The sequence below is a fragment of the [Muricauda] lutisoli (nom. illeg.) genome, assembly GCF_017313105.1.
GTDB lineage: Bacteria > Bacteroidota > Bacteroidia > Flavobacteriales > Flavobacteriaceae > Flagellimonas > Flagellimonas lutisoli.
In genome coordinates, this window is the sequence record NZ_JAFLND010000002.1 from 691,607 (window position 1) to 749,277 (window position 57,671).

Consider the following 57,671-nt stretch of genomic DNA (forward strand, 5'->3'; position numbering starts at 1 on the left):
GGAAAGTGCCGATGTCTACCTCGAAGAATATACCGATGAGTTTCAAGAAAACTTCTTTGAAGGGCTAAAGCAAAAAGGTATCCAGAACTACGACAGGGCAGTTGACCTCTTCTTGAAATGCAAGCAATTGGAACCCAACAATAGTGTGGTGGATTACGAACTGGCCAAAGCCTATATGTTGGACAAGAAATATGTACAGGCACAGGACTATGCAATTGAAGCGCTAGTGTCGGAACCAGAGGATTATTGGTATTTGGACAATCTATTGACCATTTTGGACAAGCAAGGAAGTCCAATAGAGAGTATTAAACAACGAATACCTTACGACAACAATAAACTGCAGCAGAATATGGCGGTTTCACTTTTTAAAATGAAAAAGTACGGGGATGCTTCAAAAGTGTTGGATGATTTGGAGAACTCGCAGTTGAAATCCGACTTAAACCGTAAGATAAGAGATTCCCTTCAAAAAGATAAGGATCCGAAAACAACCCCAATTGTTCAAAAGGAAGAAAATTTGGATGATCCTGTGGCCCAATTGAAAAATCAAATGGAGCAATTAATCGCCGTGTCGGATTTTAAAAAGTTGTTGAACGATTCCCAAGAAGCGTTGGATTCCTATCCCTTGCAACCGTATTTTTATTATGCTTTTGGTACGGCGTTGAACAATACAGGAAACCCAAATAAAGGGATTGAGGTTTTGGAAAGCGGCCTTGACTATCTGTTGGATGACGAAGGATTGAAGAATAAAATCTACAAGCAACTTTCCGAAGGGTATACCAAAATTGGAAATACCCAAAAGGCAAACGAATATTTGAATAAGATCAATTCAGGATTATAATGAACCTACATAAAAACATATCCAAAATTGCAGCGACCCTGGTGTTGCTTTTCACCCTTGGGGCTTGTAAAAGTACCAAGTCGATTACGGGAGGAGAGGTCAATTCAAGACTGTCTGCAAAGAACATCATAAGTGCGCATTACTCCAACCAGCCCCAATTTAAAACCTTGAGAGGGCGGGTTAAGATTGATTATGCCAACGGCGACGATTCACAAGGGGTAAACGTAAGTCTGCGCATGGAGAAGGACAAGGTTATTTGGATGAGCGCTCCCTTGGGCGTGGTCAAAGCCCATATTACGCCGAACAAGGTATCTTTCTACAACAAACTTCAAAATGAATATTTTGACGGCGACTTTAGTTATTTGAGCGACTTGCTTGGAACCGAATTGGATTTTGAAAAAGTACAGAATCTGCTTTTGGGCAATGCCGTGTTGGATTTAAGAAAAGAAAAATTCAACTCGGAAGTATATAAGGGCAATTATCAATTAAAGCCAAGAAAGGCCAGAGAGCTCTTTAAGATTTTGTTTCAATTGGAGCCCAAAAACTTTAAGATAGCAGCTCAGGAAATCTCCCAGCCTGACAACGCCAGACAACTAATGGCAAAATATACCTATCAAGATATTTCTGGAAATATACTTCCTGATGAGGTAAAGATCATTGCCGAGGAGGCAGGGGATTTAACCACCATCGATTTAAGTTTTCGTAACTTGGAACTCAATAAACCCATGAATTTTCCTTACAAAGTACCAAAGGGATACGATAAAATTACATTAAAGTAATATGAAAGGTAGATTTTCATATTGTATTTATTATCTGATATTTACACTATTCACTTTAGTAGGAGCTTATGCCCAAACAAGTGAGCAAAAGGTGCTCGAGGCCAAAAGGGAACGGCTCCAGGAAGAAATCAAGGAAATCAACAGATTGCTCTTTGCCGAACGTAAGGAAAAGGGAACCGTTTTGGACCAAATGGAAGCCTTGGACAACAAAATAAATGTTCGCCAAGAATTGATTCGAGTCACCAATCAACAATCCAATTTGCTCAACAGACAAATCAATGTCAACATCAGGAATATTAGTAAGCTTCGAGAAGATTTAAAAATCCTAAAGGAGGATTACGCGGAACTGATTCAAAAAACCTATCAGAACAAATCCCAAAGTAACCGGCTGATGTTTTTACTTTCTGCCGAAAACTTCTATCAGGCTTATAAAAGGTTGCAGTATATGCAGCAATATGCAAAGCATCGTAAAAAGCAGGGAGAAGGGATTGTCCAAAAAACAGAAGAGCTCAAGACCCTGAATCAGGATTTAGTCCGACAGCGTAAGGAAAAGGAGCAACTGATCGCTGAAAATCAAAAGGCCAAAGAAGAACTTTCCAAAGAAATCGAATCACAAAGAAGCCTTTTAACAAGCATAAAACAAAATGAGGCCAAATACACAGCTGCCATTGCCGAAAAGCAGAGGGAGGCCCGTAAAATTGATCGTGAGATAGAAAGAATGATTAAAAGCGCTATCGCAAGTTCCAATCGGGGTTCGGGTAATTCTTCCAGTAGTGCAACCTTTGCTCTTACACCCGAAGCCAAATTGCTTGCAGATAATTTCTCATCGAACAAAGGAAGATTGATTTGGCCGGTGGAAAAGGGGATCAAAAGTCAGGGATACGGGGTTTATGCGGATAAATTGTACCCTGGCATAAAGCACCGAAACAATGGGGTCACCATTACTACGGATGCGGGCAGCAAGGCCAGAGCCATCTTTGAAGGCGAAGTCATCGCCATACTTTCGGTTCCCGGGGGGAACAAAGGGGTACAAATAAAACACGGAAACTACATAAGCACGTACTATAACCTTTCCGATCTGTACGTAAAAAAAGGGGATAAAGTGGCCGCCAAAGAGATATTGGGAGAAATAAATACCAATCGGTTGGATGGTACTACCAAATTGAAGTTCTATCTTTATAAGGACTCCAATCGCTTGAACCCTGAAGATTGGATCTATCAACTTTAATTACCATGAAGAAAATTACCGATTTACAAGGCTCCTTTGAATTGCACAATGGGGTCCAGATGCCCTATTTTGGATTGGGAGTTTACCTTTCCAAGGATGGAAGTGAAGTAATCAACGCTGTAAAAGAAGCATTGAACCATGGCTATAGACATATTGATACTGCTTCCGTTTATGATAACGAAGAGGGTGTTGGTCAAGGAATTCGCGAAAGCAATGTGGATAGAAACGATATGTTCTTGGTGAGCAAGGTTTGGAACACGGATCAAGGCTACGATAGCACCCTAAGAGCATTTGACGCCAGTTTGGAGCGATTGGGTACAGATTACCTTGATTTATACCTAGTGCATTGGCCCAAAGGCGAAATTTCGAAGGAAACTTGGAAAGCCCTTGAAAAATTGTACAAGGAAAAAAGGGTCCGAGCCATTGGGGTGAGCAATTTTTTACAGCATCACTTGGAAGATTTGCTGACCTCTGCAGAGATTGTGCCCATGGTAAACCAAATGGAGTTCCACCCATATTTGGTACAACAGGATCTGATTGATTTCTGTAACTCCAAAGGCATTCAATATGAGGCATGGTCCCCATTGATGCAGGGGAATATCTTTGACCTAGATATCATGAAGGATCTAGCCTCCAAATACAACAAGACGATTGCTCAGATCGTGTTGCGATGGGATCTTCAAAAAGGCGTGGTCACTATTCCAAAATCGTCCAAAAAAGAACGTATTATCGCCAATTCCGATCTTTTCGATTTTGAACTATCAGAAGATGATGTGCAATTGTTGGACGGATTGGATAGAGGCAAACGTTTTGGCCCCGACCCGGATAATTTTGATTTCTAAACTTAAGAGGTAAAGAGCGCTTTGAGTTCCGTGGCATCTGCTGGTTTCATTTTACCAGCAAGTACCAAACTCAACTGCTTTCTACGAAGAGCAGCGGCATAACGTTCTTTCTCCAAGTCGGTTTCAGGCTCCAACGGCGGTACTTCGGTGGGTTTTCCGGTATCGTCAACCGCAACAAAAGTATAAATGGCCTCATTGGCCTTCGTACGCTCACCTGTAAAACGATCCTCGATCCAAACATCCAGAAAAATCTCCATGGAAGTTTTAAACGCCCTGGAAACTGATGCTTCGACCGTTACTACGCTACCCAGCGGAACAGCACGGTTAAAAGCTACGTGGTTCACCGAAGCGGTCACTGTAATCCGTCGGCTGTGCCTACGGGCCGAGATACTGGCAGCTCGGTCCATTCGGGCCAAGAGTTCCCCGCCAAAAAGATTGTTCAGGGGATTGGTTTCACTCGGCAGTACCAAATCGGTCATTACCGTGCGGGATTCATTGGGAGTTTTAGCGCGCATACCTTAAAATTTTGCGCAAAGATATTGAAGTGTGGAATGGTATTAAAGGAAAGCGGGATTATTTCTCAGAAAGCATCCAGGCATCTCTGGAGTCTTCGGCTTTTACCTTTCTTAAAAAGACAAGCGCCTCTTTTGGGTCTTCAAAACTATCATAGGCCACTTGATGGAGTCCATATTTGTTCATGCCCAAGTAAAAAGCGTTGTATCCCTTTTCTTTGAGTTGGTTGACTTTCTTGTCTGCATTCTGCTCTTCGCGAAAGGCCCCAGCAATAATATGGTGCTTGCCCAATTGTTTTTTGGTCACTTTTATGTTGATAGCGGGAAGTTCCAATGGAGCACTTTCAAAGAACGTAGCTTCCTGGATCAAACGGGACACTTCTTGTTGCGCATCCTGTTGTGCGGCCACTTCTTTTTGTTGAAGGTCACCATAGGTGCGATAAGAAGTCACACCCAACGAAACCGCCAATAAAATTACGGCAGCATACTTTAACCAAGGTCTAAAGGAAGTTTGTTCCCTTTTTTCCGGAGTTATGATGAATGGAATGCGTTCTTCCAATTCCTCTACTTCCTCTTTAATGACTTCTCGCTGAATAGGGGTGGCAGCAAATGTGGAAAGCCCAAAGGAAGAGGTCAGAAAGTTGATTTTCTCCTCTGGCTGGAACTGAATGCGTTGTTCACTGTTATGCCACAATTTACCAATACCGAAAAGCTCAATGCTTTCTCCTTGAGCAAGTCGATGATTCCAATCTTGCGCGATATGCTCCACTTCCTGAAGTATATCTTCATATCCAAAATTCTTTTCTTTGGAAATATGGGACACCAACAAACCATCATTTTTGGAAAGTTGGGCATTAAAGGAAATGGTTTTACTTGGTGGCACCAAAGTGTTGGTCGCCAAATCTATTTCTGCGGATTTACCGTGTGCCAAAAAGGCACCAAAACCAGGGATCACAACACAATTGTAATCAAACAACAATTTTTCTATGTACGAATCAATCCGCATAGCCACAAATATTGTAAAAAAAGGGAAAGCACAAAATATGCTGGATAACTTTTTATTAACATTTGAAAATCTGTATTTTGTGAACAACTTTGACGCCCAAATCAAATGACTGAACCTGAAATTATTGCGGCCCTACGGTTGCAAAATATTCCCAATATCGGGGATGTTACGGCAAAAAAATTAATTGCCCACTGCGGAAGTCCATCGGCCATTTTCGAGGATAAACCGCACCACCTTTTAAAAATTGACGGTATTGGAAAGATGACCTTGAAGGGTCTTTTTGATACGATACATTTGAAAGATGCCCTAAAGGAGCTCGAGTTTCTGTCCAAGGAAGACATCACCATCTCTTATTTTATGGATGATGATTACCCTGCACGTTTGAAGCATTGTGTGGATAGTCCCATTTTGTTGTTTCAACGGGGAAACATCAACTTAAAGCATCAAAAAACCATCAGCGTGGTCGGGACTAGGAACGTGACCAACTATGGAACTTCGTTTTGCCGACAATTTGTTGAGGAATTGGCGCCGTTGAACCCCATTATTGTAAGTGGTTTGGCCTATGGGGTGGATATTGCTGTTCAAAAAGCGGCGATGGAGCATGGATTGCAGACCATTGCTTGTATGGCGCACGGGCTCAATCAGATTTATCCGAAGATTCACGCAAAATACCAATCCAAGATTGAGGGAAACGGAGGTTTTATGACCGAATTTTGGAGCAATAGCCGACCCAACCGTGAGAACTTTCTAAAACGTAACCGTATCATAGCTGGCATAAGCGAAGCCACCATTGTAATTGAGTCCGCCGAAAAAGGGGGCAGTTTGGTCACAGCTGATATTGCTCATGGATACCATCGCGAAGTGTTTGCTGTTCCAGGTAGAGCAACCGATAAGTGGAGCAAGGGCTGTAATGACCTCATAAAATATCAAAAGGCGCATTTATTGACCTCTGCGGCTGAACTGATTTACCTTTTGGGATGGGAAATTGAGGAGGAAAAAAAAGAAAAAACAGTACAGAAACAGCTGTTTGTCGAGTTGGATGAAACAGAACAGTCAATCTACTCCTACTTGCAGTTGAACGGAAAACAACTGCTGGACACCGTGGCCTTGGAGTGCAACCTGCCCATTTTTAAAGTTTCTTCCACTTTGTTGGGCATGGAAATGAAGGGTGTGATCCGACCATTGCCCGGTAAAATGTTTGAGGCGGTGTAGTTATTGTCATACAGAGTGGAGCAAAGTAGCTCAAAACAGAACAGTCACTCTGTTTTTGGGTGTAGTTCAACGAGAAGTTGTCACTAGAAATCTGGGATTTGGAGGGTTTTATGTCAAAAAATCGGGTTTTCTTTTCAGAAGACAGAAGGCTTTGTCATACTGAGCAAGGCGAAGTATTCAGAACAAAATATAAAATCAGTAAGAGATTCTTCATCCTCTGTTTCACTCGTCTTCAGAATGAAAGGAAGGGCAATTTAGTAACCCAACTTTTCGCGAACTCTTGCCAACACTTCATCGGCGACTTTACGGGCCTTTTCTGCACCAAAGGCCAGCGCTTCGTCCACTTCGTTTTTGTGGTTCATATAGTATTCAAACTTTTCCCGTGGTTCTTCAAACCTCTCCAAAATAAGTTCGTACAATGCCTGTTTGGCATGACCGTAACCATAGTTCCCAGCTAGATAATTGGCACTCATTTCCTCTATCTGCTCAGGGGAAGCCAATAATTTGTACAAAGCAAATACATTATCCTTGCTTGGGTCCTTGGGGTCTTCCATTGGTGTACTATCCGTAACAATGCCCATTATCTGCTTTCGTAACTTTTTGTCCGGTTGGAACAAATTGATAAGGTTGTCCCGGCTTTTACTCATTTTTTCGCCATCGGTTCCAGGCACGTACATGGTTTGTTCGTGTACCTTTGCTTCGGGCATTACAAAAGTTTCGCCCATTTGGTTGTGAAAACGTGAGGCCACATCGCGTGTCATTTCCAAATGTTGCAACTGATCTTTACCTACGGGAACAATATCCGCATCGTACAGCAAAATATCGGCTGCCATCAACATAGGGTAGGTGAACAGGCCTGCGTTTACATCTTCCAACCGATCGGCTTTGTCTTTAAAAGAGTGGGCCAACGTTAATCTCTGATAGGGAAAAAAACAGCTCAGATACCAGGCCAACTCAGCGGTTTGTGGAATATCGCTCTGTCTGTAAAAAACGGTCTTTTCAATATCAAGGCCAAATGCCAGCCAAGCGGCTGCAATGGCATAGGTGTTGTTCCGTAGCAGTTCCCCATTTTTAATTTGGGTGAGCGAGTGCATATCGGCAATAAAGAGAAAGGAATCGTTTTTGGGGTCTTCCGCCATTTCAATGGCTGGTGCAATTGCCCCCAAAATATTACCTAAGTGTGGTGTTCCTGTACTTTGTATTCCTGTCAGAATTCGAGCCATTCTTAATTTTTGCCCGTAAAAGTAAGCATCCGTTACTTATAAAAAAAGTGACATGTTCCTTAAAAAATCGGTTGTTTTTAAAGTAAAATCCTGAAATGCTTTACTTTTGACAGATGCTTCGAGTAATCAAAAATGCAGGGCATTTGTTGTATAGGGTCTGGTTCTACATTTTGGTTACCGTTCCCATTTTCCTGTTTTTTCCGTTTTTGCTTGTGTTTACCCTTTCGGAGAGGACCTATCCTCAATTTTTTTGGTTGGCCCGGAATTTATGGGCCCGTCCCATTTTATACGGCATGGGCTGCTTTCCTAGAGTTATACGTCAACAAAGGATGATTAAAAAAAAGAGTTACATGTTGGTTGCCAATCACACCAGTATGTTGGATATTATGTTGATGCTTCATGTTAGCAGAAACCCCTTTGTTTTTGTTGGTAAAAAGGAATTGGTGAACATTCCCATTTTTGGTTTTTTCTATAAAAGGGTCTGTATCATGGTGGATCGGGATAGTGTTCGGAGCAGAACAGCCGTTTACCGCAGGGCCCAAAGGAGATTAGATCAAGGTTTGAGCATATGCATTTTTCCTGAGGGGGGAGTTCCTGAAGAAGATGTGGTTTTGGACAAGTTCAAGGATGGGGCCTTTAAAATGGCCATTGCCCATAAAATACCAGTGGTGCCCATGACTTTTTATGATAATAAGAAAAGGTTTTCATTCACCTTTTACAGTGGGGGGCCGGGCCCTATTAGAGTCAAGGTCCATCAGTTTTTTGAAACAGGTATTTTGAGCGCGGAGGACACCTCAACACTAAGGGAAGAGGTGAGGGAAACCATTCTTGAAGGACTAACCTGAACAGTCTTATATTCAAGGCTTTATTCAAACAATATTCGGAAGCTGTATAACTTTATGTTTTCGATGTATACCATTATCAAAAGAACTGGTGGTTTTATGTGAAATGCCATAGCCTTTAACGGCATTTATCAGTTCAATTTGGTCTTTCCATTTCATGATATTTTCCCTGTACCAACGGTTTTCCAGATTTTCGGACCCTAAGCCTTTGCAATGATAGTGTACTTCTATCCTTACAATATTTTTCAAGGCTTTTACACCAATTTTGAAATGTTGGTCGGTAACACCGTTTATAACGGATTGCTCGACCATATTCTCAAAGAGCGTAAGTATTACAAATGCGGGTATTACTGCTTCTTCAGACTCCATATTGCCCTCCTTTTCGATGGATATGGTGTAATCGAACGAATCTTCGTACCTCAATTTTTGGAGTTTAAGGTACCAATGCAACATATCGATTTCTCCATATAGCGAGGCCGTATCCTTGCCAAGCTGCTTCAAATAAAACCGAACAAGCCTACTGAATGTGGAAAAGTAGTCCAGGGCCAATTTGGTGTTCTGGGTTGTTATAAAATACTGTATGGCATTTAGGGAGTTAAAAACAAAATGGGGATTTAATTGTGAATTGAGTGTTTTTAACTTAAGCTCCAACATTTCCTCCCGTACTTGTATGAGCTTCCTTCGCTTTTCCAAAAGTCTTTTGTTTGCCCTAACGCTTTTAATTTTTATCGCACAGATGGAAGCTATTGCGGAAAGCATTTTTAGATGCCGTTCGGAAAAGAAGCTTTTTACGGGATGTTCACAATCAATTACGCCATAAAGGATATCCTCATAAGCGATGGGGACACAAATTTCCGAGAGCCTGTTGTTATCATCAACGATATAGCGTGAATCTGCGGATGTGTCGGGGATCAACTCCGGTTTCCCCGTTTTTGCCACGCTTCCTGTAATCCCTTCGCCAACAGCTATTTTCGCAGGATTATAAAGTGTTCCGTCTTTTGGGCTTTTTGCATGGTAAGCAGCTTTTTGCACCAGCAAGTTTTCATTTTCGTCCACCAGGTAGATAGCACAATCTACAAACTCTAATTTGGAAATACAGTTCTTTGCAACATCCCATAGAATGTCTTCTTCGTTTTCCTTTCCCATAAGTGATTTGGAAAAGTATATGAGAATGTCTTCAAACTGATCAGCTTTCACATTTTCTAAGGAGTTGGTTCAAGTTTACGTAATTAATGTAAGAAAAATACACGGATTTTTACCAATAAAAAAACGCTCCAAATAAATGGAGCGCTTAATTGATTGCATAAAGGAGCAATCTTCCTAACCAACTTTTTACATGTTAAAACCTAAAACTAAAACCGCTATAAACACCAATGGAGTAAGGCCTAAAATCACCTGAAACATTGGAAAAAGTATTTAGTTGGTATTTAAAAACAGGTTCTACATTGAATCTTATTTTTGGGCTGAACTTATAATTGAGACCCATGCCCACATTGGCACTAAAGTTCAGTGGGTTAATATTGTTCGCTTCGCCCATTTCCGTAACCAAATCATTGGACTCCAATAAAACGGCATTATCAACAAGAAAGAGTGAGCTTACGCCCCCAATAAGGTCAACACCAAATTTTTTGTCCATAAGAACATAGTTCAGTTCCAGTGGGACTTCAATATATCCAAGCTGTTGAACCATTTTTCCATCTAACGAAGGCGCATTGTTCAGTGCTATTTCTTTAGAATTGACAGCCGGCGTATTTTTGGCGTTGTCCTTACTTTGAACCACAATGGATTCTGAGTTTGGACTGTAATCAATATTTGCGATTTTATCCGTTGAAGCTGCCCGCAAGGTAGAGGAGAAAAGCACATCGTTGGTGCTATATCCATAGTTTACACGATGAACCCCTGAGCGAATCTTTAATTTTTTCCCCACTTCGTAGGCTACGGTAAGGCCATAACTCAGATTTAGTTTTCCCGATTTTGAATTGGAAGAGAAGTCGGGCCCAACGGGCGAGCCATCTCCAGAAGCATCAAAATATACCGGTGCCACGGACGGACCTATGGACCATTTTCCGGATTTACTTTCGGCAACGGCTTCCTCTTCCTCACGCTGTTCTTCCATTGCATCATATATGGATTTTTTTACAGCCTGCTCCTTTTCATCCGCTTCCGGTGAAACTTTATTGCCTTTCTCCGAACGTTCAGAACTATTTTTTTCCTGGGGTTCTCCAGTATTCATAGCTATCGCAGTGTTGTTTCTTGAACTATTTTGTTCTGCGGAAAGAGGAACAGCATCAGTCAAACGGTTGTTTTTAGTTTGATTTTCCCCACGTAAACCATTCTTGTTTGAAATCGAAGACGAATTCTCGGCAACCGATAAAGCTTTATCTTCATCTGTTTTATTTACGGTTGCTTGATTGTTCTTTGATTCAAGGCTCTTTCCATTGGAAGTATTTGCCAATTCCCCTTCTTGTTTTCCAGTGGTGATCGCGGCAGGATTGGAATCTTCGCTTTCCGCTTCCACTGATGTACTTGACTCCTGAGGAACGGTAACATTATCCGTATCCGTGATCATTTGTTCGCTTACAGGTTGCTCGGTAAATGGATTGAACACCAATAGCAACAGTACAAGGGCGGCGGCAATGCCCCCCAGACCCCACCAAATGGGTATGGCCCGCTTTTTTTGTTTCTTGTTGTCCAAAGAGGCTTCAATGGAGCTCCATACTTTTTCGTCTGGAACTTCTTGAAAATCCTTAAAACGTTCTTTGAACAATTGCTCTAAATTCTTTTTCCCCATCATTGTTCTGTTTAAGCAATGTTTATTTTGGTTTTTTCTATTTTATCCCTCAAAATTGCTTTGGCGCGTGCCAAATTGGACTTTGAGGTACCCGTGGATGTCCCCAACATCTCACTTATTTCCTTATGACTATAGCCGTCCAATACATAAAGGTTAAAGGTTAACCTGTATTTGTGCGGAAGCTCTTGAATATATCCCAAAAGGGTGGATAGACTAATGTCCGTATCCTCTGTATCAACCTCTACTTCGTCTTCTGTATTTTCCGAAACAAGGTTGAGGTATTGGTCTTTTCTGTATTTCTGAAGTACGGTGTTTACGGTTATCCTTTTGATCCAGCCCTCAAAAGACCCCTTAAAGCTAAACTGATCGACCTTGTCGAATATGGTCATAAAACTGTCGTGCAGATTGTCCTCCGCCTCTGTTTTATTCTTGGAATACTTGAGGCACATACCATAAAGGATACCGGAATACCTCCGGTACAGCTCAGCTTGTGCCTGTCGATTTCCCTTTTTACAGTTATGTATCAATTCTTCAAGATCCAAATGTTGGTCAATTCTGGATTACTATCTTAATTTGTAGGTTCCGCCATCGTTACTGGAACTGTATACTCCAAATAGGTGGCATTTCCATCCGCATCATCGCCGGCATAAAACCTAAAAGTATACTCATTGGTATAAATAACGTTGAACCTTAATGTGGCCGCAACTTCCTCAACGGCTTGGGTGCAAACTCTGTTTTCATCTGTCAACACAGAACCGATTACCACAACATCCCGACCGGTTTCTGCAGTTTGAACCACATCAAAACCTTCAAAAAAGGTACAACCATTCGGTCTTAAAAAGGTTACTTCAATATCGTAGGTTTCACCAAATTCAAATGATTCCGGCACATCTGCCTCCACAGTATTCAAGGCAGTAAAGTAAAAATTGGGGGAATCATCGTCCACCTCACAAGAGATGAACCATGAGCATGCCACAATCAAAATAAAGGGCATTAGCACTTTTTTCATAACAAAATCCTTTTACTCCCTAGATGTTCAGTACTAGCAAGGGTTGCGTAGGATTTTATAACCAAAAGTTAATCTACTAAAAAAATCGATAAAAAGGTTATTCGCTTACCGCAGCGATGGCCTCCCTTATTTTACCTTCCAATTCTTCTGATAGTTCGGGGTTGTCCAAAAGAAGTGATTTTACAGCGTCTCTACCTTGACCAAGTTTCGTGTCTCCATAACTGAACCATGATCCGCTTTTCTTGACGATTTCATAGGCAACTCCCAAATCTAGGATTTCTCCAATTTTTGAGATTCCCTCACCGTACATAATATCGAACTCTGCTGTTTTAAATGGCGGGGCAACTTTGTTTTTCACCACTTTTACACGGGTTTTGTTCCCTTGTACGTCACCATCAGTACTTTTTATTTGGGTGGACCTTCTAATATCCAACCTCACGGAAGCATAGAACTTAAGAGCGTTTCCACCAGTGGTTGTTTCAGGGTTTCCGAACATTACGCCGATTTTCTCCCTTAATTGGTTAATAAAGACCACCGTACATTTTGTTTTACTGATGGTGGAAGTAAGTTTTCGCAAGGCTTGTGACATCAGTCTGGCGTGCAACCCCATTTTGGAATCGCCCATTTCCCCTTCGATTTCACTTTTTGGAGTTAAAGCGGCCACGGAATCCACGATTACGATGTCAATGGCTCCTGAACGGATCAAATTATCTGCAATTTCCAAAGCTTGCTCTCCGTGATCGGGCTGGGAAATGATCAAGTTATCGATATCAACGCCAAGTTTTTTGGCATAAAAACGGTCAAAAGCATGTTCTGCATCAATAAAAGCGGCAATACCACCAGCTTTTTGAGCTTCTGCAATGGCATGTAGGGTCAATGTGGTTTTACCAGAAGATTCCGGACCATATATTTCTACAACCCTTCCTTTTGGATATCCTCCAACACCAAGGGCAATATCCAACCCCAATGAGCCAGAAGGAATAACCTCGACATCTTCAACAACACTGTCCCCCATTTTCATGACAGCACCTTTGCCGTAGGTTTTATCTAGCTTATCAAGTGTAAGTTTGAGGGCTTTTAATTTTGCGTCTTTCTCTTTGCTCATGGTAAAAATTATTAGGAAGGCTAAAATACCATTTCTTTAAATATGCTACAAAGAGCACGCAACCTTTTTAATAACATTACATCTTACGTGTACTAACTCATCTACATAGAGCTAACTTTAGCTCACAATTGCTATGAGGGAGAAAATAGCTGTGAACAAGAAACAGTGGATCAGGGGGCCGTTAACAGGCCCTTTTGATTTACTCTGTCATTAATTCCTATCTTTGCCCCCACATTTTTAAAGAACCATTCTTTAACTTAATCAGGTATAGCATGCAACTGTACAATACATTAAGTGCAAAAGAAAGGGAAGCCCTTATTGAGGAAGCTGGAAAAGACCGGCTCACCATCTCTTTCTATAAATATGCACACATAGGAAACCCTCAAATTCTGAGGAACCATCTTTTCTTGGCTTGGAACGATATGGAAGTGCTTGGTCGGATTTACGTGGCCCGCGAGGGCATCAACGCTCAGCTTTCTGTTCCTGCGGACAACTTCAATGTTTTTAAGGAGCATTTGGACAGCATCTCATTTTTGGAAAATGTACGATTGAACATTGCCATTGAGCAGGACAACAAATCATTTTTAAAGCTGAAGGTAAAGGTCCGCAAAAAAATCGTTGCCGATGGTTTGAACGATGACACTTTTGATGTGACCAACAAAGGTATCCATGTAGGTGCTGAACAGTTCAATGAACTTATTGAAGATGAGAACACCGTTTTGGTGGATATGCGGAACCACTACGAAAGTGAAATAGGCCATTTTAAAAATGCCGTAACCCCCGATGTGGATACATTCCGTGATTCCCTCGATATTATTGAACAAGACCTGGCGGAGCACAAGGAAGACAAAAAATTGGTGATGTACTGCACTGGAGGTATACGTTGCGAAAAGGCAAGTGCATATTACAAGCATAAAGGCTTTAAGAATGTCTATCAGCTGGAAGGCGGAATTATTGAATACACCCGACAAGTGCGCGAAAAGCAACTGGAAAATAAATTTCTTGGCAAAAACTTTGTTTTCGACCACAGAAGAGGGGAACGTATTTCTGAAGAAGTAATCGCACATTGTCACCAATGTGGCAAGCCTTGCGACACTCATGTGAACTGTGCCAATGAAGCCTGCCATTTGTTGTTTATACAATGTGAGGAGTGCGCCGAAAAAATGAACAATTGCTGCTCCGTGGATTGTATGGAAGTGCACGCATTGCCCTATGAGGAACAAAAACGTTTGCGTAAAGGCAAGGGAGCCAGTAACAAAATATTCAAGAAAGGTCGCTCTCCCGTCTTGAAATACAAGAAGTAGCATTTCACTACTGCAACAAATTGTACTATATTTACAACTAGTAATTTTTATGAACCCTTTTTAAGGAATTGCTTTAAGTTTCCTTAAATCAAGATATTATATATGGCGTGTAGCAGTTGTTCAACCGGCAAGGATGGACAACCGCGTGGTTGCAAGAACAATGGTACTTGCGGCACTGATGGTTGTAATAAGCTAACAGTCTTTGATTGGCTTTCCAATATGTCGTTGCCCAACGATCAAAAACCCTTTGATTGTGTTGAGGTGCGTTTCAAAAACAGTAGAAAGGAATTTTTCAGGAATACGGAGAATCTCCCATTGTCCATTGGCGATGTAGTGGCCACCCAGGCCAAATCCGGTCACGATGTCGGGGTGGTTACCTTGACGGGTGAATTGGTTAGGATACAGATGAAACACAAAAAAGTATCTCCGGACGACAAGACCATCCCTAAAATCTACAGAAAAGCTACCCAGCGAGACATTGATATTTGGCAAAAATGTCGCGATAAGGAGGAAGGAATTAAAAAGCGTTCCCGCGAAATAGCCATTTCATTAAAACTTCAAATGAAGTTGAGCGATGTGGAGTTTCAGGGCGATGGCTCCAAAGCCACATTTTATTACACAGCCGATGATCGAGTGGATTTTAGGCAATTGATCAAGGATATGGCCAAGGCTTTTGGCATCCGTATTGAAATGCGTCAAATAGGATACAGACAGGAGGCCCAGCGATTGGGAGGAATTGGGTCTTGCGGTCGCGAACTCTGTTGTTCCACTTGGTTAACGGATTTCAGGTCCGTTAGCACGGCATCTGCCCGTTATCAACAACTGGCGCTGAACCCACAAAAATTGGCGGGACAATGTGGTAAACTTAAATGTTGCCTCAACTACGAATTGGACATGTATTTGGAGGCACTTAAAAACTTTCCACCATCCGATTGCAAGTTAAAGACCAAAAAAGGCATCGCATTTTGCCAAAAGGCCGATATTTTTAAAGAAACACTTTGGTTTTCCTACAAAGATGAGCCCGCAACATGGCATACACTCAGCAAAGACCAAGTATTGGAAATCTTGGAATTGAACAAGAAAAACGAGAAAATTGCTAGTTTGGAGGAATACGCCGCAGACAATTTGATTGAAGAAAAAACAACTTTCGAAAATGTAGTCGGTCAAGATAGCCTTACCCGTTTTGATAGGCCAAAAAAGAAAAAACGCAGAAAGAAAAAACGCAGAAAACCAAAATCTAAAGCATCTTCCAATGCGAAATAAATTTTTGTTACTGCTTATTGCAGCCCTTGCTCTATCATCCTGCAATGAGTCGTTGGTTTATTCCGACTATACCCCCATCCAAGAAGGTAAATGGGAGATGGACCAAGGTGTCGACTTTCAGTTCTCTGAACTGGATTCCACTCAGACCTATAATATGTTCATCAATATCAGAAATGATGATACGTTCGCCTTTAGCAATTTATTCCTGATTACCGAGTTAGAATATCCGAGCGGAAATACCGTTAAGGATACATTGGAATACAGAATGGCCGAACCCAGCGGGGAATGGTTGGGAAAAGGTATGGGAAGCGTCAAGGAAAATAAACTTTGGTACAAGGAAAAGATCGATTTTCCGAATTCTGGCGTATATAAAGTGAATATTTCCCATGCCATGCGTAAAAATGGCGATGTGGAAGGCCTTCATGTTTTAGAAGGAGTAACGGATGTTGGTTTGGAAATAGAAAAAGCACCCAAATTATAATGGCAAAGAAGCGTCAAAAAAAACAGAAACAAAATTTTCTTCCTTTTATTAAGTGGTTCTGGATTTTATTCGGAGCAGGAGTACTTTCCGTTGTACTTATTTTTCAATTGGCTTCGTGGGGAGTATTCGGGGAAATGCCCACGTTCGAACGTTTGGAAAACCCAAGTACCAATTTGGCAACGGAGTTTATCTCATCGGATGGTGAAACATTGGGCAAACTATACCTTAACGATAACAGGACCCCAGTTACTTATGACGGACTGCCCGAGAATTTGGTGAATGCATTGGTTGCTACCGAAGATGCCCGTTATTTCGATCACTCAGGAATAGATGCGAGGGGAACACTTAGGGCCGTGGCCTATTTAGGCTCGAAAGGTGGGGCAAGTACCATTTCCCAACAGCTCTCGAAGTTGTTGTTTACGCAAAAACCTTCTGGAGGAATAGAACGGATCATTCAAAAAATAAAGGAATGGGTGATAGCGACCCGTTTGGAAAGGCAGTATACCAAAGAAGAAATCATAGCGATGTACTTAAATCAATATGACTTTATTAACAATGCAGATGGTATACGTTCCGCGGCCAGAATTTATTTTGGAAAAGAACCAACCGATTTAAGAACGGAAGAATCCGCCGTTTTGGTGGGGATGCTAAAAAACTCATCCCTTTATAACCCTATGCGCCGAGAGGAACTGGTATTGAACAGAAGGAATACGGTGCTAGGTCAAATGGCCAAATACGGTTACATAACGGAAGAGGAAAAGGATTCGCTCCAAGGGTTGGAGATGAAAATCAACTTTAACCCAGAATCACACCGAGAAGGGTTGGCCACCTATTTTAGGATGTATCTTCAGCGTTGGTTGAACAATTGGGTAAAAGAAAACCCAAAACCAAACGGCGAGGAATATAATATTTATTTGGATGGGTTAAAGGTTTATACCACCGTGGATTCCAGAATGCAAAAAAATGCCGAAGAGGCAGTTCAGGAGCACATGACGAATCTTCAGGCGGAGTTTTTTCATCAAAACACACCGCAAAGAAATGCGACAGCACCCTTTTTGGATATTTCCAGAGGCGCTATCGACACGATTATGCGAAGTGCCATGAGGCGATCGGCCAGATGGCGTCATTTAAAAAGAGAAGGCCTGTCCGAAAAAGACATTGAAGCCACTTTTCAAGAAAAAACAGAAATGACCGTTTTTGATTGGAACAGTGATTCCTATGAAAAGGATACTATTATGACCCCGATGGATTCCATAAGGTATTACAAAACCTTCCTTCGCACCGCCATGATGTCCATGGAGCCGCAAACAGGTCATGTAAAAGCGTGGGTCGGGGGAATTGACTATAAACATTTTCAATATGACAATGTAATTCAAGGAGCCAGACAAGCAGGTTCTTTGTTCAAGCCTTTTGTATATGCTGCGGCAATTGACCAATTGCGCTATTCGCCTTGTTACACCCTTCCCGATAATCAATATTGTATTGAGGCCGGCAAGCATGGGAATATGGAAATGTGGTGCCCTCACAACTCTGACGGGACGTATTCTGGAGAGAATTTGACATTAAAAAGCGCCTTGGCCAATTCGGTGAATTCAGTTACGGCACAGCTTATTGACAGGGTAGGACCAGGTTCTGTAGCCTCAATAGCTAAGAGTATGGGAGTTACCAAGGAAATACCTCCGGTACCTTCCATTGCATTGGGTACGCCCGATGTAAGTGTCTATGAAATTGTGGGTGCTTTCGGTACTTACGCCAACCAGGGCGTATATGTAAAACCTGTAATGGTTACCCGTATCGAAGACAAAAACGGAACCGTGCTTTACGAATACAAACCAGAAACCAAAGATGTATTGAGTAAAGATGTGGCCTATGCCATGGTCAACCTTTTGGAAGGGGTTACCGAATACGGATCAGGTGGAAGGTTGCGACACACCTTTGGTAAGGACCAAACCGTGTACAAAGAAATTATAACGGGTTACCCCTACGAACTGACCAATCCCATAGCAGGAAAAACTGGAACCACCCAAAATCAAAGTGATGGATGGTTTATGGGGATGGTGCCCAATTTGGTTACCGGTGTTTGGGTAGGTGGTGAGGACCGTTCCGTCCATTTCGAACGATTGGCTTATGGACAAGGAGCGGCCATGGCTTTGCCTATTTGGGCTTTATACATGAAAAAGAACTACGCCAACGAAGAAATTGGTGTATCAAAAGAAGCTTTTGAAGAGCCTGAAGAAATGTCGATCAATATCGATTGCTCCAAGGAGCAAGAAGATGAGGAGGAAGAAAAAATTGATACTGAAGACGATTTGGACGATTTGGATTTTTAAGTCAAAACCGTTTCAACAAAATAAAGCCCCAAGCATATCTTAATTTGCTTGGGGTTTTTTTATTTAAATCGTAATTTCAGGGAATATAAATAAGAATTCTATGATCAATAAAAAAGTTGCCAATGTTGCCGAAGCTTTAAGTGGTGTCGAAGATGGCATGACCTTTATGTTGGGCGGGTTTGGCCTGTGTGGAATACCCGAAAACGCTATTGACGAATTGGTCCGTTTGGGCATCAAGGATATCACTTGCATTTCAAACAATGCCGGGGTGGACGATTTTGGTCTTGGCCTGCTTTTGCAAAAGCATCAAATCAAGAAAATGATTTCCTCCTATGTCGGCGAAAACGATGAGTTTGAACGTCAAATGCTTAGTGGTGAGCTCGAAGTGGAATTGACACCTCAAGGAACGCTGGCCGAGAAATGTAGGGCGGCACAAGCAGGGTTCCCTGCCTTTTATACTCCTGCGGGATACGGAACCGAAGTGGCAGAGGGAAAAGAAACGCGTGAATTTGACGGTAAAATGTACGTGCTTGAGCCTGCTTTTAAAGCGGATTATGCTTTTGTAAAAGCTTGGAAGGGTGATGAGGCCGGCAATCTTATTTTTAAAGGAACAGCCCGTAATTTTAATCCTTGTATGTGCGGAGCTGCAACCATAACCGTAGCGGAGGTGGAAGAACTTTTGCCAGCAGGAAGCCTCGACCCGAACGAGGTTCACATACCGGGAATATTTGTACAGCGTATTTTCCAAGGAGACAAATTCGAAAAACGAATTGAGCAACGAACAGTAAGACAGAAAGCATAATTATGTTAGATAAGAACGGAATAGCAAAACGAATTGCAAAAGAGGTGAAGGACGGATATTACGTGAACCTTGGTATTGGAATACCAACCTTGGTCGCCAACTTTGTACGTGACGATATAAGTGTTGAGTTCCAGAGTGAGAACGGTGTATTGGGTATGGGTCCATTTCCATTTGAAGGAGAAGAGGATGCGGACATTATCAATGCCGGTAAGCAAACAATAACCACTTTGCCCGGAGCTTCTTTTTTTGACTCGGCCATGAGTTTTGCCATGATTAGGGGGCAGCATGTGGATTTGACCATTTTGGGTGCCATGGAAGTTGCTGAAAATGGTGATATCGCCAATTGGAAGATTCCTGGAAAGATGGTGAAAGGAATGGGCGGTGCCATGGATTTGGTTGCATCCGCGGAAAATATCATTGTGGCCATGATGCATACCAACCGAGCAGGAAAATCCAAATTATTGAAACGATGTACCTTGCCATTGACCGGGGTTGGCTGTGTAACCACCATTGTGACCAACCTTGCCGTATTGGAAGTTACCGAGGATGGGTTTAAATTACTGGAAAGGGCTCCTGGTGTTTCGGTCAAAGAAATCGAAGAGGCCACTGAAGGTGAATTAGTGGTGGAAGGAGATATTCCCGAAATGAATATTTCATAAATATCCTTTGCTTTTTTACAACAAAAACAAGGGATTACACAACATAAGTTTTAAATTGCCATTCATCGATAATATATTTGGTTATATCGAAATTTTTACCCAAATTAACACCGTTAAACCCCGTAACCATGGCACTAAAATCAAAAACTACGATGGACGAAAATGTACAAGTTTACAGAAATGATTTTTTCACAGGTTTTATGCTTTTGATCAAGAAGCTTTTTATGCTATAGATCAGTATTTATCCCCCCTGAAAAATATGGAGCCAACGTTTTGTTAGGCTCTTTTTTTTGCAATAATTTTAGGCAAAAGCGATTGCTATGCCCTTATCTGTTCGGGAATGTGTCAAATCTGATTTGGAAACCTTGGTCGTGATGTCCAAAAACACTTTTTCCGAAGCCTTTGAGAAGGACAACGACCCCGAAGATTTCCAAGCATACATTAAAGAGGCGTTCCACCCCGACAAGCTTGCCGCAGAACTGGCGAACAGGAACAGTCTTTTCTATTTTGTGTTTGATGATGATGAAATTGTCGGCTACTTTAAATTGAATATTGATATGGCACAGACCGACGTACACGATCCCAGCGCCTTGGAAATTGAACGTATTTACGTATTGGGCGACCATCAAGGTAAAAAGATAGGCTCTTGGATGCTCCAACAAATAACCGCATTGGCCAAAACCTTGGGTAAGGTCTACATTTGGTTAGGGGTTTGGGAGCACAATCCAAATGCAATTCGTTTTTATCAAAAGCATGGGTTTGTAAAATTTGGGGAACATCCGTACTACATTGGCAGCGACAAACAAACAGATTGGTTGCTACAGTTAAATGTTCAATAAATTTCCAAGATAAAGCATGTCCCCTTCAGCCTGTAATTTATGGGCAATAGTGTTTTCAAATGCCGCATGGATAAGCAGGGAAATGGCATGGGCATTTAACTTTGTTAGACTATTGGTCCGGTAAACCACATCTCGGATAGTGGAAAAGCTCATATTGCTCTTTATGGCAATATTGGCAAAATCATTTTTGGAAGTATTCCTTCTCAGCACTTCGGAAAGTTGTTCGGTAATTGGCTTTCCGTAATCTTCTTCACCAAAAATCAATTCAGTTTTTACAAGCGGCCCGAGGCCTTTGATTGAACCCATACATATTTTGTGTTTATGATTTATATGTCGGGGTCTTATCCTATTTTCTATATTTGGCCTGTAACCCAATTACAGAAAACTAGATAAATTGCTGCGTTAAGTGCATATTGCGTAACAATATTACACAATATAGAAATAAATGTATATAATTAAGCAGTTAAGGAGAAAAAATAGTATCAGTCAATCACAATTGGGTAAAGAAATTGGGGTCAGTTTGCGTACTATTCAACTCTACGAACGCAAGGACGCCAACATTCCTATTAAAAACCTCACCAAGATCGCAGAGTATTTTGGGCTCACCATTGCAGAGCTATACATGCATGAGGTCAACGATATGGGAGAGGCCTATACCAAACGACAGCCTTTTATCAAACATGGCAGTGTTTTTTACCCTTTGGAGCATGGAAAGTATTTGGTAATGGCTCCGCTTGTATTGGTGGAGTGGCATCAAAAGTACATAAAGGATGTACAGAAGGATAACCTCATCAATCCGTTTCAAGGTGGATTTATTATTGACTTTTTGACCGATGAACCCCATCGCATTTTTGAAGTGTCCGGTGATTCCATGGACGATAAAAGTGCAGCTGCCATTCCGAATAAATCCTATGTGCTTGGGTTGGAAATCAAAAAAGAATCTTTGACCCGTAACAATGAAACCTATTGGAACCGATCTTACATATTGGTTTGTACGGACAGGATTATCTGTAAGCGGCTTACAGGGTATCACAAGCAACATAAATCGCTCATGTGCCATAACTTGAATACGTCGCCGGAGTTTCAGGATTTTGAACTGCCTCTGGATGATGTATTGCAGGTCTTTAAGGTTGTGAAAAAGCAGTTTTAACCCCTCAACACTCAAATTGAATTCAATATTTGGGAGGCTTTGTCCAAAACATCGTTGGTCTTCGCAAAGCAAAACCGAAGGAATTTCCTGTCATAATCCGCCTTGCAAAATACAGAGACAGGAATACTCGCAAGTTTATGTTCCTTGATCAAACGTTCCGCAAAGTCCGTATCCTTTTCGTCTGTGATGTCCGAATACTCCAACAATTGAAAATAAGTACCGGCCGAAGGAACCATTTTAAATCTGGAGTCTTTGATGCCATTTAAGAAAGCATCCCGTTTTTCTTGATAAAAACCACCGAGCTTTAGATAATGCTGAGGGTCATTTAAGTATTGGGCTAGAGCAAGTTGCAGCGGATGGTTCACCGAAAAGACATTGAACTGGTGCACTTTTTGAAATTCCCACATCAAGGGTTTTGGGGCTACGCAATAGCCCATTTTCCAACCAGTGGCATGAAATGTTTTACCAAACGATGAACAAATGACACTCCTGGCAGCCAAATCTGGATATTTCGCCGCACTCTCATGCAACTTGCCATCAAAAACAATATGTTCATAAACCTCATCGCTCAACAATATGATATCTGTATCCCTTAAAATTTCTTGAAGCTGTAGCATATCGTCTTTAGACCAAATGGTGCCCGTAGGATTTTGCGGAGTATTACAGATGACCATTTTGGTTTTTGAGGTTATGGCCGATTTAAAAGCGCTCCAATTCATTTTAAAATCATTCCCCTCTAAGGGCATCGCGACGCTTTTGCCACCAAAAAGGGATATGGCGGGTTCGTAGCAATCAAAGGCGGGTTCTATAACAATCACTTCATCTTTGGGGTGCACAAAGGCAGCAATAGTAGTGAAAATCGCTTGGGTTGCACCGGCCGTAACGGTGATTTCAGATTCTGGATGATAATAGTTACCATACAAGCGCTCAATTTTTTCTGAAATGGCCTCCCGAAGGGATAGAGCCCCTTGCATAGGTGCATATTGATTGTTTCCTTTTTTATAAGCTTCGTTCACGAGTCTCAGAAGTTCTGGGTCGGGGTCAAAGTTTGGAAATCCTTGGGATAGATTTATGGCATTGTGGGCACTTGCCAGCTGACTGATGGTTGTAAAAATGGTAGTACCCACATAAGGTAGTTTAGATAGTGGTTCAATCATTGGCGTGATGTTCTTTTAAAGCGTTGAGGACTTTTTCCAGGCAACTTTCCAAGTCTTTTTTCACTTCGGTTTCCCAAAAGCGGAACACGGTGTAACCCATTTGCTCCAATGCTTCGTTCACTTCTTGGTCCCGTTGTATGTTGCGTTCAATTTTAGGAATCCAAAACTCGCGGTTGCTCTTTATCTTATGTTTGCGTTCCTCCCAATTATGCCCGTGCCAGAACTCCCCATCAATAAATATGACGGTTTTGTACTTTTTTAATGCAATATCAGGCCTTCCAATGAGCTTTTTGTAATCTATACGATATCTGTATCCCGATTGCCATAACGCTTTTCTAAAGGCAAGCTCCGGTTTGGTGTTCTTGCCACGAATTTTCCCCATGATCTTGGAACGCTCGGGTGTAGTGTAAAAACCGGATTCCTCATTGAAACGAGGTACTTTTATACGCTCTTTTTGGTATTTTTTGGGCATACCGTAAGTTAACAAAAAACCCAAACTCCTAATGGAATTTGGGTTTTGTTTTATGTGAACATGAGGTGTTTATCCCTTTAACGTAGCGGATAAGTACTCACGGTTCATTCGGGCAATGTTGGTCAAGGAAATACCTTTAGGGCACTCCACTTCACAAGCTCCTGTGTTGGTGCAGTTACCGAAACCTTCCAGGTCCATTTGGCGAACCATATTTTGCACACGTTCCGTAGCTTCGATTCTTCCTTGAGGCAACAAGGCAAATTGCGAAACTTTGGCAGAGGTAAATAACATGGCACTCGCATTTTTACAAGCCGCTACACAGGCACCACAACCAATACAGGTGGCGGCATCCATGGCTTCGTCCGCTGCGTATTTGTTAATTGGGATGGTGTTGGCATCTACCGTGTTACCGGAAGTGTTCACGGAGATATATCCACCAGCTTGCTGAATGCGGTCAAAAGCGCTTCGGTCCACAACCAAGTCCTTGATCACGGGGAATGCTTTGGCGCGGAACGGTTCAATAACAATAGTGTCCCCATCATTGAACTTGCGCATGTGCAATTGGCAAGTGGTCACCATTCTATCCGGACCATGGGGTTCACCATTGATCTGCAAGGAGCACATACCACAGATACCTTCCCTGCAGTCGTGGTCGAACTCTACGGGTTCTTCTCCTTTGGAGATCAAGTCTTCATTTAAAATATCCAGCATCTCCAAGAACGACATATCACCTTCTACACCATCTAGGGTATAATCAACTATTTTTCCAGGTGAGGATGCGTCTTTTTGACGCCATATTTTTAGATATAATTTCATAGCTTCTTATTTGTAGGATCGTGTCTTCAGTTCAATATTTTCGTATACCAAATCCTCTTTGTGCAATTTGGCATCTTTTGGCTCGCCTTTGTATTCCCATGCGGCCACATATTTAAAGTTTTCATCATCGCGGAGCGCCTCGCCTTCTTCGGTCTGGTACTCTTCACGGAAGTGTCCACCACAGGATTCGTTTCTCTCCAAGGCATCTTTGGCGAAAAGCTCTCCCAGTTCCAAGAAGTCGGCAACACGTCCAGCTTTTTCCAACTCTTGGTTTTTGGAATTGATGCTTCCGGGAACTTTTACATTCTCCCAGAAATCTTTTCTTAGCGCGGAAATTTCCTTTATGGCTTCTTTCAGTTCTTTTTCGTTACGGGCCATACCACATTTGTTCCACATGATCTTGCCCAGTTTTTTATGGTAGTAGTCCACGGAGTGGATTCCTGAACCGCCCGTCAACTTCTCCATTCTTTCACGGACCTGTTGCTCCGCCTCCTCAAACTCCTTGGAGTCTGTTGGAATGGCACCTGTTCTAATATCATCGGATAAGTAATCACCTATAGTGTAAGGCAGTACAAAATATCCATCGGCCAGTCCCTGCATCAAGGCGGAAGCTCCCAAACGGTTGGCGCCGTGGTCGCTAAAGTTGGCCTCTCCTGCTGCGTAGCAACCAGGAATGGTGGTCTGCAAGTTGTAGTCTACCCAAAGACCGCCCATGGTGTAGTGTACCGCAGGATAGATCATCATTGGAGTTTTATATGGATTCTGATCTACGATTTTTTCGTACATCTGGAATAGGTTTCCATACTTGGCCTCCACAACCTCTTCACCCAATTTGGTGATGGTTGTTTTGTCTGGATTTTTAATTCCAGAGGTCAGGGCTTTTTCCTTTCCGTAACGTTCAATAGCAGATGCGAAATCCAAGAACACGGCTTCACCAGTTTTGTTTACTCCAAAGCCGGCATCACAACGTTCCTTGGCAGCTCTGGAAGCCACATCTCGAGGCACCAGGTTACCGAATGCGGGATATCTTCTCTCCAAATAGTAATCCCTATCTTCTTCGGCCAGTTCCGTTGGCTTCAGTTTGCCTTCGCGAATGGCAATGGCATCTTCTTTTTTCTTAGGTACCCAAATACGTCCATCATTTCTTAGCGACTCGGACATCAATGTCAATTTGGATTGATGGTCACCTGAAACAGGAATACAGGTTGGGTGGATTTGTGTAAAACATGGATTGGCAAAGAAAGCGCCTTTACGGTGTGCTCTCCATGCGGCCATTACGTTACTTCCCATGGCATTGGTGGAGAGGAAGAATACATTTCCGTAACCTCCAGTTGCCAAAACCACTGCATGGGCACTGTGTCTTTCAATTTCACCGTTTACCAGGTTTCTGGCGATGATACCTCTCGCTTTGCCATCCACCAAAACCAAATCCATCATTTCATGACGGTTGAAGGCTTGGATCTTACCACGGTTAATTTGACGGTTCATCGCAGCGTAGGCCCCAAGCAACAATTGTTGCCCGGTTTGTCCTTTCGCATAGAAGGTTCTTGATACGAGTACCCCACCAAAAGAACGGTTGTCCAACATGCCGCCATATTCGCGGGCAAAGGGAACCCCTTGTGCCACACATTGGTCAATAATGTTGCCCGATACTTCTGCCAATCGGTAAACGTTGGCTTCACGGGAACGGTAATCTCCACCTTTTATGGTATCGTAGAAAAGGCGGTAGTTACTATCGCCGTCTCCTTGATAGTTTTTTGCTGCGTTGATACCACCTTGGGCAGCAATGGAGTGGGCCCTACGTGGAGAATCTTGATAACAGAATGTTTTTACATTGTAACCCAACTCGGCCAAAGTAGCTGATGCGGCACCACCTGCAAGTCCTGTACCTACGACAATGATGTCGATGTTCCTTTTGTTGGCAGGGTTAACTAGATTGATGTCGTTTTTATGCTTGGTCCATTTGTCGGCCAACGGCCCAGATGGAATTTTAGAGTCCAATATGCCCATACTTAATGTGTTATTGGGTTAAGGTGGTGGTATATGGCGATAAATGCAAATGCCAAGGGTACCACTACCGCAAATATTTTAGCAAATTTTTTGAATCCATCGGTGTACTTATTGTTCGCACCCATGGATTGTAACGAGGAGGCAAAGCCGTGCCACAAGTGCAGGCTTAGCAACACAAAGGCAACCACGTAAAGAACGGTTCTCCAAATCGGTTCGAATTTCTCGACCGTTTCGTGATAGTAACGTGTTGGATCCTCTGGATTGGCCTCAACATATTTATAGGCCATTTCATGCACCCAGAAATCGTAGAAGTGCAATGCCAAGAAAGCAAGGATCACCAAACCGGAGTAAATCATGTTTCTGGAAACCCAAGGTGCGTTCGCGCTGCCTTTGTACTTAACATAGCTTACATCCCTGGCCTTTTTGTTCTGGATTTCCAAAACAAAGCCCATAACAAAATGTATGATCACACCTGCAATTAAAATAGGCTGCATCAAAAATTGTACGATAGGGTTGTAACCCATAAAGTGGGATGCTTCATTAAAAAATTCCGGGGAAAATACCGAGGCCAAATTGATGGTCACGTGAAGAATCAAAAATGTGACCAAAAAAAGACCCGATAGGGCCATTACATATTTTCGGGCCAACGAAGATTTTATCAAACTCATTAGAAGTTAGTTTTTACACAAAAATACAGTACGGATGAGTTTTTAACAAGCTTTCAACATTGTAAAACCGTTTATTTAGATTCATTTTAAGCTACTGGGATTTAATCCTTCGGGATTTGATTTTGCGAATTTTAACCGATATTACGGTTGATTTTCAAACCAATGCAAAAAACATGGATGTCGCCATTCTTTCCGTAAGCCTTAATGTGTATTCCACAGCTAGGATTGCCGAGGAATTTGAAAAGGAAGGCCATTACGTGGAGCATATTGACCATACGAAATGCTCTGTACAATTGGGAGGGGAGCAACCAAAAATTTTTTATGGAAGAGAGGATATCACGAATGAGTTCGATGCTGTTGTCCCAAGAATAGGCACCACGGTGACCAGACATGGAGCGGCTATTGTAAAGCAGTTTGAGATGAACCATGTTTTTAGTACAGCGAAGTCATTGGGGATCATTAGGGCAAGAAATAAGGTTTCTACCTTACAGATGATGTCCAAAAAGGGCATTTCCGTTCCAAACACGGTGTTTTCCATCAACCCAAACAATGTTGAAGATCAGATAGAACTTTTGGGCGGTGCACCTGTAATCATAAAACTACAGGAGGGCACCCAGGGTAAAGGGGTTATTTTGGCCGAAAGCAAAAAGTCGGCAAAATCCGTGATAGATACGTTGTACAATATGAACACCAGCATTTTGCTACAGGAGTATATCGAAGAGGCCAATGGAGAAGATTTGAGAATAGTAGTGGTGGGCAACAAAATTGTGGCCGGTATGAAGCGAACCAGTGAACTTGATGATTTTAGGTCCAATGTGCACAGGGGGGCAGAGACCCAAAAAGTACAACTGACCCCACGAGAAAAATTCATGGCCATCAACGCAACCAAGCATCTGGGGCTTGGTGTTGCCGGTGTGGATTTGATAAGATCAAAAAGAGGGCCTTTGTTGATCGAGGTCAATGCCTCTCCCGGTCTTAAGGGCATTGAGGCCGCCACGGGGGTAAATGTCGCCAAATCTATTGTTCAATTTGTGGAAAAGAACGGCAGAAGAAACAGGAAATAAGTTGGTTCGCCCTAGTTTACCCGGGCTGTTCCATTATTTTTTTGTTGACCTCGTTCACGCTCCATTTTATAGCGTCTTCCAGATTGCAAAATTGACGTATTTTATTTCGGAAGAACATTTTTTCCAACACCAAACTAGCCAATCCACTTTGGTTATAGGCAACTACAGAATAAAATTCCAGTTGATTGTGATGTTTATAGAATTTTAACCAATCCGTGGGAGCAACCGGGTAATTATGGATTCGGTTGCTGATATAGGCAAGGGGTTCGTCTTTTCCTAAAACCTCGTTGGCTACCCCTATAATTTTTTCAGCAACTGACCAATCAAAGATCTCTCCTTCCTTCATTTCGGAAATGACCAATCCATTAAAGAAATAGAACACCCGAAATTCGTATTCCCTGATTTCCCTGATGGTTTTAAAAAATTGTAAATCTTTGACACGCTGCATAGTTTCTCTAGTGGTTTTAATGAATAGTATCCATTAAAAATAGATTTAGGCAATGGGTCCTTTTGAGTATAATCAATCAATGGTGTTTACGAATTGGTACAATGGCCTTTTCAATTGACGACCATTTTTTCATTATAAAAGACAAAAGAATTATTCTTACAGAAGCTGTTTTATTACCGTATTATTTCTCCATGCTTTTTAGTTGAATTCCCAATGCTCTTGTGGATAACTGGACTTCCAAAAGGGAGAGGATCAAAGAAATCATTAAGAAAACCAAACTGATTCCAAAGATAGCATTGGCCCAAACACGCATTTCCACATAGATCAAAAACATGGTAACTGCAGCCAATAAAAAACTTACGATGGCAGAGGCCTGCATATTTTTAATAATGCCCAGGCGCTTGCGTAATTGGTTGATCTGTTGTTTTAGAGGCTGGGCAGAAGTTTCCTCGAACTGCTTGTGAAGTTGGCGGATCAGTGCCGCAATGGCCAGATACCTTGCATTGTATGCTAACATTGTTAAGGAAATAGCAGGAAAAAGAAGCGCGGGAATACTTAAGTTGAGTTGCATTTTTTCAATTTGATAAGGAAGGTAAGAATTTGTCTTCGGTAACGCAATTACCTAAATTTGGGCAAATCAAATTATACATATGAAATACGCTCAAATAAACAGTAACCTTTTTATAAAGAACCGTAAGAAATTCACGGCTCAAATGAGGCCTAAGAGTATAGCAGTTTTTAACTCGAACGATATTTATCCCATTGGTGCGGATAGTACCCTGCCTTTTGAACAAGATCGTGATATTTTTTATTTGAGCGGAGCAGACCAAGAGGAAACTATTTTATTGCTGTTCCCCGATGCGATCGACCCCAAGCATAGGGAAATCCTTTTTGTGAGGGAAACAAACGATCACATTGCCGTTTGGGAAGGGGCGAAGCTTACCAAAGAGAAGGCAACAGAAGTTTCCGGCATAGAAACCGTTTATTGGCTCACTGATTTTGATAAGATCTTTTTTGATTTAATGACCGAGGCGGATACCATTTACTTTAATACCAACGAGCATTACCGACAAGCTGTGGAAACCCAAACACGGGAAGCAAGGTTCATAGAAAAATGTAAAAAAGAATATCCAGCACATCAATGGGCCAAGAGCAATCCTATTTTACAAAATATTCGAGGGGTCAAGGAGCCCGAGGAGATTGAATTGATGCAAACCGCTTGCGATATCACCGAAAAAGGATTTAGAAGAATATTGGAGTTTGTAAAACCTGGTGTTTGGGAACATGAAATTGAAGCTGAATTTTTGCACGAATTTATCCGAAACCGATCCAAAGGATTTGCATATAGCCCAATTATTGCTTCGGGCAACAATGCCAACGTGCTACATTATCTGGAAAACAACCAACAAGTACAGGATGGTGATATGATATTGTTGGACCTTGCGGCTGAGTATGCCAACTATTCCAGTGATATGACGCGTACTATACCGGCAAACGGTAAATTTACCGATAGACAAAAAGAAGTTTACAAGGCCGTACTCCGTGTAAAGGATGAAGCAACCAAAATGTTGGTGCCTGGAACCATTTGGGCAGAATACCACAAGGAAGTAGGTAAACTGATGACTTCCGAGCTGATTGGTTTGGGCTTGTTGGACAAGGCCGATGTACAAAACGAAAATCCAGATTGGCCGGCCTACAAAAAATACTTTATGCACGGGACCAGCCATCACATTGGATTGAATACCCATGATTACGGTGAATTGAAAAAACCGATGAAAGCCAATATGGTATTTACAGTGGAACCCGGGATTTATATTCCGGCCGAAGGAATGGGAATCCGTTTGGAGGATGATGTCGTGATCCAAGAAAAAGGAGAGCCATTTAATTTGATGCGCAATATCCCAATAGAAATTGAAGAGATAGAGGAGTTGATGAATACATAGGCCCTATGAAGTTTTTATTTTTCTTAGTGCAACAAACCAACATTGAAAAAAAGATAGAGGAAGCTCCCGACAGCGCCTACGAAATTGGTGTGGTCATTGGTAGTTACCTCCCTTTCGTGGTTTTGGCGGCCATAGCATATGGTATCTACTACTACAACAAAAAGAAGCGGGGCTCGGAGTAATCAGATTACATGTGCCGGGTCGATTTTTGTAAAATCAACGTCTTCTTAATAAGGTAGATGCATGTCATCTAATCGTATTTGCTACAACTCTTTTGCGGTGACTAGGAAAATATCCTAACTTTAAGTTTTTCCAACCAATACATTTACATATAAGATAATGACCAAAACAACCTGCATTTTTTCACTGATTTTTATGTCCGTTTTTACCATGGCCGCCAACATAGAGGGCAAAACCATTCAAGAAAATTTTAAAGTAACACTGGTTTCACCCGAAAATGGTGCATATAACGTTTCTCCTGAAATCCCCGAAGATGGTATGGTTTCATCCGGAACGGAGCTGACCGTTCAGGCCAGTCCTTCCGAAGGATTTAGTTTAGACGCCATTTATTACACCTATAAAGGAGGAATGTGGGGAACCACAAGTGTAGAGAACTTTACTGGCTCCATGAAAATTACCGTGGATAGGGATATGTCCATTGGAGCCACTTTTGTGGAGGATGACTTGGTGAACAATCTGAATGTAACCCATGATGTGGTATATGCAAAACCAGGAGTAAAACCTTTAAAGTATGACGTGTATTCCCCAAAAGGAGCAGAAAATCTGCCTTTCGCCATTATAGTGCACGGCGGGGGATGGTCATCCAATAATGAGGATATTATGAGGGGCTTGGCTCGCGAACTTGCCAAAGGTAATCGCTACGTGGTGGTGAGTATAGATTACAGATGGGTGAACCAATTGGATGGTGATGAAGAACCCAATTCCATGCATGAACTTATTGAAGATGTTTTTGGAGCCATTGCCCACATTCAAGAACATGCTGCCGAATACGGGGGAGACCCAACCAAAATTGCTATAACCGGAGATAGTGCAGGAGGTCATTTATCTGCATCTGCTGCAATATTGAGCCCTATGATCGGTGACGGTGGTTTTGGGAAGGCTAACGATGCTTATGAATTTTTGCCATCCTATATGCCACATGGAAAAACTGTCGAGGCCGTGAATAAAGAAATAACAGAGGCTATAAAAGTCGTAGCACCGAGTTACGGACCATTCAGCGCTGAGAATTTTAAACAATTTATGCCTGAACAAGCGGGAAAAGAATATTTTGATGCGGTATCTCCAGCGGCACATGTGCCCAATGTGGCGGATCGTGCCATACCTCACTTCATAGTAAGGGGAACCCAAGATCCACTGATCAGTAATGAAGTCGTTCAACCTTACGTGGAAGACTTAAAGAAGAACGGTCAAACTGTGGAATATATTCAAGTTGAAGGAGCAGGGCACGCGTTTTTTGATTGGAAACCCGATGCTCAAACAAGAGCGACCTTTGCTAAATTTGGAGTTCCCTATGCTGCAGAAATGAAATCCTTTTTTGATTCAGTTCTTTACTAACCAAAATGAGCAAGATGGACAGAAAAACACACTGGGAAACCGTTTATAACACCAAAAAACCGGATGAGGTAAGTTGGACCCAGGAGGTTCCGCAGACTTCTCTGGATTTTATCCATTCGTGTAAGCTGGACAAAGCAGCAAGAATCATTGATGTTGGTGGTGGCGACAGCAAATTGGTGGATTATTTGCTCAGTGAAGGCTTTGAAAATATTACCGTTCTCGATATTTCGGGCAAAGCCTTGGAGCGTGCCAAAGCAAGGCTTGGCGATAAAGCCCATAACGTTAAATGGGTGGAAAGTGATATCCTCAATTTTAAACCACAAGAAACCTATGATCTATGGCACGATCGGGCAGCATTTCACTTTTTAACGGAACCCGAACAAATTAAAACCTACGTAGAGCTGACCAAAAAAGCGGTAGCTAGGCATATGATTTTGGGCACATTTTCTAAAAACGGCCCCAAAAAATGTAGTGGGCTGGACATTAAGCAGTATGATAAAGAGCAAATGGAGGCAACATTCTTTAATGGCTTTCATCAAACCCAATGTAAGACTGAAGACCATACGACCCCATTCGAAACAACACAGAATTTTATCTTCTGCAGTTTTAAAAGAAAACAGGATTAACTTGGAGTTGGTTGCTTACCGTAAATAAGATTCAAAACCACAAATGCGATTAGTGCGGGGAGTACCCAACCGAGTTGGTGTTCGCTAAATGGAATCCAATCAACATAAGGGGAAATTAATTCTCCAAAACCAATGCTTGCCAAAAAATCAGGAACGCTGAACAAGATGGTTGTCCAAACCACTTGTTTAAACACCTTTGGCGAACTCCACTTTTTCGGAACAACATTCAATAAAATCAAAACAATCGTTATCGGATAAATAAACATTAGTGACGGAACAGCTACGGTAATAATATAGCCTACATCAAACTGACCTACCAGGACCCCTAACAAACAACCTAAAAAAGCAGTAATGCGATAAGCCAATAGGGAATCTTTGAATCGTCCTTTAATAAAATCTGAAGTGCCGGTTACTATGCCAACAGCAGTAGTGAAACAGGCTAAACTTACCAAAACACTGAGTAACAGATTGGCTGTTTGTCCTAAGGTTTTTGCGCTGACTCCCCGTAAAAGAGCTGTCCTGGAAATGTCGGTATCAAAGGAATCCCCGAACAAGGCCCCTGTAAGTATTAAGCCTCCATACACCAAAAACAAGCCTATTCCCGCCCAAAGTCCCGCGCTGCCAATGAGTCTCTTTTTTTCTTCAAAAGAAGCAGCTTTTTCTTTTAAGTTGATGGAAATGATAATTACGGCTCCTACTACAACGGCGCCAATGGCATCAAAAGTTTGATACCCTTCCAAAATGCCCGAACTAAAAGGTTGGTTCATTTGAGAAGGGATAAAATCAAAATCCAAAGTAAAAACAGCGGTGGATATCATTATCAAAAGAATGATAAGGATACCTGGGGTCAAAAGCTTGCCCAATGCGTCCAGAACCTTAGTGCGGTTGATGGCAAAAACAAACACTAACATAAAATAAACAAGACTGGTAAGCAATGATGAGGAACCCCAAAATGGCTGGATGGCCATTTCGTGCGTTACAGATGCCGTACGTGGTGATGGCAGTGCAATCGCAATGGCATAGATCAAATAACAGTAGATTACACTAAAAGTGGGCGATACTTTTTTGGCAAAATCAAAAAGGGTTCCCTGTATTTTTGAATGGGCTATTATACCTAAAATAGGAATAAGTACTCCCGAAACACAAAACCCCAAGGTGACCAACCACCATAAATCTCCGGATTTAAAACCCAATAGTGGCGGAAGAACTAAGTTTCCAGCGCCAAAAAAAAGGGAAAAAAGAGCAAAGGCGGTAACTGTTAACGATTTTTTACTAATGCGTTGTTGATAATTTGTTTTCAATGTACTATATTACGAAAGCGTTTTTGAGCGAAAAAAGATAGCTTTTTGTCGATTTTCTTGTATTTCATCGAAAAAAATACTTTATGAAAGCAAGTATGAAATAAAAAGTTATCAACATCCGTTTCTATTAAAAATGAACTTATAAAATCAATTTGTATAACAAAAAACTACGAACCAATTTAAGTATTTTTCGAAGCCCCATTTCGTAAATCTTCGCTTTTCTCCAAACACACAACTGCTTATGAAATCAACTACTACGCAACACGGCAACAAATTTTCTTCTTTCTTTTGCAATTTGTTCGGGCACCACTATGTGGTTTCAAAGAAAGTGACCCAGCACATTAAAGAGTACAAATGCATTCATTGCCAGAAAGAAGTCACAACGGATGTTAGTGGCAAGCTTTCCGCCTTGACTCCTCAAATGCAAGAAATAAACAGTACATTGGAAGACATGTACAGAAAAAGAAAAAGCAGGGTAGTGCACCAAGTGGCATAGCCCTTTTTTATTTTAGGAAAGGCCCAAATCTTATCCCGGAAACTTAAGTAATTGCCTGCTGCTAATGGTTGCGTGCCCCAATGCCATGATGTAGGGATGCCCTTGATTTTCGGGATTTTTTTATTCGTTGAACGAGTTCCAGCCCTGTGCGGTAATCGGAATTTTGGCCTCACCTCTCGTAATCAAGTGAATGCCTTCGTTCTTTTCTGTCAGATGTCCAATCACCGTTAGGTTAGGATTCCCCTTTATTTTTGGAAAATCTTCTTGGTCGATGGTGAACAATAATTCATAATCTTCACCACCGCTCAAAGCAATCATGGTACTGTCCATTTTAAATTCCTCGGATGCTGAAATCACGGTCGGGTCCAATGGGATTTTCTCCTCAAAGACATTACAGCCTACATCACTGTGCTTGCACAAATGAATCACTTCGGAAGAAAGGCCGTCACTGATGTCGATCATTGAGGTAGGCTTTACTTCTAATTTTTTGAGCAACTCAACAATATCTTTCCGAGCTTCGGGTTTCAATTGGCGTTCAACGATATAGGAATAGGGTTCAAGATCGGGTTGACTGTTCGGGTTAACTTTGAAAACCTCTTTTTCACGTTCCAGAACCTGAAGGCCCAAATAGGCTCCTCCAATATCACCGGTCACAACCAACAAATCGTTGGGTTTACCGCCTTTTCGGTAAACGATTTCGTCGTCGTTCGCTGCACCGATTGCCGTTACGCTAATAATCATTCCCCTTGTGGAAGAAGTGGTGTCTCCACCGACCAAATCCACATTGTACAATTTACAAGCCAAGGCAACTCCAGCATAAAACTCCTCTAGCGCTTCCAAAGGAAACCTGTTGGAAATGGCCAACGAAACGGTAACCTGAGTAGCAAGGGCATTCATGGCGTAGATGTCGGAAAGATTGACCATAACCGACTTGTAGCCCAAATGCTTTAGGGGCATATAGCTTAAGTCAAAATGGACCCCTTCCACCAACATGTCAGTGGACAGAACAGTTTTTTTGCCATTGTAGTCCATTACGGCGGCGTCGTCACCCACCCCAATTATGGAAGATGGTTGCTTGAGCTCAAAGTTTTTGGTAAGATGGTCGATTAGGCCAAATTCGCCTAATTCTTCCAAAGATGTACGTTCTTGATTCTTGTCTTCTAGCATTTTGCAAAAATAATGAGGATAATCGTAAATTCTGGTGTCGGACGGCACATAAAATTTTTTTCGGTAAAACGGTGTCAAAAATCATGTAAATACTTGCGAACAGGGGCTTGATAAGCCTTGTGGAGACTTGAGCTTTATTTTCCATAGGAAACGCCTATGGAATCATACGTTATAATAATGTTAGTTGCTATGGTAAAACCCTACATATACAGTATATTTGTGGGCTATTTAGATTAATTACAAGTAAGATGATTAAGGTTTCAGAATCAGCAAGGCACAAAGTGGTGGCGCTCATGACCGAGGAAGGTTTTGATGCAACCACGGATTTTGTGCGTGTTGGCGTAAAGAGCGGAGGGTGCAGTGGATTGTCTTATGAATTGAAGTTTGATAAATCCGCAGCGGATACAGATAAGGTTTTTGAAGATAATGATGTGAGAATCATTGTAGATAAAAAGAGCTTTTTGTATTTGGTAGGCACCACATTGGAATATTCTGGAGGTTTGAACGGGAAGGGTTTTGTGTTCAACAATCCCAATGCCCAAAGAACCTGCGGATGTGGAGAAAGTTTTTCACTATAAACATTGACTAAAGGCCTGTAATTGGCTAACTTAAAGATATATGGCTTATACAGAGGAAGAATTAAAAAAAGAACTGGAGACCAAAGAGTACGAGTATGGTTTCTATACTGACATTGAATCGGACACCCTTCCCAAAGGGTTGAACGAAGACATTGTTATTGCCATCTCCAAAAAGAAGGAAGAACCGGATTGGATGACGGAGTGGCGATTGGAAGCTTTTCGTGCCTGGAAAGAAATGGAGGAACCGGAATGGGCCAATGTGACCTATGAAAAGCCGGACTTCCAAAATATTTCTTATTACTCCGCCCCGAACAAAAAACCCAAGTACAACAGCTTGGATGAAGTGGATCCAGAATTATTGGAAACCTTCAAAAAGTTGGGGATTTCCGTGGATGAACAGAAAAAATTGGCCGGTGTCGCAGTGGATATCGTGATGGATTCTGTTTCCGTGGCGACCACCTTTAAAAAGACATTGGCCGAAAAAGGAATCATTTTCTGTTCCATTTCCGAAGCCATTCAGGAACATCCCGAATTGGTAAAGAAATATTTGGGGACAGTAGTTCCAAAAAGGGACAACTTTTATGCCGCCTTGAATTCAGCAGTATTTTCCGATGGATCTTTCTGTTATATTCCCAAAGGTGTAAGGTGCCCCATGGAACTTTCCACCTACTTCCGAATCAACCAAGCCGGAACGGGACAGTTCGAAAGAACTTTGGTGATTGCCGAAGAGGGTAGCTACGTGAGCTATTTGGAAGGGTGTACCGCGCCAATGCGCGACGAGAACCAGTTGCATGCAGCTGTAGTGGAGCTCATTGCTTTGGACGATGCAGAAATCAAATATTCCACCGTTCAGAACTGGTACCCAGGTAATGATAAAGGAAAAGGTGGTGTTTTCAACTTTGTGACCAAGCGAGGATTGTGCGAAAAGAACGCTAAGATTTCTTGGACACAGGTAGAAACTGGATCGGCCGTAACTTGGAAGTATCCATCTTGTGTATTGAAAGGAGATAACTCGATCGGTGAGTTCTACTCTATTGCTGTGACCAACAATTTTCAGCAAGCAGATACAGGAACCAAAATGATTCACTTGGGCAAAAACACCAAGAGTACCATAATTTCCAAAGGTATCTCCGCAGGCCAATCGCAAAACAGCTACCGTGGATTGGTGCAGGTGAACAGCCGTGCCGAAAATGCAAGGAACTTCTCGCAATGTGATTCCCTGTTGATGGGCAACCGTTGCGGAGCACATACGTTCCCTTATATTGAAGCCAAGAATAAAACAGCACAAATAGAGCATGAGGCAACTACCAGTAAAATTGGTGAGGACCAAATTTTCTATTGTAACCAAAGGGGAATCGATACAGAGAAGGCCATTGCATTGATCGTAAATGGATTTAGCAAGGAGGTGCTGAACAAACTCCCAATGGAATTTGCCGTAGAAGCTCAAAAACTGTTGGAAATTAGTTTGGAAGGCTCCGTAGGATAATAAACCACCATCATAAAATAATATTTGAAGAACAATAGCATGCTAGAAATCAAAAATTTACACGCAAGCGTAGAGGATAAGGAAATCCTGAAGGGAATAGACCTAAAGGTGAATGCAGGTGAGGTACACGCCATTATGGGGCCTAACGGTTCTGGTAAAAGTACCTTGGCCGAGGTAATCGCGGGTCAAGAAGAGTTTGAAGTGGGAGAAGGAAACATTCTCTTGGAAGGAGAGGATTTGGAAGAGCTTTCCCCAGAGGAAAGGGCCCACAAAGGAGTGTTCTTGTCTTTCCAATACCCGGTTGAGATTCCAGGGGTATCGGTGACCAACTTTATAAAGACCGCCATCAATGAATCCAGAAAAGCACAAGGTCTGGAAGACATGCCGGCCAACGAAATGCTCAAAAAGATTCGTGAGAAGTCCGAAATGTTGGAAATAGACAGAAAATTTCTTTCCCGTTCCTTGAACGAAGGGTTCTCTGGAGGTGAAAAGAAGCGTAACGAAATCTTCCAAATGGCAATGATGGAACCCAAATTGGCCATTTTGGACGAGACCGATTCCGGTTTGGATATCGATGCACTGCGTATCGTGGCCAATGGTGTCAATAAATTGCGCAGTAAGGACAATGCTATCATAGTAATTACGCACTATCAACGTTTGTTGGAATATATCGTTCCCGATTTTGTACATGTGTTGTACAATGGAAAAATCGTAAAATCCGGAACCAAGGAATTGGCCTTGGAATTGGAAGAAAAAGGATACGATTGGTTAAAAGAAGAAGCTGCGGTATAACCAGTTTTGTCATTCCCATGAAAATGGGGATCCAAATGAAAAAAAGAATCATTAATTAGATTTCTGCCAATGCAGGAATGACAATTAAAAACGAATGGATTTAAAGGAAAAATTAGTCTCCTCTTTTATGGCTTTTGAAGATGGCTTGGATTTAGATCATCCAGTGCATGAAGAAAGGTCCAATGCCATTAAGAACTTTGAGACCAAAGGCTTCCCAACAAAAAAGGATGAAGCTTGGAAGTATACTTCGTTGAAAGGCTTGCAAAAAATCGATTTCAGTATTTTTCCAAAGCAAGAAACGACCTTGGAGTACAAAGATGTGAAGAAGTACTTCCTTCATGATATAGACACCTATAAAATTGTGTTTGTAGATGGAGTATACAGTTCCTATCTGTCTGAAACAACACACGACGGTGTAGATGTTTGCTTGATGAGCTCCGCATTCAGTAAGCCAATGTTCCAACAGGTGATTGAAGTGTATTTCAACAAAGCGGCCTCCAAAGATGAGTCGTTGACCTCGTTGAACACTGCTTTCAGCAAAGAAGGGGCCTATATATACATCCCAAAAAACAAAATGCCCAAAAAGCCTATCCAAATATTGCATTTGGCCACGGGCAACGAGGCAGCCTTGATGTTGCAACCACGTAACTTAATAGTAGCGGAGGACAACGCTGAGGTCCAGATTATAGAACGTCACCAAAGCTTGACCGGAAATGAGGTGTTTACCAATTCTGTAACGGAGATTTTCGCCGGTAAAGATGCCATTGTGGACTACTACAAGGTCCAGAACGATGCGCCTACCGCTTCTTTGGTGGACAACACCTACATTTCGCAAAAGGATAAAAGTGTAGTGAGGGTTCATACCTTCTCTTTGGGCGGAAAACTGATTCGCAACAACCTCAATTTTTATCAGAACGGTGAGCGAATCGATTCTACCTTGAAAGGAGTGACGATTTTGGGTGACAAACAGCACGTGGACCATCACACTTTGGTTCACCACGCACAGCCTAATTGTGAGAGCCATCAAGATTATAAAGGAATATTTGGCGACAGCTCCACAGGGGTGTTCAATGGAAAGATCATTGTGGACAAGATTGCCCAGAAAACGGACGCCTTTCAGCAGAACAACAACATTTTGTTAAGCGATAGGTCGACCATCAACTCAAAGCCTCAATTGGAAATTTTCGCGGATGATGTAAAATGTTCGCACGGATGTACCATTGGTCAGTTGGATGAAGAAGCTCTTTTCTACCTAAGATCAAGGGGAATTCCGAAGAAAGAAGCCAAAGCTTTGATGATGTATGCATTTGCCAACAACGTTTTGGAGAGTGTCCGTATTCCCGAGCTAAAGGCAAGAATCAACAAGATTATTGCTGAAAAATTGGGTGTTCGTATGGGGTTTGACCTCTAAACTGAACTTTTCACCACAACGTTATAATGATAGAGACCACTTTGGACATACAGGCCATTAGAAAGGATTTTCCTATCCTCCAAAGAGAGGTCAATGGTAAGCCTTTGGTGTACTTGGACAATGCAGCCACCTCGCAGACACCACAGCAGGTAATCGATGCTATTGTAGATTATTACCAAAGGTATAATGCCAATATCCATCGTGGAGTGCATACCTTATCACAAGAGGCAACCGATGCTTACGAAGCGGCACGTCAAAAAATCCAAAAGCACTTTAACATTGCTCATTCACACGAAGTGATTTTTACTTCGGGAACCACGCAAAGCATTAATTTGGTGGCAACCGGTTTCACTTCTTTTTTAAAGGATGGTGATGAAATTTTGGTTTCAGCCATGGAGCATCACTCCAACATTGTGCCTTGGCAAATGTTGTGCGAGCGCACCGGTGCTATCCTAAAAGTGATTCCAATGAATTTGGAAGGGGAGTTGGTCATGGAGGAATACCACAAGCTATTGTCAGATAAGACAAAGCTGGTCTTCTGCAACCATGTTTCCAATGCTTTGGGTACCATCAACCCGATAGAAGAAATCATCGAAGCCGCTCATAAAGCAGGAGCCCCCGTATTAATAGACGGTGCACAGGCAGCGGCACACATAAAAGCGGACTTACAAACGTTGGATGTGGATTTTTATACCGTTTCGGCCCACAAAATGTGCGGGCCTACAGGCGTTGGAATGTTGTATGGAAAAGAGGAATGGCTTAAAAAATTGCCACCGTATCAAGGAGGTGGTGAAATGATCGCTGAGGTAACCTTTGAAAAGACCACCTATGCCGACTTGCCCCATAAGTTTGAAGCAGGAACACCCAATATCTGCGGAGGAATTGCCTTTGGAGCCGCTTTGGATTATATGAACAACATTGGCTTTGATGCTATTGCCGAATACGAAAATGAGTTAGTGCAATATGCCACGGAACAATTGCTTGCTATTGAAGGCTTAAAGATTTACGGAACCGCAGCGCACAAAACTTCGGTGATATCCTTTAACATCGAAGGCGTTCACCCCTACGATATAGGCACCATTGTGGACAAATTGGGCATTGCTGTGAGAACAGGGCACCATTGTGCGCAGCCCATCATGGATTTTTATGAGATTCCGGGAACGGTAAGGGCCAGTTTTAGCTTTTATAATACCAAGGAAGAAGTGGATAAACTGGTGGAGGGGGTTACACGCGCAAAGAATATGTTGCTGTAGCCTAACCGTTATCTTTATCATAAAGACTTGAATGGCAATCCACCGAGTTGTATTTTTGAATAAAACCATCGCATGACCATAAAAGAGATACAGGAAGAGATAATAGACGAGTTTTCCATGTTCGACGACTGGATGCAGCGTTACGAATACATGATAGAACTCGGAAAATCGCTTCCCCTTATAGAGGAACAGTACAAAACCGATGACAACCTGATCAAAGGTTGCCAGAGCAAAGTGTGGGTGCATGCCGAACTCGATGGGGATAAATTGGTTTTCACAGCCGATAGTGATGCCATTATCACCAAAGGAATCATAGCTATTTTGGTTAGGGCATTCAGCAACCAAAAACCACAGGATATTATTGATGCCGATGTGGAGTTTATAGATGAAATAGGCCTCAAGGAACATTTATCGCCTACGCGTGCAAACGGATTGGTAAGTATGATCAAGCAGTTGAAATTATACGCGGTTGCTTATCAAACACAGTTAAAATAATTTGGAATGAGTGAAGAAACTACCATAGATACACAAGAACTGGGAGAAAAGATCGTAAAGGTGCTCAAAACTATTTACGACCCGGAAATCCCTGTGGATATTTACGAGTTGGGTTTAATTTACGACGTGTTCGTTAACGAGGAATACGAAGTAAAGATTTTGATGACCCTTACTTCTCCCAATTGTCCGGTTGCGGAAACGTTGCCCGTGGAAGTAGAGGAAAAGGTAAAGTCCATTGATATGCTAAAGGATGTAGAGGTGGAGATTACCTTTGACCCCCCATGGACCCAAGAGCTGATGAGCGAAGAGGCGAAATTGGAACTCGGACTCTTGTAATAAACCCGAAAAATTTCAAAAAATGACCACAAGACAGATTGATAGGATTATTGAGATGGCTTGGGAGGACAGAACTCCGTTCGAGGCCATTGAATACCAGTTTGGCCTAAAGGAAAATGATGTTAGGGAGGTAATGCGCAGTAACCTCAAACGTTCATCTTTCGAGTTATGGAGAAAACGGGTAAAAGGGAGGAAGACCAAGCACCAAAAAACATCATCGGCCAACAGATTTAGATCGCAGAATCAAAAACTATAGTGAACTCTTGAGGTTTAGTCCGATATCTGATATCTGAAAAGTATGGAAAAAGAAATCGTAAACAGAGTAGCTCAAAGCAAGTTGATCACCTTCAATCTGGAGGATTATTATCCGAATGGGGAGCGTAAGGTCCTGGACATTAAAGATTGGTTGTACGAGGGCTTTATTCTTCGCGAAAAGGAATTCCGTGCCCATGTTGAAGCAAACGATTGGTCGGTATACAAAGATGCTTATGTGGCGCTTCAATGTTCTTCGGATGCCATAGTACCAGGTTGGGCCTTTATGCTGATTGCTTCCAAACTACAGCCCTACGCTAAAAGAGTGGTCCAAGGAAGTTTAGAAAACCTCGAAACCGCGCTCTATCAATCCATTTTGGAGAATTTGGATATTACCCAGTTTACCGATAAACCCGTAATCATAAAAGGGTGTTCCAATAAGCCAGTTCCAGAGAATGCCTATTTGATGGCAGTGGCCAGAATACAGGAGGTCGCTAAGAGTGTGATGTATGGAGAGGCCTGTTCCTCGGTACCTCTTTATAAAAAGAGGAAGTAACAATTATTCAGTCACAAACCGTGACATTTCTTACTTTTACGGTTCTAAACATTAAACTCCATACTATGAAAAAATTGCTTTTAGTTGGCATGGGATTGTTTTTTGCATTTTCTGCCCATGCCCAAACCGAAGAAGAGCTCAAATCTGAAATTGGATCAAAAAAAGATTCGATCAAGGCCATTCAGAAAAGAGTGGACGGTCTACAGGCAAAATTGGATGCCTTGCCAGGCTGGAAAGTAGGTGCTTTCGGAACCATCGGTGGAAGCATATCCCAGTTCAACAATTGGTTCGCACAGGGAATTCCGAACAACTCTTCGGGCAACATTGGGTTTACCGTAAATGCCTTTGCCAACCTAAAAGAAGAAAAATTCTTTTGGAGAAATGCGGCCAACCTCAACTTATCCTGGGTAAAGTTGGATGATAAGGATGATCCCAACGATGACGATAGCTTCCGCCAGGCCACGGATGTGTTCAATATCACTTCTTTGTACGGTAGAAAATTGAGTGAAAAGTTTGCTATTTCCACCTTGGCAGAATACCGAACTACTATTCTGAGCAATTTTAACGACCCGGGATACCTTGACCTTGGTGTAGGTGCTACCTGGACCCCGATAGCGGATTTGGTAGTAGTGATACATCCGCTCAACTACAACTTTGTGTTCAGTAGCGAGGATACCATTTTTGAATCCTCCATGGGTGCCAAGATCGTTGCGGATTATACCAAACAAATAGGTGACATAAGCTTTAAAAGTAACCTATCTTTATTCCAAAGCTATGAAAGTAGCAACTTGAGCAACTGGACATGGACCAATTCTTTTAGCTATACCTTATGGAAAATGATTGGTGTAGGTTTTGATTTTGGGTTGAGAAACAACAAGCAGGAAACTTTGAATTATATTGTAAACAATGCGCCGACCCCCAATCCTGATGCCACTTTTGACAGCATAGATAATGAATTGCAGACCTATTGGACTTTAGGACTAAGCTATAAATTCTAAAAACCGTAGAAACAAGAAACAAAAAAAAGCCCTCGATTCAGAGGGCTTTTTTGTGGGGTGAAAAAATGTTTTCTGTGTTTTTAAGACCATGTCTAAGTAGGTTAAGATCCGTAAGATCTGCGTGTGACACTAAAATGACTTAAAAACAATGTGAAAGTAGCTTTTCAGTGGTCACTCACTAAACTTTTGTTGTGAATTGGCCTAAAAATGTTGTGAACAGTTTTCTATTTTACCATTCATCGAGGAAGTTGACTGCTTAGCTGTAAAAGGTTTAGTACTCGTCCAGGTGCTCTGGGTATAAAAAGTTGTTGTACGGAAAGCGCGTTACATGGATATCACGTACAGCATCATAGACACGCTTTCTGAATTCGTCTATGTTTTCCTTGTTCAGAGCAGAAATGAACAAGGCTTTGTCGCCAAGTTTATTGAAATAGGTTTTTTTCCATTCTTCCAGGGTAAAATGTGCTTTGGTTCGCTCGGTCACTAAATCGTCTTCATCAATAGTTTCGGGAGTGTACCGGTCTATTTTGTTAAAAACCATAATACAGGGCTTGTCAGAACTATCTATTTCATCCAAAATTTGATTTACAGAATCAATGTGCTCCTCAAAATTAGGATGCGAGATATCTACCACATGCAGTAAAAGGTCAGCTTCACGAACCTCGTCCAAAGTACTTTTAAAACTTTCGACCAACTGTGTGGGCAGTTTTCTAATAAAACCTACCGTATCACTCAAAAGAAAAGGAAGATTGCCCAAAACCACTTTACGAACCGTAGTGTCCAAGGTGGCAAAGAGCTTGTTTTCTGCAAAAACATCACTTTTACTGATCACGTTCATTAAGGTGGATTTCCCTACGTTGGTATATCCTACCAATGCAACGCGTACCAAAGAACCCCGGTTACCGCGTTGGGTTTCCATTTGGCGGTCTATTTTGGCAAGTTTCTTTTTGAGCAAGGCTATTCGATCACGAACAATACGTCTATCCGTTTCAATTTCCGTTTCACCGGGACCACGCATACCAATACCCCCTCGCTGTCTTTCCAAGTGGGTCCAAAGACCGGTCAGTCTTGGCAATAAATATTCATATTGTGCAAGTTCGACCTGTGTACGGGCATAACTTGTCTTGGCGCGCTGGGCAAAAATATCCAGAATCAAGCTGGTTCTATCCAGAACCTTACAGCGGAGTAGCTTTTCAATATTGTTTTGCTGTGCCGGGGAGAGTTCATCATCAAAAATAACGGAACCGATATCATTTTCCTTGACATATTTGCGTACTTCTTCCATTTTACCACTCCCAATGTATGTTTTGGGATTGGGTACATCAACACGTTGCACGAATCTTTTCTCGACTTCGCCACCGGCAGTGTAGGTCAAAAATTCAAGCTCATCCAAGTACTCCTTTACCTTATCTTCATTTTGGTGCTGGTTCATTACACCGATGAGTACCGCCTTTTCATATTCTATGGACTTCTTTTCTAGCATCAAATGGGTTTAGGATACAAATTTACGTAATGTTTTGAAGCTGTTTTATGCTTTTCGCCTTTAAGGGCCGATGAACACGGGAAAAGTCTATTAATTGATGGGATTCTTCCCTATCTTGATGCCTTAAACCAAACCAACCAAAAAAATGCTAAGATTTCAATCTCTTACTAACCAAAAAAAATATGTTTTTTCAGAATTTATCCTTGGTTTTGTACTGTTGACACTGATATTTCCAGTGGACCTGCAGGCTCAAAATTCATCCATTCCACACCCTGATGATGTTATTGGATTTGAGGTAGGCTCGGATTTTCATTTGGCCACTTACAAGCAATCCATTGAATACTTTAAAAAACTGGACGCTGCCAGTGACCTGGTAGAAATGCGGGAAACGGGTAAAACTTCAGAAGGTCGTACCTGGTATTATGTTCTGATTTCTTCCAAAGAAAACTTGGGCAAGATCGACCATTACAAGGAAATATCACAAAAATTGGCCCACCCAAAAGGAATGTCCCGTGAAGAAGCCAAAAACTTGGCCGTAGAGGGCAAGGCCATTGTGGACTTAAGTGGGGGATTACATGCTTCAGAAGTCGCAGGGGCACAACATATCATTACATTGGCCCATCAAATTGTAACCGAGGCAGACACCAAAAAATTTAAACCCATTCTGGACAATGTTATTTTGGTGTTATGGCCATCGTTAAACCCAGATGGTCAAGATATTATTGTAAACTGGTATATGTCCAACGTGGGAACACATTATGAAACAGCAAGGACACCATGGCTTTATCAAAAATATGTGGGACATGACAATAATAGGGATGCGTATATGCTCAATATGCTGGAGTCTCGGGTTGTGGGCAGAACATGGAGGGAATGGGAACCGAATGTGATTCATGTCCATCATCAATCCTCACCTTTCCCAACCCGAATTTGGTTGCCTCCCTTTGCTGAGCCCATTGCGCCGCAAACACCACCCATTGTTGCCCGTGAGGTGAACATGATCGGAATGGCCATGGCACAAGAATTGGAAACCGAAGGTTTGCCTGGGGCCGTGCACATGGGTAAGGGTTTTGATGCTTGGTATCCCGGGTACATTGATTATTTGCCCGTGATGCAGAACATTCCATCATTTTGGACCGAAACGGCATTGTACCGATATGCTACCCCTTATTTTTATACCATTCGGGATTTTCCTGAACATAGAAAGGACTTAAGGGTGGAATCTCTTTACAACAGCCCATGGAAAGGTGGTTGGTGGCGATTGAGTGATGCCATGCAGTATATGCAAACCGCTTCGATTGCCGTATTGGACTATTCTGCCAAGTATAAGGAAACCTTGTTGTTCAACAAATATCAGGCTGCGGTAACCACCATTGAAAAATATAAAAATGAAGCTCCTTATGCCTACATCATCCCTCAAAAACAACGAGACCCTGTTCGCCCGGTCGAACTTTTAAAGCGTTTGGCTTTCAATGGAGTAAAAATCTCCCAATTGGACCAACCAATGGAATATTCGGGGGTTACCTATCCCAAAGGTACTTGGGTGATACCCATGGATCAAGAGTTTGCCGAAATGGCGCGTCAGGTATTGGATGTTCAAGTGTATCCTGATTTAAGGGAATCCCCGGATGGGCCCCTGGAACAACCTTATGATGCTGCAGGATGGACCCTTCCTTTTCAGATGGAAGTGGATGTGGTTACGGGAACTATTCCTTTAACGGATGTATTTAGGGAAGCTTTGATACCTGTTGAAGGTAATCCCCTAAATACCACAGATGATGAAGAACAGGACCTGAACAAAACCGATTTTGCCCCAGGAGCAGGTTTTGATACGAATAAAGTGGCAGCAGGTATTAAACCAATGTCCGGAACCCTCCGAGGCAACGGAAGCACATTGTGGCTAGATCCGGCACAGAACAATATTTTTCGGGTTTTAGGAGAGGCCATTAAAAATGGCTACAGCATTGGTTATAACTCGGATACCAAAAAATATGGGGTAAGAGGTGTTTCACGAAGTAAAATAAATCAATGGATCAAGGAGTATGCGATCCACGCCAGCATGGGCTCAGGGTATGGTGATTCCAAAGTGAAATCCAGGATTGGCCTTTACCGTCCATGGACGGCAAGCATGGATATGGGATGGACCCGTTGGTTGCTGGATAATTTTGGTATTCCTTATGCCTCTGTCAGGGACATGGATTTTAAATCCAATAATCTAAAAGATCGTTTTGATGTAATCGTAATGGCCTCCGAATGGCCAGGATCCATTGAAAACGGTTTGGAGCCCGGTTCAGCGCCACCGGAATATGCAGGAGGATTGGGTGAACTCGGTATCCGCAACTTGAATGCTTTTGTGGAACAGGGAGGAACATTGATCACGTTGAACCGAAGCTCGGATTTTGCCATCAACGCGCTGCACCTACCGGTAAAGAATGTGGTGGACAAAGTGGGCAGGGCAAAATTTTTCACCGGAGGTTCCATTGTTCAGGTGGAAACCAACCCAAGCCATCCGGTTATGGCGGGAATGCTCCAGAAATCCAATGTTTTTGTATATAACAGTCCTGTTTTTAGTACTGAAGAAGGATTTGAGGGGGAAGTATTGGCCAAGTACCAGAAAAAAGGTTCTCCTTTAATGTCCGGATTCTTGGTAGGGGAAGAATATATGAACGGAAATGCTGTGGCGTTGGATGTAAATCATGGCAAGGGCCATGTTCTATTGTTTGGATATCAGCCCCAGTGGAGAGGTCAGTCCATGGGAACGTTTAGGACCCTGTTCAATGCCCTTCTGTATGCAAATGATATGCCCAATGTAGATCGCGAGGTTTCCGAGGATTGGCTGTTTATACAAAGTAATCTTGATAAAGATAAATCGAATAACAAAGATGTAGACCCTAATAAGAAATAGTAACATTGCGGAAAAAGGAAAACAGATATACCATAGCATTTTATAATCTAGAAAACTTTTTTGATACCAAGGACGACCCTTATTTGTTGGATGATGATTTTACGCCCAAGGGATTTAAAAAATGGAACAGATCAAAGTTTTGGAAAAAAGCAAAGAAGATTGCTAGGGCAGTTTCAAAAATTGGTTTGAAAGATAGCGGGTATCCACCGGTTTTGGTAGGTATGGCCGAGGTGGAAAACAAAGGAGTGATCGAAACTCTTTTGCAAACCAAAAAACTTCGGAATTTGAATTATGGTGTTATTCATTTTGACTCTCCTGATGAAAGGGGAATCGACACGGCCCTGATCTACGACAAAGGACATTTTTCGGTTTTGGATGCAGAGACTATTCCTTTAATAGTTCAAAATACCGATGGAGAGCGCGACTTAACGCGGGACATTCTGTATGTACACGGTAAGCTGCATAAAGAAGAAATCCATGTTTTTGTAAACCACTGGCCATCCCGAAGGCAAGGAGCCGAAGAGACCAGCTATAAGCGAATTAAAGCGGCGGAAATTATGCTACAAGAGATTGATGAGATCAAAGCTGATCAGCCAAATATCATTATTATGGGTGATTTTAATGATGACCCCAATTCGGAGAGTATACAAACCCTTATGAATACCGGAAAGTTCATTAACCCAATGCAAAAGTTATTGTCTCCCACATCGGGCAGTGCAAATTATAGGGGGGAATGGAGCCTTTTTGATCAAATATTGATTTCCCATAGTTTTTTAAACTATGAAAAGGGAACCCACAGCTTTGTAAAAGCAAAAATATTCTCGCCCCGTTTTTTAAAGCAATGGAAGGGCAGGTATAGAGGCAATCCGTTCAGGACTTTTGCCGGATCAAAATATTTGGGAGGTTATAGCGATCACTTTCCAGTATATATCGTTTTAGATGACAATTAAAATATGTAAGAAAATAGTTACACCACATAAAAGTTAATTTTCACAACATATTGAGGTAAAACACTATGTATTTCGTCGAATAAAGTAGGAATTTTATCGATGATTTCTACATATCCTCTTATATTAGTAGTCCAAATCTTACCTAAACTTAATTATGGACTACAGATTTCCTTTAGGGGCCAAGGGAGTTATCTTCTCCATTTTATTCTTGCTTTTAGGCATTTTCCCTACTCATGCCCAATCCAAGAAAGCCAAAGAAAACATACGTTTTTCCTACGATCAAGGAAAAATATCCACAGTTATTTCCGAAATGGAAATGGAACACCGTTCCAAGCTACGTAAAATAGGCGAGTTGATAAAGTCCAAAGGACTTACGGTATCAGAGAAAAGCAACAACGGTACCCAAATAGCATTAAAAGATATAGGCACCGATGGCACCCCACTTTATTATACCACACTTAACGACCCTGCCTCCCAAACTTCGAGAGCACATACACTTTATGATAAAGGCCTATTGAATTTGGGCTTAACGGGATCCAATATGGAAGTGGGTGTCTGGGATTCGGGGGTGGCACTAGCTTCCCATCAGGAGTTTGACACCCGCGCAAAAAATGCCGATAATGCGGATGAGATTAGCCTACACGCTACTTTGGTTACTGGAAATTTGATTTCGGCCGGGGTAGAGCCCAATGCCAAAGGTGTTGCATACGGCGCTCAGGCGTTGACCCACGATTGGAGCCGCGATAAAATTGAAGTGGCCGAAGCTGCCGCGAATGGAATGCTTTTAAGTAACCATTCCTATGGAATTTTGTCCGATAGGGTTCCGGATTGGTATTTTGGGGCATATATTAAGGTTAGCCAAGATTGGGATAGGATCATGTACAACGCCCCATACTATTTAATGGTAACCGCTGCGGGCAATGCTCAAAAATCCTATGATAACGAAGCTCCTAATTTCGGAAAAACTGCAGACGGTTTCGATTTGTTGCTTGGCTTTACCACAACAAAAAACGGACTGACCATTGCCGGTGCCAATACCGAAATTGATAGTAATGGTGATTTGAAAAAGGCATCCGTTGCCGGTTACAGTAGTTTTGGGCCTGTTGATGATGGCCGCGTAAAGCCCGATTTGGCTGGCGATGGAGGTAACATACTTTCCACAAGCTCCGCTACCAACAGTAGTTATCAGGTCTCCGCTGGAACTTCAATGGCTGCACCGGGCGTAACAGGTACACTTTTATTGTTGCAACAGTATTATGAAGAAATGTTCGGCAACTATATGAAAGCTGCAACATTAAAAGGACTTGCGCTTCATACTGCAGATGATGTTGATGCCAAAGGACCCGATTACAAAATGGGCTGGGGCATTATGAATGCCAAATCTGCAGCAGAGGTGCTTCAGAATAAAGACTATACCACCTTGGTGAACGAAGAAAGCCTATCAAACATCGAAACCTATAGCATCACGGTAAATGCAATTGAAGGTACTCCGTTGGTTGCTTCCATTTCTTGGACCGATCCAGAATCGGAAAATATCAACAGAGGGGAGCTTAACAGTACTACCGCGGCTTTGGTGAACGATTTGGATATTAGGATAACCAAGGATGGGGAAACCTATTTCCCATGGAAGTTAAATCCCGCAAAAGCAAACGATGCCGCTACCAAAGGAGACAACAAAGTAGATCCTTTTGAGCGGGTTGAGGTGGAAAACGCAAGTGGAGCATATACCATCACAATTTCGCATAAGGGTGTATTGAAAAATGAATTCCAAGATTTCTCCTTGATCGTTACAGGTGCACAAATATCCGGCTGCTCCATTGAAACTCCTTCGGATGTATCTTTGGAAAACGCATCGATGGAGGGTACGACCATTTCTTGGAAAGAAGCGGAAGACACCTTGTTCGAAGTACAGTACAAAAGTATTGATTCGGACAACTGGGACAGTGAATTGATTTGGGATAACAGTTTTGAACTTGCTGCCTTGGAAGAGGGCAAAGTATACGAAGCTCGTGTTCGTGCAATTTGTACCGAGAGTGCGGTATCTGAATTCTCCGATACCATCGAATTTGAATTCAATGGGGCCGAAACTGCTTTGATAGAAAATACGACCATGTTTGTTCCACAGGAATTGAACATCTCCGTATATCCCAATCCGACCGTCGACTATTTGAATGTAAATGCGGACCTGTCCAAAGATGCCGAGTTCTCCATCGTAACTACATCGGGGAATATCATCAAAAAGGGCAAGACAGCGGGTTCCATTAATGTATCGTCCCTTTCTTCAGGATTGTATGTATTGGTTGTTCAGGATTACGCGGGCATCAAAAGCACGAAGTTTTATAAAAACTAGTTCCAATAATCGATTGGTAATAGATTCTTCGCTGCGCTCAGAATGACAATTGTCCTGAACCCTTGACCATCGCCTTTTTACGTTTCACCAAAAGAAATCAAACCTTTTTGATTTCATCATCCGATAAAAGTTCCTCATTACGTAGTCGCAAGAATACCTGGGCTGTGGTCACCACATCCAATTCGCAATAGTTGATGATCCGGTCAATATCATTTTCCTTGTAGAATACATCTTTTACCATACTACCATCCATATCTTCCTTGGGAGATGGAATCCCCAGTACATGGGCCAGCAGTTTTAAGGAGGTAAAGTGCTTGTAGTCGCCAAATTTCCAAAGTTCCATGGTGTCCAGATGAGGTACTTCCCATGGTTTTTTCCCGAACAAATCCAGTTTATAGGGTAGGTTGATGCCGTTTATGATCATTCTGCGGGCGATATAAGGGAAATCGAACTCCTTGCCGTTATGGGCACACAAAAGATGTTTTACACTGCTAAAATAGCCTGTGAGCAGCTGTTTGAACTCTTTTAGTATTGTAGTTTCTTCACCATAAAAGGAAGTGGTCCTAAAGGTTCTTAGATCACCTTGCATCTTAAAATAGCCTACGGAAATGCAGACTATTTTGCCAAATTCGGCCCAAATGCCCGCACGTTCATAAAACTCCTCGGGTGTGAATTCATCTTTGCGCTGGTACTGTGTTTTTTGCTCCCATAATTGCTGGGAGGTTTCATCCAAGTCGGCGAAATGTTGTTGTTGGGGTACGGTCTCGATATCCAAAAAGAGGATATGCTCCAGGTTAAGTTTATAAAGCATGGTAGTAAATTAAAAAAGAGTCGTCTGCTTTGCAGGGCTCTCGTGTTCCAATAACCATTTTTTTCTATGCAGTCCACCTGCATATCCTGTGAGGTCTCCGTTGGTTCCGATTACACGATGACAGGGAACCACAATCCAAAGTGGATTTTTGCCATTGGCCGAGGCTACTGCACGAATGGCCTTTACATCACCGAGTTGTTTGGAAAGTTCCAAATAAGAAACGGTTTTTCCAAAAGGTATTTTTAAAAGGGCATCCCAAACTTTCTTTTGAAAATCGGTGCCATTGGGATTCAATTTAAGGTCAAATACCGTTCGGTCTCCATCAAAATATTCCTGAAATTGACGAACAGCATCTTTTAAATCATCAGGAATAATACCGATTGGTTTTTTATTGTTCAGAACCGTAACGGAGCTCAGGCCATTTGCATCACCTTCTAACTTTGCGGTTCCGATAGGTGTTTGTATATAAGCAACTTCCATTACTCTATTTCATCTTCATCTTCAATAATTCCCAATCGCTTTGCTCTAGCGTGCCAGTTCTTTCTGGCCAGCTTTTGAAGGTCTTCCACATTGTCACTTTCGTCCATGATCTCGAAACCGAGCAAGGTTTCTATCACATCTTCCATAGTCACCAATCCGCTTACCGAACCGTACTCGTCCACCACTAAGGAAATATGTTCTCTTTTCTGAACAAACTTTTTGAAAAGCTCGTTAATGGACTTGCTGCGGTTGGTCACCAATAGTTCTCTTCTTATGGTAGACAAGGTTTGGTTGCCTTTTTTATTGATAATTGCTTCCAACAGTTCGTCCTTTAAAAAGAAACCTGTAATGTTGTCCATGCGATCCTTGTACAGTGGTATTCTGGAGAAGCGCAAGGGTCTGTTTTTTTCAAAAAACTCTTTAATGGGCATGTCTTCCGAAGCAATCTTCATTACGGTTCTCGGGGTCATTACATCGCGGGCCAGGATTTCATCAAAATAAAGCAGGTTTTTGATCATCTTAGATTCCGATTCCTTGAATACTCCTTCTTCGTGGGCGATTTCCGTCATGGCACTAAAATCCTCACGACTCAATATGCTCCCATGTTCCCCTTTTGCACCGACCAGCTTGGTAAAAAGTTGCAACAGCCATAAGAGTCCTGTCCATTTTAAAATGAATACCATAATGTTCAGCGCCTTGCTGGTAAAGTTGGCCAACTGCTTCCAAAAAGTAGCCCCAATGGTTTTTGGGATGATCTCCGAGGCCACCAAGATCAATATGGTCATTAACGTGGAAACAATCCCCACCATAAGATCTTCAGTAAAGGTGAAACCAAAAATGGTTCGCTCGGTGCTTCCATACATTTCGGCATAAGCAACTTTTGCCTGTACCCCCACCAAAATGGCACCGACCGTATGCGCGATGGTATTGAGGGTCAGGATAGCGATCAGCGGTTTGTCAACGTCCTTTTTAAGGGTTTCCAATGTGGCTGCGTAATCTTTTCCCTCTTGCTTTTTTACATTGATGAAGGTAGGTGTGATGCTCAATAGCACCGCCTCCAGAATGGAGCACAAAAAGGAGAAAAAGATGGAAATAAGGGCATAAAATATTAGTAGTCCCATAGGATGGCAGAATCTTTAGTACCAAGATAGGGAATAGGAATTAATTTTGAATGTTTAATCCTTCTGCTTTATAAAAAACATCCTGTAAGGCCGTTCGGATGTTCAAATCATACAGTTGACGATGCTCTCTGGACGGATATACCCTGTTGGATAGGAAAATAAAAGTGAGCTTGTTTTCAGGGTCGGCCCAAACAAAGGTTCCCGTGAAACCGGAATGCCCAAAACTTTTTGGCGATGCCAGAGGGGAAGGGTAGGCTTCTTCCAATGGAAGTTCTGCATTATCCAATATGGGTTTGTCAAAGCCCAATCCTCGGCGGTTTTCGTTTTCGGGATATTGTACTTCGGTAAATTCTTTTACAGTCTTTATTGAAATGAGCTGTTTCCCATCTACGTCGCCATAATTTTGATAAAAGAGCATCAATTTGGCCAAATCATCTGCAGTGCCGAACAAACCTGCATTGCCCGAAACACCTCCCTTAAGTGATGCATTTTCGTCGTGTACCCAACCTTTTACCAGTGTTTTTCTAAAAAGTGTATCCACTTCGGTGGGAACAATGGCATTTACATAATTGTTTTCTTCAGGCAGATATCCCAACGTATGACAGCCAAGGGGTCGATAGAAATTGTCATCCAAATAGGTCTGATAGTTGGTTCCGGTCAGTTGTTCGATCAAACTTGGAAAAATTAAAAAAGTGAGTCCCGAATACACATATTTTTTTTCATCCGAAACTTTGGACCGGTTGATGATTCGGTTCATTTTTCGTTCAAATCGATTGTTGATGTAAAGCCCATCATATATCTGCCCTTGGTATCTTTTGTCGGATGAACGATGTACAAACCTCTTTTTGATTTTCCCATTTTTCCGGAGCACTTTCTGCAGAAACACAATGTAGGGTACCAATCCCGCCTGATGTGCCAAAATTTCCCGAAGCGTCAGGTCTTTTTTGTCCTTTCGGTGTCTCCAAGGTTCCCAATAGGTACTAAAAGGTTTATCCAGATCGAGCTTTCCCTCGTCCACTAACTTCATCAGGGCGGGCAGCGGCCCGGAAATTTTGGTGACCGAGGCCAGGTCGTACAAATCGTTCAATGCGACGGGTTGGATGCTATCGTAAGTGTGAAAGCCATATGCTTTGTGGAAAATAACGGTATCGTTCTTGGCGACCAAGAGCTGTGCTCCTGGGAACGCCAGACTATCAATGCCCATCTCCATGATAGAATCCACTTTCTGGTTGATGTAAGTTCCATCAAAACCTAATTTGGAAGGATAGGCGTGGATAAGTTCCCGTTGGGAAAATCCAAAGGAAATCACCAAAGTGATAAAGAGCAATGAAACCGCTGGTTTTTTCATTTTTGGTTGAGGGTTTATCCCAAAGTACGGATAAAATCCTTCGCAAAATAACTGGCAATAATGTTGGCCCCTGCTCTTTTAATGGCAGTCAATTGTTCGAGCATCACTGCATCGTGGTCCAACCAACCTTTTTCGGCAGCTGCTTTTACCATGGCATACTCTCCAGAAACTTGATATACGGCAACAGGCACTTCGACCTCATTTTTTATTTCCCGAACAATGTCTAAATAGCACAATCCAGGTTTTACCATCACGATATCTGCCCCTTCGTCAATGTCCATTTGAGTTTCTTTAATGGCTTCATACCGATTGGCATAATCCATTTGATAGGTTTTTTTATCCTTGGGCACATCAGCAATATCAACAGGAGCGGAATCCAACGCATCTCGGAAGGGTCCGTAAAAGGCACTGGCATATTTGGCAGAATAGGCCATAATTCCCGTGTTGATGAAACCTTCTTCTTCCAATGCCTCTCGAATGATCAGGATCCTACCGTCCATCATATCACTGGGCGCCACAAAATCTGCCCCGGCCTTGGCATGGGATATGCTCATTTCGGCAAGGACTTCAGCAGTCTCATCATTTAGTATTTCCCCTTCAGCCACAATACCGTCGTGTCCATAAGCGGAAAACGGATCAAGGGCTACGTCCGTCATCACCAGCATTTGCGGACAGGCGTTTTTTACTGTTTTTATGGCACGTTGCATCAATCCGTTGGGATTTAGCGCTTCGGTTCCCTTGTTGTCCTTCAGTTTGTCATCGACCTTTACAAAAAGGAGAACGGAGCACAATCCCATTTTCCATAGTTCCTTCACTTCTTTTTCAAGATTGTCCAAACTCAACCTAAAATAGTTGGGCATGGATGGTATTTCTTCTTTGATTCCCTTTCCTTCGGTCACGAACAAGGGCACCAAAAAGTCATCTGGGGTCAACGTGGTTTCACGAACCAACCTTCTGATGGATTCGGATGCGCGAAGCCTTCTGTTTCTAATGAGTGGGTACATATTTTAAGTTTTAAGCTGTAAGTCTTAAGCTTCAAGCTATTGGGTTTAATGTTGTTCTCAAATATCAATTTCTCCTGTTAGGTAAGGTACGGCCTTGCCAGAAATTTTAACACGTTCGCCCAAATATTCGCAGACCAAATCGCCTTCTCGTTTGGAGAGCTGTTTGGCTGTCATTTTGGCTTTATCCAACACCTCTGACCAATAGGGGGTCAAGGAAGTGTGGGCCGAACCTGTTACTGGGTCTTCTGGAACACCACAGGCCGGAGCAAAAAAACGTGAAACAAAATCCACATCGTCTCCTGGTGCTGTAACAATAACCCCCCGAACATCCAATTGCGCCAACAGATGATGGTTGGGTTCAATGTTTTCAATCTCTTTCTGGGATCCATATACCATCATGTAGTCGGTTTTGCCTTTCAGGGTTTTTATCGGGGATTGCCCCACGGCCGTATCCAATGCATCAATATTTTGGATGGCGACTAAGTTATCCGCTGGAAAATCCAACGTTAACCAGCCATTGTCAGCCTTGTTTACCGTTAAATCACCACTTCTGTTTGAATAAAACTGAATGGTATCTTTTTCGAGCTCATAAAAATGAAATAGTACAAAGGCTGTTGCCAAGGTGGCGTGTCCACAAAGGTCGACTTCCACTTCGGGGGTAAACCATCGTATTTCATAAAGGCCATCTTTATTAACGGCAAAAGCGGTTTCCGCCAAGTTGTTCTCTTGTGCAATTTTTTGCATCAATTCTGGACTTAACCATGAATCCAAAATACATACCGCTGCAGGATTTCCGCCAAAAGGCTGGCTAGTAAATGCATCTATTTGATAAATTTTCTGTCTCATAGGCATGGTTTAAGATCAAAACTACGGATTAAACCCAATTTTTTGGGCTTTGCAATACTTGTATCAATTTATCTTCTTCGCTTCCTTTTTCCGGATGATGGTCATAGCGCCATTGGACATGAGGGGGAAGACTCATCAAAATACTTTCGATACGGCCATTGGTTTTCAAGCCAAAAAGGGTACCCTTATCGTGAACCAAATTGAATTCCACGTAGCGGCCTCGTCGAATTTCTTGCCAATCCCGTTGTTCTTGGGAAT

The 57,671-nt window shown here is 42.2% G+C and carries 59 protein-coding genes (2 of these 59 running past the window's edge); 33 read left to right on the forward strand and 26 right to left on the reverse strand.

Annotation, left to right across the window (positions count from 1 at the left end):
• The 4 genes in view from J0X13_RS10410 to J0X13_RS10425 are tightly spaced (at most 5 nt apart) and all read left to right on the forward strand, a layout consistent with a single transcriptional unit that may run on beyond the window.
• Positions 1-838: the 3' portion of a tetratricopeptide repeat protein gene (locus tag J0X13_RS10410; protein ID WP_207071350.1), read on the forward strand. The gene continues 80 nt to the left of window position 1, outside the view; the window shows 838 of its 918 coding nt (coding positions 81-918); the start codon falls outside the window, past its left edge; it ends in the stop codon at positions 836-838.
• A complete protein-coding gene (gene lolB1 / locus J0X13_RS10415) occupies positions 838-1,617 on the forward strand; it encodes a lipoprotein insertase outer membrane protein LolB1 (RefSeq protein WP_207071351.1) in 780 nt (259 codons plus the stop codon). The genes J0X13_RS10410 and lolB1 overlap by 1 nt, the downstream gene beginning before the upstream one ends.
• A 1-nt stretch (position 1,618) precedes the next feature.
• Positions 1,619-2,845, forward strand: a complete 1,227-nt coding sequence (locus J0X13_RS10420; RefSeq protein WP_207071352.1) for a murein hydrolase activator EnvC family protein — start codon at positions 1,619-1,621, stop codon at positions 2,843-2,845.
• Between the two features lie 5 nt (positions 2,846-2,850).
• On the forward strand, positions 2,851-3,687 hold the full coding sequence (locus tag J0X13_RS10425; RefSeq protein WP_207071353.1) for an aldo/keto reductase: 837 nt from the start codon (positions 2,851-2,853) through the stop codon (positions 3,685-3,687).
• Between the two features lie 2 nt (positions 3,688-3,689).
• Here J0X13_RS10425 and J0X13_RS10430 read toward each other — a convergent pair whose 3' ends face one another.
• Both J0X13_RS10430 and J0X13_RS10435 read right to left on the reverse strand, forming a co-directional pair.
• Positions 3,690-4,202: an acyl-CoA thioesterase gene (locus tag J0X13_RS10430; RefSeq protein WP_207071354.1), complete on the reverse strand. Its 513-nt coding sequence runs from the start codon at positions 4,200-4,202 to the stop codon at positions 3,690-3,692.
• Between the two features lie 58 nt (positions 4,203-4,260).
• Positions 4,261-5,205 carry an HU domain-containing protein gene (locus J0X13_RS10435; protein ID WP_207071355.1) on the reverse strand — a complete coding sequence of 315 codons (945 nt, stop codon included), beginning with the start codon at positions 5,203-5,205 and terminating at the stop codon, positions 4,261-4,263.
• A 105-nt stretch (positions 5,206-5,310) separates the two neighbouring features.
• On the opposite strand from J0X13_RS10435, the gene dprA reads away from it, so the two are divergent.
• Positions 5,311-6,417, forward strand: coding sequence for a DNA-processing protein DprA (gene dprA, locus J0X13_RS10440; RefSeq protein ID WP_207071356.1), 1,107 nt, complete (start codon positions 5,311-5,313; stop codon positions 6,415-6,417).
• Positions 6,418-6,671: 254 nt separating this feature from the next.
• Here dprA and trpS read toward each other — a convergent pair whose 3' ends face one another.
• The gene (gene trpS, locus J0X13_RS10445) at positions 6,672-7,640 is read right to left on the reverse strand and encodes a tryptophan--tRNA ligase (protein WP_207071357.1); all 969 of its coding nucleotides are present in this window, start codon (positions 7,638-7,640) and stop codon (positions 6,672-6,674) included.
• A 113-nt stretch (positions 7,641-7,753) separates the two neighbouring features.
• Here trpS and J0X13_RS10450 point away from each other — a divergent pair, with 113 nt between their 5' ends.
• Positions 7,754-8,485: a lysophospholipid acyltransferase family protein gene (locus J0X13_RS10450; RefSeq protein ID WP_207071358.1), complete on the forward strand. Its 732-nt coding sequence runs from the start codon at positions 7,754-7,756 to the stop codon at positions 8,483-8,485.
• A 24-nt stretch (positions 8,486-8,509) separates the two neighbouring features.
• On the opposite strand, the gene J0X13_RS10455 is transcribed toward J0X13_RS10450, so the two are convergent.
• The 5 genes from J0X13_RS10455 to recA all read right to left on the reverse strand — a co-directional run bounded on the left by J0X13_RS10455 (position 8,510) and on the right by recA (position 13,387).
• Positions 8,510-9,628, reverse strand: coding sequence for a histidine kinase (locus tag J0X13_RS10455; protein ID WP_207071359.1), 1,119 nt, complete (start codon positions 9,626-9,628; stop codon positions 8,510-8,512).
• 193 nt (positions 9,629-9,821) lie between these two features.
• Positions 9,822-11,276: an outer membrane beta-barrel protein gene (locus J0X13_RS10460; protein WP_207071360.1), complete on the reverse strand. Its 1,455-nt coding sequence runs from the start codon at positions 11,274-11,276 to the stop codon at positions 9,822-9,824.
• A gap of 8 nt (positions 11,277-11,284) precedes the next feature.
• Complete coding sequence (locus J0X13_RS10465) at positions 11,285-11,815, reverse strand: RNA polymerase sigma factor (protein ID WP_207028841.1); 531 nt, start codon at positions 11,813-11,815, stop codon at positions 11,285-11,287.
• A gap of 26 nt (positions 11,816-11,841) precedes the next feature.
• Positions 11,842-12,282 carry a hypothetical protein gene (locus tag J0X13_RS10470; RefSeq protein ID WP_207071361.1) on the reverse strand — a complete coding sequence of 147 codons (441 nt, stop codon included), beginning with the start codon at positions 12,280-12,282 and terminating at the stop codon, positions 11,842-11,844.
• A gap of 97 nt (positions 12,283-12,379) precedes the next feature.
• Positions 12,380-13,387: a recombinase RecA gene (gene recA / locus J0X13_RS10475; RefSeq protein WP_207028844.1), complete on the reverse strand. Its 1,008-nt coding sequence runs from the start codon at positions 13,385-13,387 to the stop codon at positions 12,380-12,382.
• A gap of 272 nt (positions 13,388-13,659) precedes the next feature.
• Here recA and trhO point away from each other — a divergent pair, with 272 nt between their 5' ends.
• From trhO to J0X13_RS10510, 7 genes are all read left to right on the forward strand, one after another.
• The gene (gene trhO, locus J0X13_RS10480; RefSeq protein ID WP_207071362.1) at positions 13,660-14,691 is read left to right on the forward strand and encodes an oxygen-dependent tRNA uridine(34) hydroxylase TrhO; all 1,032 of its coding nucleotides are present in this window, start codon (positions 13,660-13,662) and stop codon (positions 14,689-14,691) included.
• Positions 14,692-14,793: 102 nt separating this feature from the next.
• Positions 14,794-15,954 carry a PSP1 domain-containing protein gene (locus J0X13_RS10485; RefSeq protein ID WP_207071363.1) on the forward strand — a complete coding sequence of 387 codons (1,161 nt, stop codon included), beginning with the start codon at positions 14,794-14,796 and terminating at the stop codon, positions 15,952-15,954.
• Positions 15,944-16,435: a gliding motility lipoprotein GldH gene (locus J0X13_RS10490; RefSeq protein WP_207071364.1), complete on the forward strand. Its 492-nt coding sequence runs from the start codon at positions 15,944-15,946 to the stop codon at positions 16,433-16,435. Before J0X13_RS10485 ends, J0X13_RS10490 begins: the two co-directional genes overlap by 11 nt.
• Positions 16,435-18,765, forward strand: coding sequence for a transglycosylase domain-containing protein (locus J0X13_RS10495; protein WP_207071365.1), 2,331 nt, complete (start codon positions 16,435-16,437; stop codon positions 18,763-18,765). The genes J0X13_RS10490 and J0X13_RS10495 overlap by 1 nt, the downstream gene beginning before the upstream one ends.
• Before the next feature lie 100 nt (positions 18,766-18,865).
• Positions 18,866-19,567: a CoA transferase subunit A gene (locus tag J0X13_RS10500; protein WP_207071366.1), complete on the forward strand. Its 702-nt coding sequence runs from the start codon at positions 18,866-18,868 to the stop codon at positions 19,565-19,567.
• Positions 19,568-19,569: 2 nt separating this feature from the next.
• A complete protein-coding gene (locus J0X13_RS10505) occupies positions 19,570-20,226 on the forward strand; it encodes a CoA transferase subunit B (RefSeq protein ID WP_207071367.1) in 657 nt (218 codons plus the stop codon).
• A 320-nt stretch (positions 20,227-20,546) separates the two neighbouring features.
• A complete protein-coding gene (locus tag J0X13_RS10510; RefSeq protein WP_207071368.1) occupies positions 20,547-21,065 on the forward strand; it encodes a GNAT family N-acetyltransferase in 519 nt (172 codons plus the stop codon).
• On the opposite strand, the gene J0X13_RS10515 is transcribed toward J0X13_RS10510, so the two are convergent.
• On the reverse strand, positions 21,051-21,371 hold the full coding sequence (locus tag J0X13_RS10515) for a hypothetical protein (RefSeq protein ID WP_207071369.1): 321 nt from the start codon (positions 21,369-21,371) through the stop codon (positions 21,051-21,053). The genes J0X13_RS10510 and J0X13_RS10515 overlap by 15 nt on opposite strands.
• Before the next feature lie 139 nt (positions 21,372-21,510).
• Here J0X13_RS10515 and J0X13_RS10520 point away from each other — a divergent pair, with 139 nt between their 5' ends.
• Positions 21,511-22,215, forward strand: a complete 705-nt coding sequence (locus tag J0X13_RS10520) for a helix-turn-helix domain-containing protein (RefSeq protein ID WP_207071370.1) — start codon at positions 21,511-21,513, stop codon at positions 22,213-22,215.
• Between the two features lie 11 nt (positions 22,216-22,226).
• On the opposite strand, the gene J0X13_RS10525 is transcribed toward J0X13_RS10520, so the two are convergent.
• From J0X13_RS10525 to J0X13_RS10545, 5 genes are all read right to left on the reverse strand, one after another.
• A complete protein-coding gene (locus J0X13_RS10525) occupies positions 22,227-23,372 on the reverse strand; it encodes a methionine aminotransferase (RefSeq protein WP_207071371.1) in 1,146 nt (381 codons plus the stop codon).
• On the reverse strand, positions 23,365-23,844 hold the full coding sequence (locus J0X13_RS10530; protein ID WP_207071372.1) for a very short patch repair endonuclease: 480 nt from the start codon (positions 23,842-23,844) through the stop codon (positions 23,365-23,367). Before J0X13_RS10530 ends, J0X13_RS10525 begins: the two co-directional genes overlap by 8 nt.
• Before the next feature lie 69 nt (positions 23,845-23,913).
• Positions 23,914-24,660: a succinate dehydrogenase/fumarate reductase iron-sulfur subunit gene (locus J0X13_RS10535; protein ID WP_207028877.1), complete on the reverse strand. Its 747-nt coding sequence runs from the start codon at positions 24,658-24,660 to the stop codon at positions 23,914-23,916.
• A 6-nt stretch (positions 24,661-24,666) separates the two neighbouring features.
• Complete coding sequence (locus tag J0X13_RS10540) at positions 24,667-26,670, reverse strand: fumarate reductase/succinate dehydrogenase flavoprotein subunit (RefSeq protein ID WP_207071373.1); 2,004 nt, start codon at positions 26,668-26,670, stop codon at positions 24,667-24,669.
• A gap of 2 nt (positions 26,671-26,672) precedes the next feature.
• Entirely contained in the window at positions 26,673-27,338 is a 666-nt protein-coding gene (locus J0X13_RS10545; RefSeq protein WP_207071374.1) for a succinate dehydrogenase cytochrome b subunit, read from the reverse strand.
• 116 nt (positions 27,339-27,454) lie between these two features.
• Between J0X13_RS10545 and J0X13_RS10550 the strand changes: the two genes are divergently transcribed.
• Entirely contained in the window at positions 27,455-28,402 is a 948-nt protein-coding gene (locus J0X13_RS10550) for a RimK family alpha-L-glutamate ligase (RefSeq protein WP_242535701.1), read from the forward strand.
• A 16-nt stretch (positions 28,403-28,418) separates the two neighbouring features.
• Here the strand turns inward: J0X13_RS10550 and J0X13_RS10555 are convergent, their stop codons facing one another.
• Together J0X13_RS10555 and J0X13_RS10560 are read right to left on the reverse strand one after the other, a co-directional pair.
• Positions 28,419-28,850 carry a hypothetical protein gene (locus J0X13_RS10555; protein WP_207071375.1) on the reverse strand — a complete coding sequence of 144 codons (432 nt, stop codon included), beginning with the start codon at positions 28,848-28,850 and terminating at the stop codon, positions 28,419-28,421.
• 181 nt (positions 28,851-29,031) lie between these two features.
• Positions 29,032-29,421, reverse strand: a complete 390-nt coding sequence (locus J0X13_RS10560) for a DUF2721 domain-containing protein (RefSeq protein WP_207071376.1) — start codon at positions 29,419-29,421, stop codon at positions 29,032-29,034.
• 79 nt (positions 29,422-29,500) lie between these two features.
• Between J0X13_RS10560 and J0X13_RS10565 the strand changes: the two genes are divergently transcribed.
• From J0X13_RS10565 to J0X13_RS10580, 4 genes are all read left to right on the forward strand, one after another.
• Entirely contained in the window at positions 29,501-30,793 is a 1,293-nt protein-coding gene (locus J0X13_RS10565) for an aminopeptidase P family protein (RefSeq protein WP_207071377.1), read from the forward strand.
• Positions 30,794-30,798: 5 nt separating this feature from the next.
• Positions 30,799-30,975 (forward strand): hypothetical protein, encoded by a 177-nt coding sequence (locus tag J0X13_RS10570; RefSeq protein ID WP_207071378.1) that lies wholly within the window; start codon positions 30,799-30,801, stop codon positions 30,973-30,975.
• Between the two features lie 157 nt (positions 30,976-31,132).
• Positions 31,133-32,368, forward strand: a complete 1,236-nt coding sequence (locus J0X13_RS10575) for an alpha/beta hydrolase (protein WP_242535702.1) — start codon at positions 31,133-31,135, stop codon at positions 32,366-32,368.
• Between the two features lie 5 nt (positions 32,369-32,373).
• Positions 32,374-32,994, forward strand: coding sequence for a class I SAM-dependent methyltransferase (locus J0X13_RS10580; protein ID WP_207071379.1), 621 nt, complete (start codon positions 32,374-32,376; stop codon positions 32,992-32,994).
• On the opposite strand, the gene brnQ is transcribed toward J0X13_RS10580, so the two are convergent.
• Positions 32,991-34,295 carry a branched-chain amino acid transport system II carrier protein gene (gene brnQ, locus J0X13_RS10585; protein ID WP_207071380.1) on the reverse strand — a complete coding sequence of 435 codons (1,305 nt, stop codon included), beginning with the start codon at positions 34,293-34,295 and terminating at the stop codon, positions 32,991-32,993. The genes J0X13_RS10580 and brnQ overlap by 4 nt on opposite strands.
• 241 nt (positions 34,296-34,536) lie before the next feature.
• Between brnQ and J0X13_RS10590 the strand changes: the two genes are divergently transcribed.
• Positions 34,537-34,791 (forward strand): DUF1660 family phage protein, encoded by a 255-nt coding sequence (locus J0X13_RS10590; protein WP_207071381.1) that lies wholly within the window; start codon positions 34,537-34,539, stop codon positions 34,789-34,791.
• Positions 34,792-34,911: 120 nt separating this feature from the next.
• On the opposite strand, the gene thiL is transcribed toward J0X13_RS10590, so the two are convergent.
• A complete protein-coding gene (thiL, locus tag J0X13_RS10595) occupies positions 34,912-35,958 on the reverse strand; it encodes a thiamine-phosphate kinase (RefSeq protein ID WP_207071382.1) in 1,047 nt (348 codons plus the stop codon).
• Positions 35,959-36,206: 248 nt separating this feature from the next.
• Between thiL and J0X13_RS10600 the strand changes: the two genes are divergently transcribed.
• From J0X13_RS10600 to J0X13_RS10645, 10 genes are all read left to right on the forward strand, one after another.
• Positions 36,207-36,536 carry a HesB/IscA family protein gene (locus tag J0X13_RS10600; protein WP_207028902.1) on the forward strand — a complete coding sequence of 110 codons (330 nt, stop codon included), beginning with the start codon at positions 36,207-36,209 and terminating at the stop codon, positions 36,534-36,536.
• A gap of 40 nt (positions 36,537-36,576) precedes the next feature.
• Positions 36,577-38,022: a Fe-S cluster assembly protein SufB gene (sufB, locus tag J0X13_RS10605; protein ID WP_207071383.1), complete on the forward strand. Its 1,446-nt coding sequence runs from the start codon at positions 36,577-36,579 to the stop codon at positions 38,020-38,022.
• 39 nt (positions 38,023-38,061) lie between these two features.
• On the forward strand, positions 38,062-38,814 hold the full coding sequence (gene sufC, locus J0X13_RS10610) for a Fe-S cluster assembly ATPase SufC (RefSeq protein ID WP_207071384.1): 753 nt from the start codon (positions 38,062-38,064) through the stop codon (positions 38,812-38,814).
• Positions 38,815-38,908: 94 nt separating this feature from the next.
• Complete coding sequence (gene sufD / locus J0X13_RS10615; RefSeq protein WP_207071385.1) at positions 38,909-40,225, forward strand: Fe-S cluster assembly protein SufD; 1,317 nt, start codon at positions 38,909-38,911, stop codon at positions 40,223-40,225.
• A 26-nt stretch (positions 40,226-40,251) separates the two neighbouring features.
• Complete coding sequence (locus J0X13_RS10620; protein WP_313786728.1) at positions 40,252-41,478, forward strand: aminotransferase class V-fold PLP-dependent enzyme; 1,227 nt, start codon at positions 40,252-40,254, stop codon at positions 41,476-41,478.
• A 72-nt stretch (positions 41,479-41,550) separates the two neighbouring features.
• Entirely contained in the window at positions 41,551-41,973 is a 423-nt protein-coding gene (locus J0X13_RS10625) for a SufE family protein (protein ID WP_207028910.1), read from the forward strand.
• Positions 41,974-41,979: 6 nt separating this feature from the next.
• On the forward strand, positions 41,980-42,309 hold the full coding sequence (locus tag J0X13_RS10630; RefSeq protein WP_108245524.1) for an iron-sulfur cluster assembly protein: 330 nt from the start codon (positions 41,980-41,982) through the stop codon (positions 42,307-42,309).
• 22 nt (positions 42,310-42,331) lie between these two features.
• A complete protein-coding gene (locus J0X13_RS10635) occupies positions 42,332-42,565 on the forward strand; it encodes a TIGR03643 family protein (protein ID WP_207071386.1) in 234 nt (77 codons plus the stop codon).
• A 42-nt stretch (positions 42,566-42,607) separates the two neighbouring features.
• Positions 42,608-43,117 carry a DUF2480 family protein gene (locus J0X13_RS10640; protein ID WP_207071387.1) on the forward strand — a complete coding sequence of 170 codons (510 nt, stop codon included), beginning with the start codon at positions 42,608-42,610 and terminating at the stop codon, positions 43,115-43,117.
• Positions 43,118-43,182: 65 nt separating this feature from the next.
• The gene (locus tag J0X13_RS10645; protein WP_207071388.1) at positions 43,183-44,115 is read left to right on the forward strand and encodes a DUF3078 domain-containing protein; all 933 of its coding nucleotides are present in this window, start codon (positions 43,183-43,185) and stop codon (positions 44,113-44,115) included.
• Positions 44,116-44,386: 271 nt separating this feature from the next.
• Here the strand turns inward: J0X13_RS10645 and hflX are convergent, their stop codons facing one another.
• Positions 44,387-45,598 (reverse strand): GTPase HflX, encoded by a 1,212-nt coding sequence (gene hflX / locus J0X13_RS10650; RefSeq protein ID WP_207071389.1) that lies wholly within the window; start codon positions 45,596-45,598, stop codon positions 44,387-44,389.
• Positions 45,599-45,743: 145 nt separating this feature from the next.
• Here hflX and J0X13_RS10655 point away from each other — a divergent pair, with 145 nt between their 5' ends.
• The 3 genes from J0X13_RS10655 (at position 45,744) to J0X13_RS10665 (ending at position 51,803) form a co-directional block, all read left to right on the forward strand.
• A complete protein-coding gene (locus J0X13_RS10655; protein WP_207071390.1) occupies positions 45,744-48,503 on the forward strand; it encodes a M14 family metallopeptidase in 2,760 nt (919 codons plus the stop codon).
• Between the two features lie 5 nt (positions 48,504-48,508).
• Positions 48,509-49,453: an endonuclease/exonuclease/phosphatase family protein gene (locus J0X13_RS10660; RefSeq protein WP_242535703.1), complete on the forward strand. Its 945-nt coding sequence runs from the start codon at positions 48,509-48,511 to the stop codon at positions 49,451-49,453.
• Positions 49,454-49,607: 154 nt separating this feature from the next.
• Positions 49,608-51,803 carry a S8 family serine peptidase gene (locus J0X13_RS10665; RefSeq protein WP_207071391.1) on the forward strand — a complete coding sequence of 732 codons (2,196 nt, stop codon included), beginning with the start codon at positions 49,608-49,610 and terminating at the stop codon, positions 51,801-51,803.
• 97 nt (positions 51,804-51,900) lie between these two features.
• Here J0X13_RS10665 and J0X13_RS10670 read toward each other — a convergent pair whose 3' ends face one another.
• The 7 genes in view from J0X13_RS10670 to hemF are tightly spaced (at most 57 nt apart) and all read right to left on the reverse strand, a layout consistent with a single transcriptional unit that may run on beyond the window.
• Entirely contained in the window at positions 51,901-52,614 is a 714-nt protein-coding gene (locus tag J0X13_RS10670; RefSeq protein ID WP_207071392.1) for a 3'-5' exonuclease, read from the reverse strand.
• 9 nt (positions 52,615-52,623) lie between these two features.
• Complete coding sequence (locus J0X13_RS10675) at positions 52,624-53,094, reverse strand: methylated-DNA--[protein]-cysteine S-methyltransferase (protein WP_207071393.1); 471 nt, start codon at positions 53,092-53,094, stop codon at positions 52,624-52,626.
• Positions 53,094-54,215, reverse strand: a complete 1,122-nt coding sequence (locus J0X13_RS10680; RefSeq protein WP_207071394.1) for a CNNM domain-containing protein — start codon at positions 54,213-54,215, stop codon at positions 53,094-53,096. The genes J0X13_RS10675 and J0X13_RS10680 overlap by 1 nt, the downstream gene beginning before the upstream one ends.
• A 40-nt stretch (positions 54,216-54,255) precedes the next feature.
• Complete coding sequence (locus J0X13_RS10685; RefSeq protein WP_242535704.1) at positions 54,256-55,563, reverse strand: serine hydrolase domain-containing protein; 1,308 nt, start codon at positions 55,561-55,563, stop codon at positions 54,256-54,258.
• A 14-nt stretch (positions 55,564-55,577) separates the two neighbouring features.
• Complete coding sequence (gene hemB, locus J0X13_RS10690; RefSeq protein WP_207071395.1) at positions 55,578-56,567, reverse strand: porphobilinogen synthase; 990 nt, start codon at positions 56,565-56,567, stop codon at positions 55,578-55,580.
• A 57-nt stretch (positions 56,568-56,624) separates the two neighbouring features.
• The gene (locus tag J0X13_RS10695) at positions 56,625-57,413 is read right to left on the reverse strand and encodes a PhzF family phenazine biosynthesis protein (protein ID WP_207071396.1); all 789 of its coding nucleotides are present in this window, start codon (positions 57,411-57,413) and stop codon (positions 56,625-56,627) included.
• A 28-nt stretch (positions 57,414-57,441) separates the two neighbouring features.
• Positions 57,442-57,671, reverse strand: partial view of an oxygen-dependent coproporphyrinogen oxidase gene (gene hemF / locus J0X13_RS10700; RefSeq protein ID WP_207071397.1) — the final stretch only. It continues 673 nt past the right edge of the window; only the last 230 of its 903 coding nucleotides appear in the window; the start codon falls outside the window, past its right edge; its stop codon occupies positions 57,442-57,444.

Bases quoted from the DNA above. Each gene is read 5' to 3' on its own strand.
- lolB1 (WP_207071351.1), top strand. From the start codon at position 838: ATGAACCTACATAAAAACATATCCAAAATTGCAGCGACCCTGGTGTTG.
- J0X13_RS10420 (WP_207071352.1), top strand. From the start codon at position 1,619: ATGAAAGGTAGATTTTCATATTGTATTTATTATCTGATATTTACACTA.
- J0X13_RS10425 (WP_207071353.1), top strand. From the start codon at position 2,851: ATGAAGAAAATTACCGATTTACAAGGCTCCTTTGAATTGCACAATGGG.
- J0X13_RS10430 (WP_207071354.1), bottom strand. From the start codon at position 4,202: ATGCGCGCTAAAACTCCCAATGAATCCCGCACGGTAATGACCGATTTG.
- J0X13_RS10435 (WP_207071355.1), bottom strand. From the start codon at position 5,205: ATGCGGATTGATTCGTACATAGAAAAATTGTTGTTTGATTACAATTGT.
- dprA (WP_207071356.1), top strand. From the start codon at position 5,311: ATGACTGAACCTGAAATTATTGCGGCCCTACGGTTGCAAAATATTCCC.
- trpS (WP_207071357.1), bottom strand. From the start codon at position 7,640: ATGGCTCGAATTCTGACAGGAATACAAAGTACAGGAACACCACACTTA.
- J0X13_RS10450 (WP_207071358.1), top strand. From the start codon at position 7,754: ATGCTTCGAGTAATCAAAAATGCAGGGCATTTGTTGTATAGGGTCTGG.
- J0X13_RS10455 (WP_207071359.1), bottom strand. From the start codon at position 9,628: ATGGGAAAGGAAAACGAAGAAGACATTCTATGGGATGTTGCAAAGAAC.
- J0X13_RS10460 (WP_207071360.1), bottom strand. From the start codon at position 11,276: ATGATGGGGAAAAAGAATTTAGAGCAATTGTTCAAAGAACGTTTTAAG.
- J0X13_RS10470 (WP_207071361.1), bottom strand. From the start codon at position 12,282: ATGAAAAAAGTGCTAATGCCCTTTATTTTGATTGTGGCATGCTCATGG.
- recA (WP_207028844.1), bottom strand. From the start codon at position 13,387: ATGAGCAAAGAGAAAGACGCAAAATTAAAAGCCCTCAAACTTACACTT.
- trhO (WP_207071362.1), top strand. From the start codon at position 13,660: ATGCAACTGTACAATACATTAAGTGCAAAAGAAAGGGAAGCCCTTATT.
- J0X13_RS10485 (WP_207071363.1), top strand. From the start codon at position 14,794: ATGGCGTGTAGCAGTTGTTCAACCGGCAAGGATGGACAACCGCGTGGT.
- J0X13_RS10490 (WP_207071364.1), top strand. From the start codon at position 15,944: ATGCGAAATAAATTTTTGTTACTGCTTATTGCAGCCCTTGCTCTATCA.
- J0X13_RS10495 (WP_207071365.1), top strand. From the start codon at position 16,435: ATGGCAAAGAAGCGTCAAAAAAAACAGAAACAAAATTTTCTTCCTTTT.
- J0X13_RS10500 (WP_207071366.1), top strand. From the start codon at position 18,866: ATGATCAATAAAAAAGTTGCCAATGTTGCCGAAGCTTTAAGTGGTGTC.
- J0X13_RS10505 (WP_207071367.1), top strand. From the start codon at position 19,570: ATGTTAGATAAGAACGGAATAGCAAAACGAATTGCAAAAGAGGTGAAG.
- J0X13_RS10510 (WP_207071368.1), top strand. From the start codon at position 20,547: ATGCCCTTATCTGTTCGGGAATGTGTCAAATCTGATTTGGAAACCTTG.
- J0X13_RS10515 (WP_207071369.1), bottom strand. From the start codon at position 21,371: ATGGGTTCAATCAAAGGCCTCGGGCCGCTTGTAAAAACTGAATTGATT.
- J0X13_RS10520 (WP_207071370.1), top strand. From the start codon at position 21,511: ATGTATATAATTAAGCAGTTAAGGAGAAAAAATAGTATCAGTCAATCA.
- J0X13_RS10525 (WP_207071371.1), bottom strand. From the start codon at position 23,372: ATGATTGAACCACTATCTAAACTACCTTATGTGGGTACTACCATTTTT.
- J0X13_RS10530 (WP_207071372.1), bottom strand. From the start codon at position 23,844: ATGCCCAAAAAATACCAAAAAGAGCGTATAAAAGTACCTCGTTTCAAT.
- J0X13_RS10535 (WP_207028877.1), bottom strand. From the start codon at position 24,660: ATGAAATTATATCTAAAAATATGGCGTCAAAAAGACGCATCCTCACCT.
- J0X13_RS10540 (WP_207071373.1), bottom strand. From the start codon at position 26,670: ATGGGCATATTGGACTCTAAAATTCCATCTGGGCCGTTGGCCGACAAA.
- J0X13_RS10545 (WP_207071374.1), bottom strand. From the start codon at position 27,338: ATGAGTTTGATAAAATCTTCGTTGGCCCGAAAATATGTAATGGCCCTA.
- J0X13_RS10555 (WP_207071375.1), bottom strand. From the start codon at position 28,850: ATGCAGCGTGTCAAAGATTTACAATTTTTTAAAACCATCAGGGAAATC.
- J0X13_RS10560 (WP_207071376.1), bottom strand. From the start codon at position 29,421: ATGCAACTCAACTTAAGTATTCCCGCGCTTCTTTTTCCTGCTATTTCC.
- J0X13_RS10565 (WP_207071377.1), top strand. From the start codon at position 29,501: ATGAAATACGCTCAAATAAACAGTAACCTTTTTATAAAGAACCGTAAG.
- J0X13_RS10570 (WP_207071378.1), top strand. From the start codon at position 30,799: ATGAAGTTTTTATTTTTCTTAGTGCAACAAACCAACATTGAAAAAAAG.
- J0X13_RS10575 (WP_242535702.1), top strand. From the start codon at position 31,133: ATGACCAAAACAACCTGCATTTTTTCACTGATTTTTATGTCCGTTTTT.
- J0X13_RS10580 (WP_207071379.1), top strand. From the start codon at position 32,374: ATGAGCAAGATGGACAGAAAAACACACTGGGAAACCGTTTATAACACC.
- J0X13_RS10590 (WP_207071381.1), top strand. From the start codon at position 34,537: ATGAAATCAACTACTACGCAACACGGCAACAAATTTTCTTCTTTCTTT.
- thiL (WP_207071382.1), bottom strand. From the start codon at position 35,958: ATGCTAGAAGACAAGAATCAAGAACGTACATCTTTGGAAGAATTAGGC.
- J0X13_RS10600 (WP_207028902.1), top strand. From the start codon at position 36,207: ATGATTAAGGTTTCAGAATCAGCAAGGCACAAAGTGGTGGCGCTCATG.
- sufB (WP_207071383.1), top strand. From the start codon at position 36,577: ATGGCTTATACAGAGGAAGAATTAAAAAAAGAACTGGAGACCAAAGAG.
- sufC (WP_207071384.1), top strand. From the start codon at position 38,062: ATGCTAGAAATCAAAAATTTACACGCAAGCGTAGAGGATAAGGAAATC.
- sufD (WP_207071385.1), top strand. From the start codon at position 38,909: ATGGATTTAAAGGAAAAATTAGTCTCCTCTTTTATGGCTTTTGAAGAT.
- J0X13_RS10620 (WP_313786728.1), top strand. From the start codon at position 40,252: ATGATAGAGACCACTTTGGACATACAGGCCATTAGAAAGGATTTTCCT.
- J0X13_RS10625 (WP_207028910.1), top strand. From the start codon at position 41,551: ATGACCATAAAAGAGATACAGGAAGAGATAATAGACGAGTTTTCCATG.
- J0X13_RS10630 (WP_108245524.1), top strand. From the start codon at position 41,980: ATGAGTGAAGAAACTACCATAGATACACAAGAACTGGGAGAAAAGATC.
- J0X13_RS10635 (WP_207071386.1), top strand. From the start codon at position 42,332: ATGACCACAAGACAGATTGATAGGATTATTGAGATGGCTTGGGAGGAC.
- J0X13_RS10640 (WP_207071387.1), top strand. From the start codon at position 42,608: ATGGAAAAAGAAATCGTAAACAGAGTAGCTCAAAGCAAGTTGATCACC.
- J0X13_RS10645 (WP_207071388.1), top strand. From the start codon at position 43,183: ATGAAAAAATTGCTTTTAGTTGGCATGGGATTGTTTTTTGCATTTTCT.
- hflX (WP_207071389.1), bottom strand. From the start codon at position 45,598: ATGCTAGAAAAGAAGTCCATAGAATATGAAAAGGCGGTACTCATCGGT.
- J0X13_RS10655 (WP_207071390.1), top strand. From the start codon at position 45,744: ATGCTAAGATTTCAATCTCTTACTAACCAAAAAAAATATGTTTTTTCA.
- J0X13_RS10665 (WP_207071391.1), top strand. From the start codon at position 49,608: ATGGACTACAGATTTCCTTTAGGGGCCAAGGGAGTTATCTTCTCCATT.
- J0X13_RS10670 (WP_207071392.1), bottom strand. From the start codon at position 52,614: ATGCTTTATAAACTTAACCTGGAGCATATCCTCTTTTTGGATATCGAG.
- J0X13_RS10675 (WP_207071393.1), bottom strand. From the start codon at position 53,094: ATGGAAGTTGCTTATATACAAACACCTATCGGAACCGCAAAGTTAGAA.
- J0X13_RS10680 (WP_207071394.1), bottom strand. From the start codon at position 54,215: ATGGGACTACTAATATTTTATGCCCTTATTTCCATCTTTTTCTCCTTT.
- J0X13_RS10685 (WP_242535704.1), bottom strand. From the start codon at position 55,563: ATGAAAAAACCAGCGGTTTCATTGCTCTTTATCACTTTGGTGATTTCC.
- hemB (WP_207071395.1), bottom strand. From the start codon at position 56,567: ATGTACCCACTCATTAGAAACAGAAGGCTTCGCGCATCCGAATCCATC.
- J0X13_RS10695 (WP_207071396.1), bottom strand. From the start codon at position 57,413: ATGAGACAGAAAATTTATCAAATAGATGCATTTACTAGCCAGCCTTTT.